40 protein-coding genes and 1 CRISPR repeat array (1 of these 41 cut by a window edge) are annotated in these 42,909 nt (G+C 41.5%); of the genes, 19 read left to right on the top strand and 21 right to left on the bottom strand.

Translation table 11 applies throughout. The features are described from left to right. Positions 1 to 109: 109 nt before the first annotated feature. The 5 genes from LC608_RS25885 to LC608_RS25865 are packed head-to-tail and all read right to left on the bottom strand — an operon-like array spanning position 110 to position 5,008. Entirely contained in the window at positions 110 to 427 is a 318-nt protein-coding gene (locus tag LC608_RS25885; RefSeq protein WP_229556312.1) for a Dna2/Cas4 domain-containing protein, read from the bottom strand. A 45-nt stretch (positions 428 to 472) separates the two neighbouring features. Next, positions 473 to 1,480, bottom strand: a complete 1,008-nt coding sequence (gene cas6, locus LC608_RS25880) for a CRISPR system precrRNA processing endoribonuclease RAMP protein Cas6 (RefSeq protein ID WP_229556311.1) — start codon at positions 1,478 to 1,480, stop codon at positions 473 to 475. Then, positions 1,458 to 2,228, bottom strand: a complete 771-nt coding sequence (locus tag LC608_RS25875) for a hypothetical protein (protein ID WP_229556310.1) — start codon at positions 2,226 to 2,228, stop codon at positions 1,458 to 1,460. Before LC608_RS25875 ends, cas6 begins: the two co-directional genes overlap by 23 nt. Continuing rightward, positions 2,209 to 3,171: a DevR family CRISPR-associated autoregulator gene (locus LC608_RS25870; RefSeq protein ID WP_229556309.1), complete on the bottom strand. Its 963-nt coding sequence runs from the start codon at positions 3,169 to 3,171 to the stop codon at positions 2,209 to 2,211. The genes LC608_RS25875 and LC608_RS25870 overlap by 20 nt, the downstream gene beginning before the upstream one ends. Next, the gene (locus LC608_RS25865) at positions 3,164 to 5,008 is read right to left on the bottom strand and encodes a hypothetical protein (RefSeq protein ID WP_229556308.1); all 1,845 of its coding nucleotides are present in this window, start codon (positions 5,006 to 5,008) and stop codon (positions 3,164 to 3,166) included. The genes LC608_RS25870 and LC608_RS25865 overlap by 8 nt, the downstream gene beginning before the upstream one ends. A gap of 76 nt (positions 5,009 to 5,084) precedes the next feature. Between LC608_RS25865 and LC608_RS36980 the strand changes: the two genes are divergently transcribed. Continuing rightward, a complete protein-coding gene (locus LC608_RS36980; protein WP_267871206.1) occupies positions 5,085 to 5,216 on the top strand; it encodes a hypothetical protein in 132 nt (43 codons plus the stop codon). Between the two features lie 3 nt (positions 5,217 to 5,219). Here LC608_RS36980 and cas3 read toward each other — a convergent pair whose 3' ends face one another. Together cas3 and LC608_RS25855 are read right to left on the bottom strand one after the other, a co-directional pair. Further along, positions 5,220 to 7,262 (bottom strand): CRISPR-associated helicase Cas3', encoded by a 2,043-nt coding sequence (gene cas3, locus LC608_RS25860; RefSeq protein ID WP_229556307.1) that lies wholly within the window; start codon positions 7,260 to 7,262, stop codon positions 5,220 to 5,222. Positions 7,263 to 7,264: 2 nt separating this feature from the next. Further along, a complete protein-coding gene (locus tag LC608_RS25855) occupies positions 7,265 to 7,873 on the bottom strand; it encodes a DEAD/DEAH box helicase family protein (protein ID WP_229556306.1) in 609 nt (202 codons plus the stop codon). A gap of 125 nt (positions 7,874 to 7,998) precedes the next feature. On the opposite strand from LC608_RS25855, the gene LC608_RS25850 reads away from it, so the two are divergent. Next, complete coding sequence (locus LC608_RS25850; protein WP_229556305.1) at positions 7,999 to 8,628, top strand: Uma2 family endonuclease; 630 nt, start codon at positions 7,999 to 8,001, stop codon at positions 8,626 to 8,628. Positions 8,629 to 8,683: 55 nt separating this feature from the next. Here LC608_RS25850 and LC608_RS25845 read toward each other — a convergent pair whose 3' ends face one another. The 9 genes from LC608_RS25845 to LC608_RS25805 form a co-directional block, all read right to left on the bottom strand. Further along, complete coding sequence (locus LC608_RS25845; RefSeq protein ID WP_229556304.1) at positions 8,684 to 10,951, bottom strand: TIGR03986 family CRISPR-associated RAMP protein; 2,268 nt, start codon at positions 10,949 to 10,951, stop codon at positions 8,684 to 8,686. Between the two features lies 1 nt (position 10,952). Further along, entirely contained in the window at positions 10,953 to 11,582 is a 630-nt protein-coding gene (csx19, locus tag LC608_RS25840; RefSeq protein ID WP_229556303.1) for a CRISPR-associated protein Csx19, read from the bottom strand. Next, on the bottom strand, positions 11,579 to 13,027 hold the full coding sequence (locus LC608_RS25835; protein WP_229556302.1) for an RAMP superfamily CRISPR-associated protein: 1,449 nt from the start codon (positions 13,025 to 13,027) through the stop codon (positions 11,579 to 11,581). Before LC608_RS25835 ends, csx19 begins: the two co-directional genes overlap by 4 nt. Further along, positions 13,020 to 14,576 carry an RAMP superfamily CRISPR-associated protein gene (locus LC608_RS25830; RefSeq protein ID WP_229556301.1) on the bottom strand — a complete coding sequence of 519 codons (1,557 nt, stop codon included), beginning with the start codon at positions 14,574 to 14,576 and terminating at the stop codon, positions 13,020 to 13,022. The genes LC608_RS25835 and LC608_RS25830 overlap by 8 nt, the downstream gene beginning before the upstream one ends. Before the next feature lie 17 nt (positions 14,577 to 14,593). Further along, positions 14,594 to 15,247, bottom strand: a complete 654-nt coding sequence (locus LC608_RS25825) for an RAMP superfamily CRISPR-associated protein (RefSeq protein ID WP_229556300.1) — start codon at positions 15,245 to 15,247, stop codon at positions 14,594 to 14,596. Positions 15,248 to 15,251: 4 nt separating this feature from the next. Beyond that, a complete protein-coding gene (locus tag LC608_RS25820) occupies positions 15,252 to 16,868 on the bottom strand; it encodes a hypothetical protein (protein WP_229556299.1) in 1,617 nt (538 codons plus the stop codon). Further along, complete coding sequence (locus LC608_RS25815) at positions 16,865 to 18,115, bottom strand: Card1-like endonuclease domain-containing protein (protein ID WP_229556298.1); 1,251 nt, start codon at positions 18,113 to 18,115, stop codon at positions 16,865 to 16,867. The genes LC608_RS25820 and LC608_RS25815 overlap by 4 nt, the downstream gene beginning before the upstream one ends. A gap of 64 nt (positions 18,116 to 18,179) precedes the next feature. Further along, entirely contained in the window at positions 18,180 to 19,103 is a 924-nt protein-coding gene (locus LC608_RS25810) for a CRISPR-associated protein Csx3 (protein WP_229556297.1), read from the bottom strand. Positions 19,104 to 19,147: 44 nt separating this feature from the next. Next, positions 19,148 to 19,453 (bottom strand): CRISPR-associated protein Csx3, encoded by a 306-nt coding sequence (locus tag LC608_RS25805; RefSeq protein WP_229556296.1) that lies wholly within the window; start codon positions 19,451 to 19,453, stop codon positions 19,148 to 19,150. Between the two features lie 102 nt (positions 19,454 to 19,555). Between LC608_RS25805 and LC608_RS25800 the strand changes: the two genes are divergently transcribed. Together LC608_RS25800 and LC608_RS25795 are read left to right on the top strand one after the other, a co-directional pair. Beyond that, positions 19,556 to 20,926 carry a TIGR03985 family CRISPR-associated protein gene (locus LC608_RS25800; RefSeq protein ID WP_229556295.1) on the top strand — a complete coding sequence of 457 codons (1,371 nt, stop codon included), beginning with the start codon at positions 19,556 to 19,558 and terminating at the stop codon, positions 20,924 to 20,926. Positions 20,927 to 20,934: 8 nt separating this feature from the next. Continuing rightward, complete coding sequence (locus LC608_RS25795) at positions 20,935 to 21,513, top strand: HD domain-containing protein (protein WP_229556294.1); 579 nt, start codon at positions 20,935 to 20,937, stop codon at positions 21,511 to 21,513. Positions 21,514 to 21,592: 79 nt separating this feature from the next. Next, positions 21,593 to 24,375: a CRISPR direct-repeat array (repeat unit 37 nt; unit sequence GTTTCAGTCCCCGTGAGGGGATTTAGTTAGTGGAAAC). A gap of 263 nt (positions 24,376 to 24,638) precedes the next feature. On the opposite strand, the gene LC608_RS25790 is transcribed toward LC608_RS25795, so the two are convergent. Both LC608_RS25790 and LC608_RS25785 read right to left on the bottom strand, forming a co-directional pair. Beyond that, positions 24,639 to 25,625: a hypothetical protein gene (locus LC608_RS25790; RefSeq protein ID WP_229556293.1), complete on the bottom strand. Its 987-nt coding sequence runs from the start codon at positions 25,623 to 25,625 to the stop codon at positions 24,639 to 24,641. 191 nt (positions 25,626 to 25,816) lie between these two features. After that, on the bottom strand, positions 25,817 to 26,161 hold the full coding sequence (locus LC608_RS25785) for a helix-turn-helix transcriptional regulator (protein ID WP_229556292.1): 345 nt from the start codon (positions 26,159 to 26,161) through the stop codon (positions 25,817 to 25,819). A 163-nt stretch (positions 26,162 to 26,324) separates the two neighbouring features. Between LC608_RS25785 and LC608_RS25780 the strand changes: the two genes are divergently transcribed. The 13 genes from LC608_RS25780 to LC608_RS25720 all read left to right on the top strand — a co-directional run bounded on the left by LC608_RS25780 (position 26,325) and on the right by LC608_RS25720 (position 38,664). After that, on the top strand, positions 26,325 to 27,260 hold the full coding sequence (locus LC608_RS25780; RefSeq protein ID WP_229556291.1) for a hypothetical protein: 936 nt from the start codon (positions 26,325 to 26,327) through the stop codon (positions 27,258 to 27,260). Positions 27,261 to 27,418: 158 nt separating this feature from the next. Beyond that, positions 27,419 to 27,853 (top strand): hypothetical protein, encoded by a 435-nt coding sequence (locus tag LC608_RS25775; RefSeq protein ID WP_229556290.1) that lies wholly within the window; start codon positions 27,419 to 27,421, stop codon positions 27,851 to 27,853. 2 nt (positions 27,854 to 27,855) lie between these two features. After that, positions 27,856 to 28,314 carry a DUF1392 domain-containing protein gene (locus LC608_RS25770; RefSeq protein WP_229556289.1) on the top strand — a complete coding sequence of 153 codons (459 nt, stop codon included), beginning with the start codon at positions 27,856 to 27,858 and terminating at the stop codon, positions 28,312 to 28,314. A 43-nt stretch (positions 28,315 to 28,357) separates the two neighbouring features. Beyond that, positions 28,358 to 29,248 carry a hypothetical protein gene (locus LC608_RS25765; RefSeq protein WP_229556288.1) on the top strand — a complete coding sequence of 297 codons (891 nt, stop codon included), beginning with the start codon at positions 28,358 to 28,360 and terminating at the stop codon, positions 29,246 to 29,248. Positions 29,249 to 29,385: 137 nt separating this feature from the next. Continuing rightward, on the top strand, positions 29,386 to 29,835 hold the full coding sequence (locus LC608_RS25760) for a hypothetical protein (protein ID WP_229556287.1): 450 nt from the start codon (positions 29,386 to 29,388) through the stop codon (positions 29,833 to 29,835). A gap of 8 nt (positions 29,836 to 29,843) precedes the next feature. Beyond that, the gene (locus LC608_RS25755; protein WP_229485602.1) at positions 29,844 to 30,047 is read left to right on the top strand and encodes a hypothetical protein; all 204 of its coding nucleotides are present in this window, start codon (positions 29,844 to 29,846) and stop codon (positions 30,045 to 30,047) included. After that, on the top strand, positions 30,044 to 30,724 hold the full coding sequence (locus tag LC608_RS25750; protein WP_229556286.1) for a hypothetical protein: 681 nt from the start codon (positions 30,044 to 30,046) through the stop codon (positions 30,722 to 30,724). Before LC608_RS25755 ends, LC608_RS25750 begins: the two co-directional genes overlap by 4 nt. Then, positions 30,721 to 31,320: an alpha-ketoglutarate-dependent dioxygenase AlkB gene (locus tag LC608_RS25745; RefSeq protein WP_229556285.1), complete on the top strand. Its 600-nt coding sequence runs from the start codon at positions 30,721 to 30,723 to the stop codon at positions 31,318 to 31,320. The genes LC608_RS25750 and LC608_RS25745 overlap by 4 nt, the downstream gene beginning before the upstream one ends. Positions 31,321 to 31,432: 112 nt before the next feature. Next, positions 31,433 to 34,654, top strand: a complete 3,222-nt coding sequence (locus LC608_RS25740) for a plasmid replication protein, CyRepA1 family (RefSeq protein WP_229556284.1) — start codon at positions 31,433 to 31,435, stop codon at positions 34,652 to 34,654. An 89-nt stretch (positions 34,655 to 34,743) separates the two neighbouring features. Further along, positions 34,744 to 35,037, top strand: coding sequence for a DnaB-like helicase C-terminal domain-containing protein (locus LC608_RS25735; protein ID WP_229556283.1), 294 nt, complete (start codon positions 34,744 to 34,746; stop codon positions 35,035 to 35,037). A gap of 161 nt (positions 35,038 to 35,198) precedes the next feature. Next, positions 35,199 to 36,605 carry an ATP-dependent RecD-like DNA helicase gene (locus tag LC608_RS25730; RefSeq protein ID WP_229556282.1) on the top strand — a complete coding sequence of 469 codons (1,407 nt, stop codon included), beginning with the start codon at positions 35,199 to 35,201 and terminating at the stop codon, positions 36,603 to 36,605. Between the two features lie 206 nt (positions 36,606 to 36,811). Further along, entirely contained in the window at positions 36,812 to 37,204 is a 393-nt protein-coding gene (locus LC608_RS25725; RefSeq protein ID WP_229556281.1) for an ASCH domain-containing protein, read from the top strand. Further along, positions 37,201 to 38,664 carry a DNA cytosine methyltransferase gene (locus tag LC608_RS25720; RefSeq protein ID WP_229556280.1) on the top strand — a complete coding sequence of 488 codons (1,464 nt, stop codon included), beginning with the start codon at positions 37,201 to 37,203 and terminating at the stop codon, positions 38,662 to 38,664. The genes LC608_RS25725 and LC608_RS25720 overlap by 4 nt, the downstream gene beginning before the upstream one ends. A gap of 338 nt (positions 38,665 to 39,002) precedes the next feature. Here LC608_RS25720 and LC608_RS25715 read toward each other — a convergent pair whose 3' ends face one another. Further along, the gene (locus tag LC608_RS25715) at positions 39,003 to 39,209 is read right to left on the bottom strand and encodes a hypothetical protein (protein WP_229556279.1); all 207 of its coding nucleotides are present in this window, start codon (positions 39,207 to 39,209) and stop codon (positions 39,003 to 39,005) included. Further along, positions 39,199 to 40,581, bottom strand: a complete 1,383-nt coding sequence (locus LC608_RS25710) for a WD40 repeat domain-containing protein (RefSeq protein WP_229556278.1) — start codon at positions 40,579 to 40,581, stop codon at positions 39,199 to 39,201. The genes LC608_RS25715 and LC608_RS25710 overlap by 11 nt, the downstream gene beginning before the upstream one ends. A 738-nt stretch (positions 40,582 to 41,319) precedes the next feature. Here LC608_RS25710 and LC608_RS25705 point away from each other — a divergent pair. Together LC608_RS25705 and LC608_RS25700 are read left to right on the top strand one after the other, a co-directional pair. Continuing rightward, complete coding sequence (locus tag LC608_RS25705; protein WP_229556277.1) at positions 41,320 to 42,132, top strand: DNA cytosine methyltransferase; 813 nt, start codon at positions 41,320 to 41,322, stop codon at positions 42,130 to 42,132. Between the two features lie 2 nt (positions 42,133 to 42,134). Next, a complete protein-coding gene (locus tag LC608_RS25700) occupies positions 42,135 to 42,605 on the top strand; it encodes a DUF1392 family protein (protein WP_229556276.1) in 471 nt (156 codons plus the stop codon). 64 nt (positions 42,606 to 42,669) lie between these two features. On the opposite strand, the gene LC608_RS25695 is transcribed toward LC608_RS25700, so the two are convergent. Further along, a protein-coding gene (locus tag LC608_RS25695; RefSeq protein ID WP_229556275.1) for a hypothetical protein crosses the window boundary here: on the bottom strand, positions 42,670 to 42,909 show its 3' portion. The gene runs 198 nt beyond the window's last position; only the last 240 of its 438 coding nucleotides appear in the window; its start codon lies off the right edge, out of view; the stop codon is at positions 42,670 to 42,672.

Genomic DNA, 42,909 nt, shown 5'->3' with positions numbered 1-42,909 from the left:
TTAGCTAGCGATCGCTGGCTCATACTCAATCAAAAAGCTTGGTATGCTAATGATATTTTCACCACCTCAAATATAGGGAAAAGCAACCCTTGATTATACCACAAAATATTTATGCAAGAGTTCTATTAAGATGTTGTGCCATCTTCCCTTTTTTATATTCCATAGGGACAAGTTGACCATCGCATTCTTCAACTGCATCAATGATACCTGCGACTTTCAAGCGATCGCTCCACACCCACTGCTGCTGATGAATTAGCATTTCCCCTTCTTGAAGTGTTCCTTCTTCATTGATATTGCGATGTATGTGGCGACCCAAGATAATATGCTCGTTATCTGACATTTCACCCAAGACATATTCAAGGTAAAATCTGCGTGGACAATATTCCCAGGCATTGAGGTATGCCAAGGGTAAGTAATCTTCATTCATCTTTTCGTTTGAATGCGTATTTTAGTTCAGCCCCGTAATCGAGATTCAACACTTCTGCACTTGGCCCATTCCCATCGCTGTTTTACGCCCAACCCCTGCAAATGTTGCAAAATGAGCTAAGATTGTGGCTATTCTTGCTTGTTGGGAATCTAAAAATCGATACTTTACCCATCCTTGGGCACCAATTTCTGCTCCACCTTCCATTTTTAAGGCATGGGTTTTGAGGTCATAAGCAGAAACTAAACCATTCCACTCAACTTCGGGAAATTGTAGTTCTGGCGGAGCAAATGTGTTCCAACGGCGCAATAGACTGTTAAAAACCAATTCTGGTAGAGGGAAAGGCTGCACTCCTCGATTTTGCTTGAAGCTAGTAGGTGAAAGAAAGCGTAACTCAATCGCGCTTTGGGTTGCTACCTGCGCTAGTTTTTCAAAACTACTCGCTTGCAGGATATCTATGCATTTTCCCAATTGGCAAGGTGTGCCTGCCAGCATGATTGACTCTCCCAGGTTGGTACTTAATCCCCAAAGTAAAGGTGCTAGCAGTTCTTTTTTCAACAAAGTAATTCTCAACTGCATCTTTTGTGGAGAAACATACTGCATTGCCACAGTTAACGGTAAGGTATTTTGTTGATGCAAGTGTTCAGCTAAGGCAGTATCGGCATTAGCAAACCACTGAAAACATTGAGCATGGATGGCTCGTCCCAGTGTTGGTAGGGGTGCGGCAGATGCAACAGAAACTTGAATCACATGCAAAGCATCGGAATCTACTTCAACCCCTGCTAGTTCATAGGGTTTTTGCCACCACTCCACCAAGGTATTCTGAGCAATCTGCTGACAAATAGATTGCATCAGATTTGGATATAAAGCTGAGTTTGGCAATACAGGCATAATTTTGGTAACACCTTCCTTAATCCGTAAAGGAATCCAAATTGGTAAAAGCTGGGTTTCTGATAGCCAAGAGTTCAGTGGGGTGGGGCTGATTGAAGTTTCTAATTGTTTGAGAACTACGCTAAGTCCAGCGAATGTGACTTCAGTATCTTTGGTACATATCATAACGGGCGCTTGTAGCAACAAGTCGTAAAGGTAGAAATCCAGGCTTAATTACTCGGTCTTTGTCCAGTTGTGCTTTCTCAGTGGAAAAAGGATTGATTCGGTTAAACGTAGCCTTTTCACCCAAATCATCCATTGGCTGTGCTGTAAAGCCAGTAATGAGATTTGGTTGAAATAATGGTTCACAAGTCTCTTGTTTGTATTCAGGAAGATATTGAAAAAAACAGCCCCGTTTGCCAAAGTAGTTAATTTGAGCAAACAGCCGTTCTAGTTCTGCCAAGCGATCGCACCCACCACAACAAATTTGTAGATGTCCTTGTAAATGCACCCATTCTCGAAAGACAAACCCTCCCTGCATGGGTATTGTTGTCCGGCTCTTATCTGCCTTATCAGCAGTTTGGTCATAGTATCGGAGTTTATAGCCGTTGCGATTCACAACCAATTGCTCTGGTGGCCAAATATAAATTTGTAAGTCTCGAATCCAGGTAAATTCGCTTTTAATCCATCGCTCAAAATTACTTTGATGCTGCCTTCCTTGACTTTCGAGCAACACTTTCAGCAACGCCATCTTGATCGCATAAGGAGTTGGCACTAGATTAGACCGAGCCGCCATGCTCGTTGCATCGGAGCGTTTGAGGGAGAATAGACTAACGGGCTGATAGGTGACAGTTAACCATTGGTTGGAGTTTGCTTTCACCTGCTGCTCCTCTTTTGGCAGTGAGGATTTTGATTTATTCGATGGCTTCGGCATTGTTACTCTCCCAAGGTTGCGATTGCTCAATTAGAGTTTGAATTTGTTCAGCGAACTGGGCAATTGTCTCAAAATCAAAGCAGTGAATTGTACCTGCACCATTGAGATTATTCAGGGTGTCAGCCAAGCTATGAATTTGGCTGCTGTAACTTGCTGATAAGGGACTGAGCATTGGTGCGGGACAACGGCGAGTGCTAACAGTAATCACACCTTCAAAGTGGTCAGGATGAGGTAAATGGGTATTGCGCTTTGCACCATTGGGTTGCAGGTAGGTATAAAGCACACTTTTTAATAGGACATCTAGCCGCTTTTTGCGCTCAATAGGATCAATGCTGTAGCTAAAATTGTGGGGATTGTAGCCAATGCGAAAGGCTTCAATATTGAGGACAGTTGCATATAAACCGGAACTGACCTGTACATTGTAAGGAGTTGGGTTATCTGTTCCATATTTCGCATGGAAGTAGCTCTGGGTTTTGACTAAGGTTGGTAAACCTACAGCCGCCCCAAACTCAATTACAGATTCCCGTTTTAGAGTTTGTCCACCTTTAACTGTCACCATAAATCCCTCTAAGTCGCTGATTGTGCAACGCTGGAGTACTTGGTTAGTTTTGGCAGTTAAATCTGTGTCTGACTGCGTAAAAACCGGAAGTCCTTTTTCCAAGTCATAACCTATACGGTCAGGATGAAATTGCTTTCCCCCTTCTGAAAGTGTTAGTCCTTCCTGAATCGCAATCCGGTGCAGATGTTCTGCTTGAATATGTTTGAGCATATCCCCGGAAACTCCATTAACATATTCAGGTTCAGTCATGTCTTTCTGAATAATATAGTAGCGACGCGTTAGCGATTGATTGCCCTCGTTGCCTTCATTATTCAGAGCATGAAGTTGCCAGGATAGTACACCGCTTATAGAAATTGAATAAATCGGAAATTTTGTCTTAGTCATTGTTGGATTCTCCTAAATTCTCAGTTGGTTCCAAGTTGTTTAAATCTTGGTCATCATTAATATCTGCATTCTCATCTTCCAAATCCACTTCCTTCGCCTTTGTCCAACGGGCATACCCGTAAGCAATTAACAAATTGGCAACCAGTACTGTGTCATAGTTTTCAACCAATTCAACTAATCGGTCGAGGTCTTCCTTAGTTGTCCAAACTCGTTTGAGGGATTTGCCTTCCTTGAGAAGCTGTTCAGATAAGCGTAAATTTTCTGCTTGGTATTTCCCCAGAAAATCAGTAATTTCGCTCAAAAAATCCTTCTTGGAGCCTGATTGACTGCTCAAACGCTGTGCCAATCCATAGGTGCGTTGCCAATCTAGTTCTATAACACCCTGTTGGGTTTTCACCTTCCCTGCATATACTGTTGCTTGATTAATTGCTTTAGCGATGCGGAGAAAGCTGGGGTCTGTAGTAATTTTGGTGAAATCTGTGTCTTTTTTAGTCATAGTATTCAGTCCAGCAATTGAAAATAAACGGGGAGGTCTTGTTTTGGGATCTGCCAAGCGTTTAACTATGTAATCGGCGTAGCTGGCCTGAAAACGAAAAAACTTACGAAGACTTGTGCCAGTAATAAAATCTCGATATGCAGCCAACAATTCGCTGTGTCCTTCTTCCGCCGATAGGCTACTGATCACAAACAGATGCTCATTTAGAACCTTCAGATAATCTGTCAATTCCTCAGAATTTTCTGGTCTAATCCACCCAGGAAGCCCCAAGGTAAAAACTTCTTTGACACCATAAACTTGCCCTTTGGAGCCAAAGTGAGTGCCTACAAAGTTGCTGACAAAATGGTTGATCGGTTGCCATAGGTCAAAGTCATCTAGTTCTGCATCAGCTTGAGATGGATGACTATTCAATAGTTGTTGACAAAACCGTAACACCAACTCTGCATCAAAGCGGGCAATCCCATGTCCTCCAGAAGGTGGGTTATATTTGCGTAATTTGTCTAACACCTCCCGATATTTGCTCAACTGAATATCTAATGGTTCCAACGCTACAACTCGCCAGTCATAAACTCGTTCGGCAATCTTGACCCGTTCAGCAACCCCAAAGCTGAATAATCCTCCCGCAATCAACCATAAGCTTAACCAATCTGCTTTTTGGGAATCTACTTTGTTGCTATCTGCCTTGATGCGGTTAACTCCCTGAACCGATGTGGGCAGATAAACCTTGACAGCACTGCCCTCTTGAGGCAACTGGCGACCAGTTGCTTGTTTGAATAACTTCGCAACCTGATTAGTTTCTCCATTTAAGCTAGAGTAATTCTCCTGGCTAAAAGCTTGGAAGAGGGTAACAAGCAAAATGCCGTAGTCATCCTTGTTCTGCCAACCCAATTGCCACAGTTCGTTATGATTGCGATCGTGGCGCATCGAAGTTAGGACTACACCATTTTGAGTACTAGGATGGGGTGGATCTGGTGCATCTGGTGCATCTTCATTCAAGTGAATTTTACCCCGTTGCTGAAATACATAATCTCGATAAAGTTTTCGTGCATCGCTCTGTTCTACTGTGTCAAAAATAACTGTTTCCTGAGATATTTTGCTGATATCTGTCTTTTTACCTTTGACTGGTGGAAACGGGTTGGTGTAGCTTAGTTTACCTATTGGTTCTAAATTCACAGCCTTCTTCAACTGGATGCAGTAGCGTGTCCCTTCATCCACAAGCTGAATGCCGATTTTTTGGTTAGTCGCTTTCAGGGCATATTCCACAAGCTGCACCAGACCTAGCATTAGAAAGGTGTCGGCATAAGTGCCGAATTTTTTAGTGACAAATAGGCGCTCTATCATCTGGCGTTTTACCCATGAGCGTTGTGTACTTGCAAAGATTGTATACCCCGTTGGAAGAGGGCTATTCCAACACAATATGTCAGACCTTTTCCAATACGAAGCGCATTGGTTAGAGTTAGAGCAAAGTGATACTTCCTTTGCTGTACTTGTGATTTATCGCCTGTGTCCGCAGGGGATAAATCAAGACTTCGCTAGTCGATTCCGTTAATAGCTAAAGATTGTGAAGCTGTACTGAACGCTGATCGCAAAGGCGCAAAGCTCTCACCACTAGTAAATAAAGTTGTAAATATTCAGTTTCCTCAGATGTAAACCTATTTAAATCAAAGTCTTTTTTAATCAAGTACATATCTTTACTCAAGTTTGCTTTTGCTAAAGGTAATGCCTGTGGTAGAAACCTATGAATACTCCGCCAACTGTCAGCGATCGCTTGCTTTGCCTGTGGATGTAACTGTATACTTCCAATCTTGGATACTGTTGATTGATCCCATCCCCCTGCCCAGGCAGAATGGTGACGACCCGCAGCCATGATTACTGTATGACAGATGTATTTAATTTGTTCTGTATCTGCGGAAAAATCATCTTGCAGTAAGGGTACTAACGCTTGTTTGAGAATATCTTGGGCTAAGTAAGCACTTTCAACAGCATGGTTGGGACGCTTGTGTTTCTTTTCGTAGGCGTTGAGGGCATCTCGTTGGTGTCTGTCTTCTGGGCTGTAGTCAGTGTGCGCTAATAGATGTTTTCCAGGGTTTCTACCAGAGAATGAAGAATGAGCAATGGTTTGCCATCCCCGCATCACTTCTTGCCATTTCACTTGTAGTTTGCCCAGATCATGGGTAAAAATAGCGAAAAATACTAATACTTCAAATAAAGCTTCTGCTTCTTTCTCCTGTGCCTGTGGGAAAATTTTACCTTTGATAAATCGTCCACCAGCCGCTAACAGTTCATCACGAACACTAGTATAAGTAGTTTCTTGGGACACTCCATTTTTTAATCGGTTTGCTGCAAATGCCTCCCGCCAGCATTTCCACATCAATACTAGATGCCCTACATAATTGTCCATTTTATAGCGGTACTCACTGGCAATTGCACGCTTTGACTTATCAGGAGAAACAAAGTGGTTCCCGAAAACATCAATACCAATTAACAAGCCAATATGTTCGTCATAATGAACATAGCGAGGATTGACTAAAATCCGTATACTGCCAATAAGTGCCTCACGAGATTTAATTAGAGTACAAACAGGTTGACTATACGTTTCTGCTTTCCCTTTCGGGTTTTCAATCTGCTTAAAAATCCAGTCTGCTCCAAATTCCATATTTTGGAACTCCCGCCAGACTTTGCATAGCGTTGAAACAGGCAGCGAAAAACTTAGCAGTTTTTGGGGGTCAACTACTTCCTCTTCAATATCAATTAAGCCATCTTCTTCCCAGATAAATACACTGCGGCTATCGATTGACCGAATCAATTCCCTCCCAGCAGATTGATCCCCTCTGAAAAACGCATCCTCAAAGCGTTGTTCAAAATTCATCCGGTTGTTAAGTCGTCGCTGTTGCTGTAGTAAGTCTTCTGTAGTGTGAACCTGATTTATCCATTGTTCTTCAGTACGAAATCCGATATTTTCATTGGCCTGTACAGATTGGCTGTGTTCCTGTAACACAAGCCATGTGAGTTCACAGGTTTCTTGAGGATATGGCAGAAAGCTTTGCTTTTTAGGTGCTGATTCTTCTAGTTCTAAATCTGCGCTCGCTATTTCACAAGAAGCTGGATTAACTTCGACAGTAGGATAAATATAGACTTCCCCTTGCTCACCACCAAACCGAGCGCAACGTCCAGCCCGTTGTAAAAGCGAGTTCATTGGACAAAGTTGAGTGTGCATGACTTGGCAGGTGATGTTAATTCCTGCTTCGATTACTTGCGTAGAAATCAAAACGTAGCAATCATCATCATCTTGCCAGTTTTGGGCAAATATGCTTTTGAGGTTGGTTTCTTTTTGGGCGCGGTGTTCTGGTAGGAATCTAGAATGTAACAATGTAATCTGTAATATTCCCTCATAGTTCAGTTCCTCTAAATCCCGGAATAACCCCTGAGCCTGAGAAACTATGTTACAGATGACTATCACTCGTTTACGCCCATAAGCTCGAATATCGTCTAGGATTACTGAAGCGTTAAGAGGATGGGACACAGCTTGAAAGGTACGACGGCGATTGCCTTCTATCGACTGTAAATCTGCATCTTCAACTTGAATAATTTCCATTGTTAATCAATTAATGCTTGTATTTGGGTTGCAAGTTCATTAGTTAAAGTCGCGGTCATTAGCAAAAAAGGTGAAATACCTTTGACTTGTTGTAAAACTTTCAGAACAGTAGCAAAAGAGCGGTCTGGATCGAGTAGATGTAATTCATCAAATACCAGATATGAGGCAAAAATCGCTCCTGAGTTAACATTGGCAGAACCACGACCAACTGAGTAAGGGATATTCAGGAAGCTGCTCAACATTTGGTCAATTGTGCAGAAGACTATATCACCTTCAAACCGTGGATCTTCTGAATTTTCTCCTGTTTGTAAGGTGACAGCTAGGGAACGAGATGATGGACAAACCTTCTCCCAGTTCGCAACTAATATTTCAGTACGTTGGCGAAGGCTGTTGGCTAGGGTTCGCAGGGGTACAACGTAGATGAGTTTATTAGGGAAGTCTATATTCAGGGCTTTGGCGAAGAGGAGAGGTGCGATCGCTGTTTCCGTTTTTCCTGACCCTGTTGGTGCGCGGAGGAGGATATCTTGACCCTGTAAGAGTTTAGTGATCGCTTCTCGTTGAAAGTTGCGCGGGGCGAAGGTAGTGAGGGTTTGGAAATATTCACTAATCATAATTGATAAAATGAATTAGGATAATTTTGATATTAGTTAGTAATCAGTTGTAAATTTGGAAACTTATACCAAGTTTTTACTGAATACTGATTATCATTAACTGTTTACTGATTCTGTGAGGAATTATGCTACTAACTGAACATCGCGCTGACCGAGTGATTCTTTACAATATCAGTTGGCAAAAGTTTGAGAATTTATTAGTAGATTTAGGTGAAAGCCGTTCAGCTAGAGTAGCTTATGATGAAGGCACATTAGAGATTATGACACCGTTACCAGAACACGAATATTACAAAGAAATAATTGGTGACATCATCAAAGATACGGCTGAAGTTTTGGCGCTAGATTATGAGTGTTACGGCTCAACTACCTGGAAACGAGAACTTAAAAAAGCTGGAATAGAATCTGATAATTGTTTTTATTTTCAAAATGAAGCCTTAATTCGAGGTAAACTCAAGTTTGATTTAAATCAAGACCCACCTCCAGATTTAGCTTTAGAAATTGATGTTACCAGTAAATCTTTAGATCGCTTTCCAATCTATGCACGGTTAGGCGTACCTGAAATTTGGTCTTATGACTCTGGAGAAATCAAAATTTACCAGTTGCAAGGTGAGGAATATCTTGAAAGAGAAACAAGTTTAGTGTTTCCTAATCTGAATATTCAAGAAATTCCCTCACTAATTGAAAGATACCGTATGGTAGGAAGACGAGTTTTCCGACAAGTGATTAGGGAGTGGGTTAGAGGACAGATGGGTTAAGGAGATGATGAGAATTGGATGTGCAATCGCTGTTTCTGCTTAATCTCAGATATTATTAAACTCTTTTTACTTTTCTAACACTTGTACCTTGACATCTTTCAATCTTTACTTTGACCATATCTCCTATAGTAAGGCTCACTTCTTGCTTATTAACTTCTTCTTTTGAAGGACAATCAGAACCTTGAATTTCATAGGTGATAGTGGTCTTCAATTTTGTTTTTTTTCCATCTGGAACTTGTTGGCGGTCAATTTTAATAACAGTACCTTCAACAACTTGACCTTCTGTAAGCTCTTCAGATGGTAAAATTTCTTTAATTACCTTTAAAGGGGTGGGTAAAACTCGCCTTTCTTTATATTCGTTTGGATCATTTCCTATACAGGGCGCTTTCTTGCGCTCAATCTCCATATATCTTGTTTGTTCTAGGTAGTCTGATGAAGGATTTTCTTCCCAGGTCAACATAGCCAATAACATTTGTATTCTAGGTATTTGAGTAAACTTTCTTACTTTCTCGTAAATTCCCCCTTGTGTCAGTTGAGATAGGATATATTCCTCAAAATCATCTTTGTATTTAGAAGATTTTTCTACTGTTTCTGGAATATGCCAGCTACTATCATCAAATAATTTAGTGTATCTATCTTTTCTTTGACTCAAGTAAAGCTCATGGGTAACTTTGACAGCACCCATACCCAAAGGCTTACCCATTCCCAAAGACAGTCGATATTTGTTATCTTGAGCGATATCAATTACCCACATTAAAGCACCTAGTTCAACACTACTTAAGTTTTCAAAATGAATAGTAAACTCAAAATTTACTTCAGGTTTAATTGGTTTTAATTGAGTAAGCTGAGTATCTGAAGCTTCATCAGGATTTGGATGTTTAATTTCTGGGTTGCTTCCCTTGTGCCAGTAAAGTTTATGTCCTCGAATCACAGTATCTTTAATTGGCTCACTAGCATAGTGTTTTAAATGTTTCTTTTCAGCATTTATTTCATCGGGCTGAACTAAATAGTGTTGAAATGTTGTAGGTTTAGGGTTTGTAAGAATCTTAGGTATAATTGGATGACTTTCTAGCCAAATATGATTATTATTTGCTTTACATTGTGCATTAGTTATAAAAACTCTACCAGCACGGCTTTGTTCTACGTCTTTAGGTTGTTTTTCTTGTTTTACAAAACCAAAGATTGCATCTGCAATATCAATAATTGAAGATTCCCGTAAATTTTCGGGAATAAAATCAATCGCATCTGCTGCTTTTCTATGTCCTTTGGGATAAAATGGAATCCGAAAATTAGGACTTTGACCAAATAACTTTACAGGTTGTTCTTTAAGAGGTTCACAGTAAAAAACAGGTATACCAACTTTCAGAATTCCATTATCGGGATGAAATTGATTTTTTTTATTTTCTTTAAAGAGCTTACCTTTTTGATAGTCAGTAAGTGAAAGTTTATAATCTGTAATTGCATCCGCACATATTTCAAACCTATGTGCATCCGCAGAATTATCTACTTCTGGTACTATGTAGTGATACTTTCGTCCTTCTTTGCTTCTAAGCTTTGCTTTACGCTGTACTTCGCCTAAATTAGCGGTTTCTAACATATTTCCACTAGTTACCAGCCAACCTTTAAATTGGTAAATGTCTCTCTCACTGACTTGTATAGGATTATTCTTAATATCAAAAGTAATTTCTATGTATTGAGGTAAATATTTCTCTTTATCCATTGTTATCAGAGAAGGCATGTAAATTTGTATATCCCGCTCCTTAACTTCAAAATAAGAATTTTTAGAATCATTAACTTCTATAACTGAACGGATGTACCATTTACCTGCTTCTTCTTCTAAATAACCTGCTTTTAATTTTTCAAGTTTATATTGATATCTAAGCGGATCATCTTTCTCGGCAGCTACCGCACGAAAGAAGAATTTTTGAGCGTCAGAAACTTTGCCAATTTTGCTAAAACTGATTATTTCTATGAGTGTTCTAAACATTCCTCGTAAACTACTACCTGCAATTTCAGGTTTATTCGTTACAGGGTTATAGAAAAAATCAGGATAATCAGTGTATTTTTTTCCTTCTCTGAGTTGTTTTTGTACAAACTTAAATTGTTCTAGTGTTAGCCCACAGCGAATATAGAGAGGTGAGGAAGTTGTTAAAGTGCATTCTATTCTACCAGTATGTCTATCCTGATAGTAAAGGTCATTATTACGCAACTTCCCATTTTCCTCTAATTCTGCTTGAACAACTGTGTCTGGAAGCTCAACAAAGTTATAAGGTGCAACTGCTTTTCTATTTTCAGGTACATCATGAATATGTTTGGGACTCATACTAAGCTCCTGTTTTTACTTTTTTTAGTGATACAAGGCGACTGAGAAAAATTCTGGCTATACCTGTTTCTTCATCATATTTAATATAGTGATTGATAACTAGACGTACTGGACGATAAAGCTTCTTTTTATCTTGACTAAAATAATTGCTTAACCCAGTTAAAGGAACAGCGTGTTTTAGTCCTTGAGAACCATCGGAGAGTAAAGTAAATCCATTTTTTTCACCATCCTCTTCGTTTTTACCTTTCTCTTTTTGAGTCCCCCAAAGAATTTGTTCTTCATGAATATGTTCTATTGATGGATTATCTTTGATAAACTGTGCTTTCCATTTGTCCTGAGATTTCCAAAGTAAAATATCACCATTTTCTCCAAAAATTCGACACTGTTGTAGTGTTAGTAATCTAAGTTTAGGTAAATCAACATTAAAAGTATTTTTATAGAAAACACTTTCGGCAGTGATCAGTTGATAATCCTCATTAAAACGTCCCCAGATAACACCATCTTCAGCATGAGCTAAAAGATACTGGAGATGATATTTTTGAGCTTCTTTCTGCAACCAATCCATCAGAGTGCTATTATCATTATCTCTAATCTCATCAACAGAGATAGCGTGACATAATTTTTGATTCATGCTAATACTTGATTGACTAATTTATTAAAATCACTCACAAAATTCTCTAAAATATTCGCATCAGTAATGTGCAACTTATCTTCTTCTTGAATGATTTGCCAATATTCTTCACCCTTATCTGGTGTAAATCGTCTCATTTCTGCTTTAATTCCCTGCAATCTTCCTCTTCCAATGCTGCTTTCACCGCCAACGGGTAAATCACTTGTCCATAAATCTTTTATTAAAAGTAACAGTAAACCAATTTCGGCATTATTTGGTTGAGGTAATACTAAATCTAAAGTAATTATTGTTTCGTCTCCACCAAATATTGGTTGTTCGTCAAATAATGCACCATGTAATGCACCACCTGTAAAGCGGTCAATTGCTATTCGATTTTGTACTAAAGAAATTGATTTTTCAATGACAGTTTCATTTACTATTAATCTACTCGATTTAGCATCTTGATTATTTTCTTCAGCTATCCCAAATATGTCATCAATAAAATTTGCTGCAACACCGATTGTTTTAACTATTTTCTTAGCTCGATGCCGCAAAATTCCCGTAAAACTTGTTCCTGGTAAAATTGATTCATCCTTCTTGTTACGTTGTGATTTTAGGTGTACAATGTCGGGTACAGCATCTGTAGAAAATTGACTAGAACGAATGAGTAAAGAACCGATTAATTTGAAAGTAGCTTTCAAATAAAACCGATGGCGTTGATCTGTTCTATTTTTTTCTTTAAATATATCTATTATCTTACCTTCTATAGCTAAATTATCTTGACTATACTTTTCTTTGCAATCATCTCTATCAAAAGTTAACCAAGCTAATCTATCTTTATAATCCTTCAAATTAAACTGCCAAATTTGCCATTTCTCAACATGACAAACACCGAATCCTCGGCGTTTTTTCATGCCAATATTAATTTCATAATTTTCTAAACCTTGTAAAGCAATACTCAAAGCTTCAAGTAGCTGGTTTTTATCTTTTCCTTTTTCAATTAATAACTCAAAATAAAGAGGAAATTCAGTTCCTGCTGCTAAAAGCTCTAAGTCGTACTTTGCAGAATTTTGTGCTGTCCCTGTGGTAATATCAATTTTGACTCCATCCCTTAGTTCTACTTTGGGAATTTCATTACTAATGGAGTCATGGAGAATCAGAGGACTTTGTTCACCATCTTCATCTTTGCGTCTTCCACCAAATAGATACGTAGATAAGCTGTCATTTTTCTCCTCTTGACTATAACCATATTGGTATTCATGCAAGTAATTCCGTAATGCACCAGCAATAGACGCACCTGTGAGGAGTGCTTTGCAGCTAATGCTGTCACGCAGTAACATTAAATCTGTAGGGCCATCTGCACCACCATTTCCTAAACAGGTAGGAGTATCTAATATTAGGATTGCTTTGATGATGATACGTTCAAGGATAATACGCTGGTGACGATTTAAGCGTTGATTACTCATCAGCTTTCTCCTTAGTTGCGTTTTTAGCTACTGCCATAATTAGACGTAGAGTATATTCTATAGCTAGAGAATCACTTAAACTGCATTTTTCCTCACCAATGAGAATATCTTTTATTTCAGTTCCCATCCATTCTCTTGGATTATCTAACCACTGCTTAATTATTTTTTCTAAGGGCTGATTTCCTAATTTTGCACTTTCGTATTTGCTGCGAGAACTTTTAGTCAGTTGACTAAAGAGAGTATCCAAAGGTTCACGACTATTTTTATCTAATGCTTGTCTTGTAACTATCATTAGTCGAGATAATTGGCTATTAGTCATTTGATTTGCTTGCAGTCTACGTGGTTCAATTTGCGCTAGAAGTAATTGTTCTAATCTTTGCCGTAATATTCTTTCTCCAATTTGGCGTGCTAATTCACGAGATTCTGAAGTTTTAAATTGAGGTTTGTCTTTGCGAGGGAGTACCTTAGGTTTTTTAGCAGTAAAACATTCTTCTGTACACCAGTTAACCGCTACCCTGCCAAAACCTTCTGTTTTCCTTTCCCCTATGCCTTCTGTTTCTAAAATGTTTATTTTATCTGCATTGATTTGGACATTTTCATATACAAAGACGCTACCTGCTTTAACTGCTGATACTTGAAGTAGAGGTAATCCCCATTTGCGGTTAAAGCCTCCTATAAAAGTGCTATCCATGTAAGCATTGCTGGGCTTGTCTAAGTTTATTCCTAATACTTCAAAAAGTAAGTTAGTTGGCGGTATTGCAGTATATTGACCACATTCATCTCGTAGAATCAAATCGCTGAGGAGGGTAACTTTCAGAATATTATCGCCGACCCTCTTTTCTGGAGCAATTCCGACCTCATTCCAACCATTATGGGACTTTACTTGTGAAATTTCTACATGACCATAACCAGCACTTCTAGAACCTCCTAACCAAATATCTGGAGTGATTAATAAGTCTTGGATAATTTTTTCATCAGAATCATCACATAGGATAACACCTTGGAAAGTCTGTCCTGCATCTATAGCATCGTAACGAAATATTTCTCCTTCATTTTCTGTTGAACGTCCTTTACTGCGATCGCGGAAAATATGAATATTTATTCTATGGTCAACTGTATATAGTTTTGGATATCCATCTTCTTCAATCCAAAAATATTCACTAATAGCTTTTGGAGAGTCTAATACTTCTTTGCTAGGTTTCCTTATACTAAAATCAAATATCTCTATACCATCTGATTCATTTTTGAGTTCTACACCTTTTTCTTTTTTCCATGACAGCAATATGGGAAGAGTTCGTTTTCCTGTTTTACTGCATGGATAAGCATTTAAATAGCGAGTAGTGCCATCAAAAAATAAACGTCTAACAGTTACATCAGCTAATATATCAGTATTTTCTAGCCTATTTATCTTTAAATATCGACCAATTAAAGCACCTCGAATCATACTGCCCAATATATAAGAATAGGAAACATCACTGTTTGGATCTCCTTCAAAGGAAGTTGCAAGAATTGGCTGTTTTGCTTTGAGTAGAAAAGTTATTGCTTTCATTTACCTATATTCTAGACTTATAAAAAATGATGTAAATAATCATCCTTAATTTCATTAGATTCGGGGTAAAATAAGCTACATTTGACATAACCTCGACCCCGATTTCTACCGCTTCCTATTCGCCGTAATGCGAAAGCACCTACAGATAAAAGTGCTAAAACATTATTATTGGGTGTAGATTCAAAACTTAAAGGTGCAATAAATTCGAGTTCGCGCAATATTACACGAGATGAACGCAAACTTTTATTATCTGGTGTTCCTGTTTTTGGATTTATAGATGTTTGACGGCGAATAGTAGTTAAGGATTCTAAAATGTCAGTCTTGTTTAATTGACTATTCTTTTGTTTCAAGTCATATCCAACTACTTGTCTCAAATCTTCTGGTAAACAAGCATTACCGATTTGGATTTGTGCGATAGTATCAAGACTACTCCCCGGTTTACCAAATAGCTGACAAGCAACATCTTCCCAATGTTGACGTATATTGTCATGTAATACAGCAATGAAGTTATCACATTCTTCGCTCAATAAACCCTTTAAAGTCCGTCCTCGCAAGTAAGGAAAACCATAGGTATCATGCTCAACTTCCTGATCAACTGAACCAGCAACACCATCACCACGTCCAAAGGTTGCATCACTTAATAATTTGATTTTTAAAGTGTAAATATCCACTAAACTACTCCTGCTTTAAAGGAAAATAAAATTCCATTGCTTCAATTGCATCAAAATAACCACAACTTTCTTCCATCCAGCCTTCTGATTGAAGTGCTAATTCATCACCACCTTTAATAAAAGGTAATTGATCTATTTTGTAAGCTGTACGAAATTGTTTTACAGCGTCTTTGCCTTCACGCAATTTTTCCCGAAAAGCAATAACCTTATTCCTCCGGTCTTTCCATTCTTTACCTTCGTTAAATGCGATAACTGTATTAGTAACATTTGACCAAGTACGCCATTGGTTAATTTCATCTTGTATCAGGACTGGACGCATATTTAAATTACCATCGCTAACCTTATACTCACGTTGACGAATCTCACCAATAGAACCAAATAAACCGCTTGCGGCAATATGCCAATCTATACCAGAAAATTGCCTACCTCGTAATTCGTCTTCTTCTTTAACAAACTTTTTAGCATTCCTACATAAAGCTTCACTTAAACTATACGCTCTAGCGAAGGGGTAATGAGATTTAACAATACATATTCCTGCACAGGCTAATAAAGGTTTACCATCAGCTATTTTTTGTTGTTCTAATTCCTGTAAATAAATTGCTGCTAATTCTAAACCCATTCTGCCATCACAGATAAAAGTAATGTCATCTCCACCATAAATTAGTGGACGAAAAGGCAAGTACTTTTTTCCATCTTCATCTTGATATAGAGAGAATTTACCCATTATTTTACCTTCGTTATCAATCGAACTTATAATACTTTTTATAACTTTTTTAATGGCTTTTATACCAGCATTATTTACTGATTTAGAAAGATTTCTCATCGCGTTTATATAGCCTTGATTGGGGTCATTCGGATTTGCTTTCATCCCTTCTTCCCCAAAACTTTTAAACCGCTTGCCTATGTTATTACCATCTGCATGGATAACAGCATAATAGCTACTTTCATTTCTTGAACGACCTAGATGATCCATGCGATAAGCAAAATCATCTACCTTGTTATCAAAGAATGGTTCAAACTTTATTCTTAATTCTTGAATAGCCCGTTTACCTGCTATTAGCTTTGCTTCGGTTTCCCTAGATATAAGATACCTATCCTGCTCATCTTTATCAATATATTTATCAGTCATCCCTACTGCTGGTAACTGAGTTGAATTACAAGCTGCTGTTACTCCTAAACCTAATAGTGGTGAGGATGATATTTTTGCTCTCTTTAATTGTTCTAGTTCATTATCTATTAAGCCTTGAACAATTGAGAATAAACATCCGTTCCAACTAAATTCTTTATGAGCAGCAACAAGATTAATTCCTGGTGCATGGATTAATATATGTCGGCTCAATTTTCTAGTAAATTCTTTGGCAATATCTAATGATGTAAATAATAGTAAAGTATTACCACCACCTGCATAGATAATTTCCGCAGAGAAACCGCTAGTATTAATTGGTTCATATTGCTTGTTTCTAGGTATCTTGAATTCTTCTTCTAATATTTTTTTAACCCAATCATCAGTTGCTTTATCAACTAGATAAGAAGCACCTATATTTTCTCGAAGACGGTTGCTAGTAAAAATATAAGGTTGGATTCCTGTTGTGTCTATAACTGTTACAACATACTTACTCATGCGTTCGCCTCCTCATTATTACTTTCTATCCAATCAGCAATACCATCTGCTAGATTTGTCAAATCTGAACTCCCAAATATTTTTATTTTTTTATCAGATATAGCAAATCTAACTTCATCCCTAATCCATCCAGGTTGTTCAGACAAGCAAACTAGAGCAACTCTGGCTTCATCTCCACCTAATTGTCTTGCTCGTAGATGTGCTTCAAATAGTTTTTGTTTACATAATTTATGGTCTTTACTTGTTGTGCAAGAAATTGCAAATAATTGGTAGCCTTTTATAAATGCCACATCAAATTCAAATCTTTCACGCCACCCTTTCCCAAGATTTGTATCTTTAATATGAAATGACATCATACAATCTTTAATATCATATTCATTTTTGATATTTTGTACCTGTTTTAAAACATAACTTTCTAGCCAAGTTCCATCCAACCATTCACAAATCTGAGTTAAACTTTTAAAACCTTTTCTTCGAGTGATATCAAGACGTATTTCTGTAGTTGATGTATCTAATTCTTGTCGAAGAATATCTTTTATAGGTTGGCATAATTCCTGTAAAGGGATTGATTTTATATTTTGTATCTCTTCTTCTGTTTTCCAATAATCACCATTTTTAGTCAAGCGCCTTAGTTGATTCTTGCGCCATAATTTCCAGTTATCTGCTAATATTTCATCCTGATAAATTCCTAAAATTTTTGCAGCTATATCAGGCAATATAGCTTCTTTTTCTGGTGGCTTATTTTCTAACCAGTAATTTCTATTGTGTAGTTTGAACATTTCTTCAAAAGAAAGCTCAAGATGTAGATCAAATTCAAGTGTTTGATTACCTTGTTGGTCAATACACATTTTTAACCTTCGTGGATCAAGATAACTAAATACTGCATCTGGCTTGAGTTCTTGAACAGCTTTATAAGCATGGACAGCCATTGCTTTAGTTCCGCCTGTGTAATTTAAACCAACACTTCCAGGAGATAAATACTTAATTTGTTTCTGAATTCTTTCTCGAATATGGTAAGAATTAGATTCGTAGTTAGCTAAGTCTATTTCTTTGCATTTAATTTTGTAACCTCCTAAACCATCTACCCCTAGTAAACAGTTTTTTTGATTTTTTGTTTGGTTGGTAAATACCAGATAAACTATTCCTTCTTCCCTTAATAATGTCCTTGCAGCAACATAATTTGGTAAAGGGTTTTCACCAACCAGTAAAAATAAATGATCAACTTTATGATTATTTAGCTTACTCATTTTGTCATGTCCAGATAACTGTGTTTGTTGAAATGCTCAGGTTTTGCTTCACTCTCTTGGCTATCTACCCTCCACACAACCCCACCAAAACCCGCGCCAAAGCCTGCACCATCGGACGAGAAGAAACATCCTCTCCCCGTGCGAGGTAATGAACGCTACCAGTTAACAACGGTGATTGGCTAACAATCTCATCTTCGTTACCGTGATAATCACTATGAAGATTGGCAATGATATGTATATTCAAATCCCTACAAAACTCTGCCCATAGCGGAACTTCTTCCTTAGCGCGATCGCCTGCTAAAATCACTGCATGAGTGGCTTCACGCATAATCAACCGATTTTCTTCAGTAATTTTCCCACCCACATCAATGATATTGAGTGGTGTATTAGCACTCTGTACCCACCCAGCCGCTTTTTGTGCAAACTCTGGGGTGAACTTGGCTTTATACTCATCCTTCAGTTGTCTGGCTAAATCTAGATCGCGCCGTGCGGCATCAGAAAACCATGCACCTTCGCCATCAGGACAAGCTGTAATCACATAAGGATAGGGTGCGCCTTCAATCTGAGAAATTGCTTGCTTTAAACCTTCACGCAGACATGACTTACCAGACTGTGGCGGGCCACAAAGCACAACTTTGAGAATTGGTTTACTCTTGTGGGGTTCATCCGTTTCAATTAGTTCGCCTATCTTGTATGCCGGAGTTTGAGAAATCGCTGTAATAAAAGTCTTGTATCCTTGTCTACCAATCTTAGGATCAAAAACAGCGATCGCACCATAAAGCTGAGATATCTTATGTGCGATTACATAACTAACGGCTACAGATGCTGGCCCATCAATCTTCAGTAGTTTTCCTCCAGAAAGTTCACCCAATGCCACCATCTCATCTAAACGCGCCGCCGCATCCCTCACTAATTGGTCGCCATTGGCATCTTTACCAAACCCAACTTTCAAAACGTCGCCTTCTAGCCTGATGTGATACGTTGTCATAAAATTTCTTGCTAGCTACACCCATCTCCTCTATCAATCAAATATCAATCAATTAAGTCTCCTAGTTTATACGATGGATTGTGTGTGATACAAATGACGTATTTACCTAACTTGGGATCGTAAAAAGCAACAGCACCATATATATGAGCAAGCTTATGTGCTAGAACAAACGCTACAGGGATAGAAATAGGCCCATTAATCTTTAGAAGTGGCCCTCCCACGAGTTCTCCTGATGTTGCCATTTCCTCCAATCGGGCTGCGGCATCGCGCACAATCTGGTCATTTTGAGCCGGTTCACCAAAATTTATCCGTAAAATTCCTTCTTTTAGCTCGATTTTGTAAGAACTCATTACCTCTAGATTTATGTGATGCGTACATCATACACGTGCTTGGAAGAAGTGTCTTCCAATATGTTGTATCTTGGTATTATTATTTTTATCGAGACTCGGCTGGTGTCTGAACTAGTTTTTCAAGATATTCCTGAGATAGAACTATTGCAGTGCTTAGGACACGGATATCTCAAGCAAAATCTGCTCCGAGCAATTCGCTTGTGGGTGTGGCTGCGATCGCTTTACGGTGACAATCAAGACCGTGTGATTTTAGACGATTCTTTTTCTTACGTAGACTGGCGAAATGCATTCTTCAGTCCTACACATCCCAAAGGAGAAAAAAATCCCGCCATACATGACTCTCATTGTCGTTGTGCTAAAACCACAGCCCAATGGTTATTCTGCGAAAAAACAGGAATAGTTGCTAGCCAATGGCAAAAATTAATCCTTGCTCATACAGGCATGGGTGAATCTGAACTGGATACTTTATTGCAACGGCGCTTATTTGGCGTAACTCGTCGTTCTCTACAGGGTGATTTGGAAACTCTAGCTAAACTCGGCTGGCTTGTATACAAATACGAAAAATACTATCGGGTGTGCGAGTTTCCACCACGGCCCGTAACTACAAAAGATGAGGCAAGTGCTGCTAAAGCCGGTGCTTATGAATTGAGTTTCATGCATGAAGATTTGGTAGAGTTGGCAGAAACTCACTCCCAAAAAATCAATGGAGTACAACGTTTCTTCTTAAAGCTCGATTATGTGATTCCTCGTAGTACCTTAGATGCAGTTGATGATTTGCAATACCAGTTAAGACAACTTTGGGCAAAAACTCCAGTTCCACCTGTCAAACTAACTTATGGTAGTGCCAGACTTGGTAATAAAGTTGATTGTATCGTTTATCCTGTATGCATCTACTACGTACAGAGGGCAGTTTATCTGTGTGCATACGGCGAAAACCCTCAAAAATATACTAACTGGTATAATTTTCGCCTTGACCACATTCGGAGTTTGGTTGCTTTAGAGTGGACAGACCCGAAACTGCCCTCAAATTTACAACAGCAATATCAACAGAAGTCTTTACCAAACCCAGATGATATCGCTTTGCAAATGTCTAAAGCATGGGGATTTGATTTCTATTTGCCTTCCCAACTGATGTTACTCCGATTTGACCGCCAGTTCTGCGATCGCTACGTTAAAGGTACTGAACGCCACGACACTTTTGAAGAAATTAGCTACCAGCAAGTACAACTTTTGATTCAACGTGAAATTAAACAACCTCAACAGCAAGATTTATTAGAAGTCCTTGGCAAGCGTTCAAAAACGGACGCTTACTATCAAGCACGTATCCGATATCAAGATAACGAACACAGAGATAACAATTTAGTCATGCGTCTGCGGGCATGGCAACCGAAAGTTGAAGTTTTAACACCTTGGGATTTACGGCAAAGCTTTGCTGCTGATGCCGCTACCCAATTTATGCTTTATCACAATTGACAATCACTATGAACCCATCAGAACTGACTGAACGATTTGAATCCGCTTTAGTCTACGCAACTCGTCTTCATGCTAATCAAACACGCAAGATTAGTGGCGTTCCTTACATAGCTCATTTACTGAGTGTGGCGGCACTTGTACTAGAAGCTGGAGGTACGGAAGAAGAAGCAATCGCTGCTCTTTTGCATGATGCAGTCGAAGACCAAGGCGGCAAACCCATTCGTGAAGATATCCATCGACTCTTTGGTGAAACAGTTTTAGCTATTATCGATGGCTGTACTGAGTGGGACACACCTCCTAAACCTCCCTGGCAAGAACGTAAGCAGCGTTACCTCAATAATCTCCGTTCTGCTTCACCTTCTGTACGCTTGGTTTCTCTGGCTGACAAACTGCATAATTCCAGATCGCTTTTAGCTGATTGGCAACAATGTGGAGATGTCGTCTGGACTAATTTTAGTGCTGGTCGAGAAAAAACTTTGTGGTTTTACCAATCATTAGTTCAGGTTTACCAACAGACCGGATCTGATTGGATGGCACAAGAAATCGAAAGAGTTGTTAATCAATTGTGCCAGGAAAACCCTGCTTAATCTTTAGATTTTTAATCCCCCTACGGGGTGATAGGCTTTGGAAACCTAGCCCGATCACTTTCTGCTATATTCCCTAGTTGTTTTAGTCCCTGTGAGGGGATTTGGTTAGTGGAAACAAACAAGGTTCATCCAGCAACGAAGCAACCACGATGTTTCAGTCCCCGTGAGGGGATTTAGTTAGTGGAAACAGTTAGATTCAGAATTACGAGAGGAAAAGCTTAATGTTTCAGTCCCCGTGAGGGGATTTAGTTAGTGGAAACCAAATATTGACCCAGTATGATGTCTTGAAGAATGGTTTCAGTCCCCGTGAGGGGATTTAGTTAGTGGAAACTCCGAAGATTCAAAACCCTATCAATATTTAGTATTTTCTGAAGTTTCAGTCCCCGTGAGGGGATTTAGTTAGTGGAAACAGCTGTAGTCTGCATTCATACAAAATAAAAATTATGGTTTCAGTCCCCGTGAGGGGATTTAGTTAGTGGAAACTTTACCACAGGGGCGATCGCATGAAAACCAAAAGAGTTTCAGTCCCCGTGAGGGGATTTAGTTAGTGGAAACTTAGCCCGTACCACCCTGCACCAATATTGACAGTTTTGTTTCAGTCCCCGTGAGGGGATTTAGTTAGTGGAAACGTCGTAGGAATGGTAAAACTAGATGCATTTTGATGTTTCAGTCCCCGTGAGGGGATTTAGTTAGTGGAAACACAAGTGACAGCCACCTTTGGTCTGGCTTCTAGAGTTTCAGTCCCCGTGAGGGGATTTAGTTAGTGGAAACTCGGCGGCATGGAATTAACAGTTATTGCATACAATCAAGGTTTCAGTCCCCGTGAGGGGATTTAGTTAGTGGAAACCTGAGTTACCATGTATTTTAATAAATTGTTTAGAAGGTTTCAGTCCCCGTGAGGGGATTTAGTTAGTGGAAACCCGACTCCGGTCTTTTGTTGAGATGCGCTCATTCTAGAGTTTCAGTCCCCGTGAGGGGATTTAGTTAGTGGAAACATACCTAAATCAGAAGCAAAAGCAGCACACTCAGCGTTTCAGTCCCCGTGAGGGGATTTAGTTAGTGGAAACCCTCAGCCTCAAACTCAGTTCTCTCAGCATCAATAAATATGTTTCAGTCCCCGTGAGGGGATTTAGTTAGTGGAAACCGCCGGAAGTGCGCCAAGAGCTAAACGAATCCTTAGAAGTTTCAGTCCCCGTGAGGGGATTTAGTTAGTGGAAACTTCATCTACACAGTTCATTTTAATATTAAAAATAATGTTTCAGTCCCCGTGAGGGGATTTAGTTAGTGGAAACTTTTAGCTCTTTTTTAAACTCTTCCTCTAAGTTGGTGTTTCAGTCCCCGTGAGGGGATTTAGTTAGTGGAAACCCCATTGGTATCCCCTGTCTGACCTTGCCCGTAAATCGGTTTCAGTCCCCGTGAGGGGATTTAGTTAGTGGAAACATGCTGCTCAACCTTTTGGTTCTGGCGGTGGTCTTGGCGTTTCAGTCCCCGTGAGGGGATTTAGTTAGTGGAAACACGGCTGGCTTCTTTCCCCCTTTGCGTAATATCAAGGTTTCAGTTCCCGTGAGGGGATTTAGTTAGTGGAAACAAAGCATTCCCCTAGAAGGTAATCCTTCTGGGGGAATTGCAAAGGTTTCAGTCCCCGTGAGGGGATTTAGTTAGTGGAAACCGGGCTTCAACAATTTAAATATCAATAACTATGTTATGTTTCAGTCCCCGTGAGGGGATTTAGTTAGTGGAAACCGTAGTTTGTTTGTAGGATATGGGCTATTACTTCCGGGTTTGTTTCAGTCCCCGTGAGGGGATTTAGTTAGTGGAAACATATGCAGCTTTCATTAATAATTCTTCTTCTGATATGTTTCAGTCCCCGTGAGGGGATTTAGTTAGTGGAAACACAAGCTGCCCCAACCCCAAAAACGCCTCAAGAAAGTTTCAGTCCCCGTGAGGGGATTTAGTTAGTGGAAACCTGACCCTCGGATTCGTCCCCACCATCAAAGTGCTTGATATGTTTCAGTCCCCGTGAGGGGATTTAGTTAGTGGAAACTTGGCTAATTCTTCTGGTTGCAGATAACTCTGGAAGTTTCAGTCCCCGTGAGGGGATTTAGTTAGTGGAAACAATTACATGCACTAACCAATACTTTCCAAGTCTCAAGTTTCAGTCCCCGTGAGGGGATTTAGTTAGTGGAAACCTTGAACTAAAAATTGAGTAGTAACTATGTACTCCCAAGTTTCAGTCCCCGTGAGGGGATTTAGTTAGTGGAAACCCCAACATATTTAGAAAGGTAAGCACCAACCGATTTTGGTTTCAGTCCCCGTGAGGGGATTTAGTTAGTGGAAACCTGCAATATATCCATTAGATAATGTTGATAAACCGCTACAAGTTTCAGTCCCCGTGAGGGGATTTAGTTAGTGGAAACCTTTATGAAAAGCACCGAAGTTTATTACTAGAGATTTTTTAGTTTCAGTCCCCGTGAGGGGATTTAGTTAGTGGAAACAGTTTTTGAGTTATTTGTGGAATTGTTCCCAGTATTTGTTTCAGTCCCCGTGAGGGGATTTAGTTAGTGGAAACCCAAAGTTTGCTTTGGTGTAAGCCTGGGTGATCTAAGTTTCAGTCCCCGTGAGGGGATTTAGTTAGTGGAAACATTGGATGCCCTTTAACATCCACAATATTATTGAAATGTTTCAGTCCCCGTGAGGGGATTTAGTTAGTGGAAACTTGTAAGCGCTCTTTGTGAAACAGGCACTAAAAAATGTTTCAGTCCCCGTGAGGGGATTTAGTTAGTGGAAACGTTAGCAGGTTTAGCTGCTGCCCTCGGTATTTCAAGGTTTCAGTCCCCGTGAGGGGATTTAGTTAGTGGAAACCGCTCCGTGCTGAAACTGTTACAGAGCAGGCTTCCTGGGAAGCATTTTGGCGAACCTCAAAAATAGGTCGATTTCAGCCGCTCTTATTGCGACTAATTCTTAACTTCCCTTAGCACTGAAACTGTGAAACTATTTACTTGTCAAGGTTCTGGCGATTTTGGCAGATCCCCAGCGTTTTTGACCCCGCTTCGACTTGCCAAATATCAAACTGATTCCATAATCATAAGATGTGTATCTATTATTGTCTACGAGTTTGTGGAGATTTAATCTCTAAGCCCATATTCTCGCTCAATCAAACCCAACAGCTTCTCCTCCACCTCCGTCAAATACGGCCGCTTCAGTTCCCCCAAGTGCTTCAGCACAGCACGAGCCGCTTCTTCCAAGTTCTTGCTCTCCCGCAGCCGTGAAATGCGATCGCTAATGTGCTGCATCTGCTGACATTCTGAATCCAGGTAGTTGAGTGGCTTCAAGTGGTCAATTCTCACGGTGTACTCCCCATCCCACATAGTGACTGTACAACTGACCTCGCCTACATGGTTAACAATGCACCAATTTCCACCTTTTCCTCGTAAATCAGGATTATCCTTGGCAATAAGGAGGCAGACTTCCCCAACACGGTAAGGATTTGGCGCTTTAGTACGTTCCATGATCCGCTGTACTACATCCCCTACAACTCTAGCAGATGGTACTTTACCTCCGGCTTCTTCCACTGCCGTCTGCCATACTTCCCATTGCTGTTGAGGTTCCAGTTTTGTTATCGGTCTAACTTGGCGTTCACTCGTAGGCAAAATTTGTGATCGGTTGGGACACATTTCATCATTTTCTGTTTGTGTCCCATTGGGACACATTTTGGCATCGCTCGATTCAGTTTCAGTTTGTGTCCCATTGGGACACATTTTTATCAGGTTATCAAATACAGCCGAAGCTTCGATCAATCTATAAGGATGACGACGCTGAAATCCAAACCTGTCCTTGCAATACTCCTCGAAAGTGCTGTGGGTGGAACGATAAAGACGGCGATCTCGCAACTCCATTAACGCCTTGCCAGCTTCAAAAACCGCTCTCTCCACTTTTCTTTCCAAGTGTAGGCGATCGCTCTGCTCCTGCTCGGTTAATTCAGGAATTTCAACAGCAGTAACGTCAATTGTTGCTAAGGCTGGGTTTTCTTCAAGGTCTTGGTCATCGGTTAGTGTGCTGTCACTAGATGCCGCAGAGGTGTCTTTTTTGCGCTTAGAAGGTGGTTTAGGCATTATTCCACTTCTTTTGGCTCAATGGTATTTGCTTTGAACCAATGGCAGATGATTCTAAGCGTGATAGGTAGTTCCCCAAGGCTGTGCCCATACCAGACATCACTTCGTGAAGAATACATGGGGATAAACACAAAAATTGATAATGACAGAATTAATCATCAAAAGCTGTAAAGGCTTTTGAGATAACACGCTCATGCTGACTTCCTTTCAAATGGCAACACTACTCTACCAACCTGATCTGTTGATTGGTTGCGAGAGTGTTTATTAATGTCCCGCACTTCCTCAGTTTCAAATATTGGGCTGTCGGCCATCCCTTCAAAGGATGGTTCGTCGTCAGGAAGCCAAAGGAGAAATTCTCCCGGCTGAACTCTATAAGTAGTGCAGATTTTATCTAATACACTGCCTGTAGGTATGTAGTTGGGGTCATTGCATAGGCGATAAGCAGTATCTCTGCCAAGCTTAGTGTCTTGCCAGAACTTATATCGGCTGATGCCTTTCTCTTCGATAAATTTTTTGATTCGATTTTGCACTGCCATACCTCCATATTCTCATAATAGACACTATACCCTAAAAATGCGAATACGCATATTGGCACTATTACCTAAAAATGCGAATATAGAGACATAACAAAAGGCGATGCCCACAGCCTAGGAAACTTTGGAAGCGATCGCCTTTTGAACCTTTACAGGAATCTATATCATGACATATCCGAAATACACTCAGCAAGCCCTTTCCCGCTATAATCTCCCACGCCTCAAAAGAATCGCTGCCGAACGTGGCGTAACACCCACCGGGGACAAAAGAGCAGCCCAAACCTGGGTAAACGCAATCATCACCCACCAATCCGCCCAAGTCCAGAAAGTCGCTAACGAACAAGCCACTGCCCAAGCTGAACTCGACAACTACATCGCACACCAAGCCCAACTTGTTGCCCCCGAACCCCTCAAAATAGTCGAAATCTCGTTTTCTGATTACGAATATTACGCTGGTAATCAACTGGTAGCCAGCATCAGCCATGACGACAACCATTTAACCCAACGTTGGGTAGTCATGGTCAACGACAAAGAAGTATTTCGTGCCAACAGTCTAATGCGTTGCGATCGCTTTATCTGCACTCACTACAAAGACGGCTCATTACCTGTAAAAGCAGAGGTGCAAGGGAGCAGGGGTGCAGAGGGGAAAAACCTACAACAACTTTCTCCTCTGCCCCTCTGCGCCTCTGCCCTCATGCCTTCCTCTTCTACTGAAAACCAAATCATGGCGCATATCTTCAACGAGTGCCAGAATTATGGGTTTGAAATTCTCAATGATGGCATTTACAACAACAACGGCGTGAAACTGGGGCAAGTCGGATGCACTGATGGTAACTGGTGGGTGAAGAGGCGTTATTCAGGTCAGCAGCAGTATTCTAACTCGGTCTATGATGCAGTGCGCTCATTATCGATGGTGGATACATCGCTGGCTGAACCAGTTCACAAGTACTTGCAATCCCGACCCTTGGAACAACTGACTACTGAGGAATTACAGCAGTTGCTCTCTGCGGAAGTGGCTAACTGTGAGCAATTGCAAGACCTGCCCTTTGAACAGTTAACCGTCCAAAGCTGGCAACGGTTACGGGAGCCTGTAACAGCGTAATTCCAATTCGCAACTCGCTTTTTCGCCCATTCGCAATTCGCAATTATCTTTAACTGCGAACTGCGAATTGGTAATTGTTTTGGTTGGCACTATGTGCTGATGCCTAATAAAAGCTCTAACCAAACAGATTTATTTATATATAAATCAGGGGGAAGTAGATGGGGAATCTTACGCCTGATACAAGAGAAGGAGGTAATCAAATGTATGCAAAATGGACTGATGAAGAACTAGCGATTATTGAAGCGAAAGCTGAAGTCTATACAATCAACCAAATAGCTTTAATCCTAAAAAGGCGAGGATATCAACGCACACCGATTGCAATTTATCTGAAGTTAAATAGCTTAGGTTATTCAGCCCGTCCCACTCTTGATAACTATTCTTGTAAAGAGATTGCTCAAGTTCTTCAGTTAAACTTCTCAACTGTTACAAGATGGGTAAAAAGAGGATGGCTTAAAGCTACAAAACGTTCTGCTAGACATTACCAAATTCGGAGATTGCATCTAAAACAGTTTTTTGAGAATCCACCACAATCCATTAAAAAGCGTATTGCTGCTCTTGATGTTGAAGCGATTAATTACTTATTAGGGAGATGAGCATGATTGATCACATTAATGCACTTCAAACAAGTTGGTATCTTTCTCCACCTTGGCGTGGAACAATTCCACCTGTTGAGGTGAATTTACTAGAAAGAGTGTATCTGAGAACCACCAGAACATTCGGCTATTGCTGCGGTATGCAATGGAAACACGAATGTTGGATTTATTCAATTGACTGCCGCAATGAAATACTCCACGCCACACAAAACCAAATTATCGGGACGGGAGAATTAGAAGCTATCAAGGTGCAAAAACCTGCCTTCGTTCTGGGCGAAAGAGTGATCCTCTGTTCTCACGACAAGGGAACAAAGCAACGGCTGATTCTGGGAATTGCGCTGGTGCATAATTCTTGGTTTTACCTTGTTGAATTGATGTCGCCAACGTTAATTAAGACACCAACTATATCTAATCGTTTCTCACTGGTTGGTGAAAAAAGTTTGGTGCGCGTAAATGTCTAATTCTCTCTAATCAACAACGAAAAACTATCACCCAACTAAAGTTATGTCACAAATCGAAGTAGTTCAAATTATCGAACAGATAAAGCAAGAAATCACTGTTGATGCTTTGGGACACGGTAAAGCTAGTATTCGAGCTACAGCAAGACTTGCCAATATCGATGCTACTGGATTAGTCAGAAGTCTCAAAACTGCTGTAGACAATTCTCGGTCTAAACTGGTTGAAAAGGTTATCCGTAAAGGGTTTGAAGCCGTAGAGATTTTAGGGTGGTCGCAGTCCGGTATCCCTGATATAGCTGTTGCCGCCATACTTCACTATTACGGTTACGAAGCGGGGAAAAGATGCAGTGAACAAGCAAGATTAGCCTGTGAAGCATTTGAAAGTATCGGTGTTCGCGCCTGGATGCAAGACATTATGGGCTGGACAAAACCCGCTACTCAACCACAAGAACAACCCTCCACACCAGCTCTCCCCCCAGTTGAACAACGATTGCATACTCTTGTTCTGGCAATGAAAACTTTAGCTGAGTTAACTGGTGGCAGACTCAACCCGTACACCGAACAGCAATTTAAAGACTATGCCGGGAACCTTTTGGCTGAACATAACAGAAAATTGCTAACCGCCACAGAAGAACGCTGGCTTGGCGTGGTCAACTTTGCTGAGAGCGACCTGGGTAAAAAAGTCCCCCTGAGCGGCGCTCACTATCGGGGACACTTGGGCACATGGGTGAGAACATTTTACCCACAATTGGGCGACCGCCAAGAGACACGGCTGGTCAATGGAGTTCAACAGCCCATTTATGTTTACGCTTGTCACGATCCGGCTGTTGCGGTTGGGTTGACCAAAGCTATAGAAGAGTTCTTTGCTCATCCCAGTCCTGGTGCAGCACTAAAGCAGGCAGGTGCTTTCGCTAGAAAATCTTTAGTAACGGCTTGATGGACATTGGGCATCGGTCATTGGTCATTAGTCATTGGTCATTGGGCATTGGGCATTGGTCAAGCAGAGCGATCGCCCAGTAATCAAGAATTAAGACTTTTACAACAAAGGCAAATTCTACCTTGAGGGGAAAAGATATGCAACTCGGATACTTCCAGAAAGACGCACTGATTGAAAAGTTAGCCCGTAAGTTCTATGCAATTCAAGGCTATGTAGTTCCCGAATCATATCGAATGCAATCAGCTACACATCCAGCAGAAAGAGCGTGTGTGGCTATGGCAATCAATGCAATCGAAGAAGTTGAGTTTGAACTTGCTAACGATGACGATACAGAAATTATCAAATGGCAGCGAGGGCAATCTCTGAGTGAAGAATGTCAATACTACTTTTGCAAATATGAGAAATTTACTTTAACACTATCGACTTCGCCACAGACAAATATGACTCGTGTAGAAGTTTATTTAGAGAATACAAAGCTTTACGTTTCTGAAAAAGCAATCAGCCCTCAAGAAGCAACAGAAGAACTACAGGATTTTATCAGCACACTTGCTGCACAATTACAAACTTTGAACCGAATTGAGTTTTAGGAGTATTTATGAAAGTCGTAGTTCAAGTAGTAGAAAAAATCATTAGTGAAGCCCACATTCACATTCCTGATGGACTCACAGAAGATGCAATCAGACAGCACATTGTTGGACTTTATAACAGTGGTGAAATAACTCCTGATTTAAACATATTTCAGGTTGATTTTGAATCCATCAGCGCAACGATTGTTCAACAACCGCAGGAGGCAGCATGACTGCCACACCATTACTAAAACCCCAGACAGCTATTCTTGAAGCTGTCACCCGGCATCCACTGAACTTTTACGAGTCTCCATCGTGGTTTACAACTGAACTACTGCGCCATGTTCCCTTATCTGGTGTCATTGGTGAGCCGTGTGTGGGGCATGGAGCAATCGCATCATTACTATCGGTGTGGCCCTACACCAAGCAAATGTGGACGAACGATATTGATCTACATAAGGCGGCTGATTACCATCTGGATGCAACGCTATCCAAGTCATGGGCTAAGTTTCCCGATTGCGATTGGATTTGCACTAATCCACCATATTCGGAGTTTGCTGCACCAATTATCAAGAATGCGTACCACAAAGCGCGTTTGGGTGTTGCCGCGTTCCTCCTGACCAGCTTTCTCGAACCTTGTGATGACCGTGCGGATTTCTTACAACAATACCCGCCGTCACTTGTACTGATTCTGCCGCGCTTCTGTTTTCGCAAGGATAAACGGGGTAGTCGTTGGGCTACCGATAACGTTACCATCTCGTGCTTTGTGTGGGACAAACGCACAACAGGGCAGCAAATTATTATTCGTCCCAAATCAGAAATTATTGGGTTTTACAAAAATCCAGAACAGGCTATTTCACAAGAACAGGCTATTGAAATCGTTCGGGCAACCGCCAAAGGAGAATTATGAAACAGATGTCGCTTTTTGATGAACCTACCATAGTTTTACCAGTCAACTATTATCCAGAGTTTCTTACCAAACAAGAAGCTGACGCACTCTACCAACATTGTCAACAATTGCAATGGCAACAGAATCAAATAAGAATGCTGGGTAAAATTATGCCTGTTCCGCGCTTAGAGTGCATTTATGGCGATGAGGGCTGTGATTACCTTTACTCCAAGAGCGTACTACTTAAACCACTGCCTTGGACTTCAGCGCTAGCTCAACTGCGAGATAGGATTACTGCTGCTACTGGTTACAGCTTCCGCATTGTCATCGGCAACCAATACAGAAGCGGACAAGACAGTATCGGCTGGCACTCTGATAACGAGCCATCGATGGGATTTAACCCTGCGATTGCATCAGTCAGCTTGGGGTCATGTCGCAAATTCCAGATCAAACCCATTGGCGGCAGACCAACGGATTTCTGGCTGGAACACGGCAGTTTACTCGTGATGCACCCCGGTTGTCAGTCCACACATCTGCATCAGGTTCCGAAAACAAACAAAGTGGTCAGCACTCGGATTAATCTGACATTTCGACCGCACGTAGGCAAAAGCAGATAACGCTATAGCTGGCTTGGTGACTACTTCATAGCCAGCATAAGCTCTCCACTTCAAGTTGAATCGGCGGCAACCCATGCCGCTTCATTTCCATGCGTCAAAAAACAGAGGGAATATGCGTATAATCGAATCTGATTCTCAAGCTAAACATTTACAGGAATGGCTCAACAGTTGCGTTGACGAAGAAATTTTTCATTTGAATGTGAAATCGCTCTACCGAACAACACCCTACGAATATCTCCTCTACAGTCCCAAAATCTCCCGTCGCAATGATGGACGATTACGCGATCGCGATTTGAAGAAATACCAGCACATTGAACTAGGTGGCTGGTGGTGCAATGGCGTTGACCCACTCAACAACTACGTCCTGATGATGTGGGGCTGTTTCAAACCTGACCACCCCCGAAGAGATCGCCAAAAGATCCACAAATTCATCAAGTACGAACACCCATTCAGAGAAGAGACACGCGCTTTCTTCCTCTTAGTACCGAATCGCATCTGGGTGAAAATCTCCAATCGTAGCGGCATCCCTATCACCGAAAAAGACCTACAGCATCCTGGGGGTTTTTGGCACTGGGTATGGAAGCATAATGTACCAGTCACAATTGTTGAAGGTGTCAAGAAAGCGGGGGCGTTACTAACTGCTGGTTATGCAGCGATCGCTATCCCCGGTGTCAATGCTGGATACCGTACACCCCAAGATGAGTACGGTAACGCCATCGGTAAACCATCCCTCATACCCGACTTGAAACATTTCGCAACAGAGGGGAGACAGGTTAACATCTGCTTTGATCAGGACAACAAACCTGAGACAGTTCAACGAGTCAGAACCGCTATCAGTCGCATGGGTCGGCTGCTGGTAAATGAGGACTGTTCGCTGCGAGTCATTGATTTACCGCTAGGGGCAGAGAAAGGGGTTGATGATTTTATCGTTGCCAAAGGACGGGAAGCTTTTGACGCACTCTACAACACAGCCGTTGCACTGGAATTATGGGAGATCAAACTGTTCACTCTGCTGACTTACCCGCCGTCAATAGCTCTCAACCAAAGATTCTTGGACCAGCTTCTCGTCCCCGAAAGTGAAAAGCTGATTATCCTCAAGGCTCCCAAAGGCACTGGTAAAACCGAATGGCTGGCAACGGAGGTGGCGAAAGCACATGACCAAGAGAGACGGGTATTAATTATCACTCATCGCATCCAGCTAGGTGAGGCATTGTGTAATCGATTTGGTGTTAACTATGTTACCGAAGTCCGCACGAATGAAACAGGCACATTATTGGGATATGGGGTGTGTGTTGATTCGCTGCATCAAGAAAGTCAGGCGCGATTCAACCCTAACGATTGGTCAAACGATGTGATTATTATTGACGAGTGCGACCAAGTATTCTGGCATCTTCTCAACTCTGGTACGGAAGTGCAAAAACGCCGTGTATCTGTTCTCAAGAACCTCAAGCAGTTAGTGCAGAATGTTTTAGGCAGTAGTCAGGGAAAGATTTACCTGTCTAGTGCCGATGTCTCAGATACTGATGTGAAGTATGTTTTGTCGCTTGCTGGAGAATATCGAGTTAACCCGTTCGTCATCGTCAACAATTATCGGCACGTATCTGGCAATTGTTACAACTACTCTGGCAGTAACCCGAAGAATCTCATCGCTGTACTCGACAAAGCGATCTCCATTGGGGGGCATCATTTATTATGCTGCTCTGCTCAAAAGGCAAAATCCAAATGGGGAACCCAAGCTTTGGAAGAACGTTTTCGCCGGAAATACCCAGAATTGCGAATTCTGCGAATTGATAGCGAATCCGTTGCTGACCCCTCTCATGCGGCTTTTGGTTGTATCGCTCACCTGAACGAAATTCTTACCCAGTATGATTTGGTTATCGCATCTCCAAGTTTAGAAACTGGGGTCAGCATCGACATTCGAGGACATTTTGATGGTGTTTGGGGGATTTTTCAGGGAGTGCAGCCGGTTAATTCTGTGCGGCAGATGTTGGCAAGGGTTAGGGAAACTGTTGACCGTCACATTTGGGTGCGAGAGTGGGGGATGTCGGTTGTAGGCAATGGTTCTACATCCATCGGAGGATTGCTGAGAAGTCAACACGTCGCAACACAAGCGAACATTGCGCTGTTGTCGGCGGCGGACAATGACGATTACAGCTTTGTTGATCAGAATTTTCAACCGGAGTCATTGCAAACTTGGGGTAAGCGTGGTTCTGTGATTAACGTTGAGATGCGGCGCTATCGAGAATCTGTACTTGCGGGTTTGGCCGAAGATGGGTACACCGTTATTGATGCCGACGATGCTGATGATGATGACAGTGGGGCTGTAATCGAGTCGGTTAAGGCGGCAAGTGAGCAATTGTATACTGCTGAGTGTAAAGCGATCGCGCAAGCTGATGAACTTTCCCAAACTGAACTGAAAAAACTGCAAGATAAAAGAGCGAAAACGAAAACCGAACGACATCAGCAGCGCAAGGCGGAATTATCCCGTCGTTACGAAATTGATGTAACCCCTGATTTAGTCGAGAAAGATGACGACGCCTGGTATCCTCAACTGAGAATGCACTACTATTTGACGCTGGGACGGGAATTTCTGACCAACCGTGATGCAAAACGGGCTAAGGCGCAATTAGAGACTGGGGAAAATTCAGTTTGGAAACCAGATTTTAACAAGGGGCAGTTATTACCTGCTGTGTTGTTACTCGAAAATCTTCAGATGTTGCAGTTTCTTACACCAGACGTTCAGTTACGTGGCAGTGATGAGAAGATGCTGGAGTTTAAAGCCCTGGCTGTAAAGCATCGGCACGTTATCAAGAATTACTTGAATGCCAGTATCTCGGAAAAACTGACCCCAGTAGCGATCGCACAGAAATTACTGGCGAAGATTGATTTAAAACTCGATTACGTCGGTCGGCTTGGTTCACGAGACGATCGGGAGTGCGTTTATCGGTTTGTTGCTCCTGATGATCAGCGCGATTCGATTTTTGGGCAGTGGTTAAATCGAGATGAAGCATTTCAAAATGAGTTGGTGTCAGTCATTAATAATATAGAGTTCACAACACAAGTGACTGGTACAATATCACATGACATTCCCCAAACATTAAATCAGGTCGAAAGTCCTGCTACCCACGGTTGGAAGGGGCTGAAACTCAAATTGCAGCAGGGTTTGGACAGTATTAGCTCTTCCTACAGTGAGTTAATCTCCAAGGTAGGCTCGGCTGTTGGAATTGCTGATGGTGAGCCTTACTGGAATGCATATCTGGGGCAGTGGCAGGTTTGGGTTAACTTTGCCCACGGGTGCAAGTCTGTGGTGTGCGATTGGTTGATGGCGGTGTAGGCCAGGAGAAATTGCTTCAGCTTCGACTTGGTAATTGTGGACTATGATGCAGTTGATTGAACCAATGCGCCGTGAACGTGGGGAAAATCGTGTACAAGAGAATCGACTCCATTTTGAAACAATTTAGGGCGATCGCTAAACAATTCAATTGCGCTGTCTTGGGTTTGGCGCAGTTAAAAAGAGAAGTTGATTCACGTTCCGAAAAGCGTCCAACCAAAGTAGATTTTCGGGAATCGGGAGGATTTGAACAGGAGGCTACTGTGATGTTGGGTTTGTACCGGGAAGATTACTACGACAAGCAGACTACCCAAAAAGGCATTTTTGAAGTTTCAGTTTTGAAAAGCCGGTTTAGTAGTGAAACGACTGTTAATAAGATTGTTTGATGAAAGATTTGGACAGTTTAAAAATTTAGCTAAATCTCAGTATTGAACATATAACTGAACAATAAAAAATCTTGAACTAATTAACTGCAAGATTCAACAAAGTACCGTCTTTTTGAGTAAAATCTGTTACATGAAAGAATTCATTTTCGGAGATAAGTACATTGAAATCAGTAACAATTATTAACTTTGGCTGGAGCAATAGCAAGCATCGGGAAGGATTATCTCTAGACCAGATGCAGGCGTTTGATTTAATCCATGACTGGTATAGTTCTAACCCTGATATGCCATTTGTATTGCGCGGTTATGCAGGTACAGGAAAAACGTTTTTAGTACAGCGAGTAATTCAATCGTTTCAGAATTGCTTCAAAACACGAGACTTAGATAAAAATAAAAATGCTGGTTTAAGAGTTGCTTTGTGCGCTCCAACGCATAAAGCAAGACATGTATTGGATGCAATGGCTCAACAGGCAGGTCTTACTGTACATATCTCAACTCTCCACAGCTTACTTCATGTTATGCCTGGAGGAGAATATGATGAAAATGGAAAGCAACAACTTAAACCAAATACTTACTCTAGAGAGCCTTATTATCACGAATTTGACTTAGTAATAGTTGATGAAGCTTCCATGTTAGGGCAAGAACTTTTTAAATTAATTCCCTCGCGGATTCCTACTATTTTTATGGGAGATCCAGCACAATTGCCACCGATTGAAGATAATGTTGATTCTTCGCCGATCTTTCAGTTGCCTTTGGGAATGGAATTAACGCAAGTCATGAGATATGAAGGGGCAATCGCTACTTATGTAACTGCACTCCGCCAAAATTTAAATTCTCAATTCCCACCACGATTACAGAGTGAGGGTAATATTGAGAAAATGCAACTTGATACTTGGATAGCAGCAGCTATCGATGCTTATAAATTTTCTCGCTCCTCAGCCAAGATTTTGGCATGGACTAATAATCAAGTTAACAATCTAAATCAGCAAATTCGAGATGCACTTTATCCGGGTGCTGAACCAATAGAGATTGGAGAAATTCTCTTTGCTAAAGAACCTATTTTCTTAAATGCCGACTCTGGGGAGCAAAAAGAAATTTTTATGCATTCTTGTGCTGAATGCGAAGTAAGAGATTTTAAAGAATACTCTGGTAGTCGGCATCATTTAGTGCATAGTCCGTTTAAAACTTATCGGATTGAAATCAAGAATGATCTGGGTAAAGAAGCATCCCTATCAATAATTCACCCTGATTCTTGGGATTTAATTAAATATGCAGTAAATAATGCTAAGAAAGAAATATTTCAGCTAACTGCAAATCAAAGAAGCTATGCTTGGCGAGAATATTACGAGTTTTTAGAAACTTACAATTTATTAGTGAAAGGCAGCTTGATGAATCGATTACAATATGGTTATGCAATCACTGTACATCAATCTCAAGGGGGAACATTTACTAATTGCTTTGTTGATACATCAAATATTTTTAGCTGCCGAGATAATGTGATGCGTAATAAGTTATTGTATGTTGCTTATAGTCGGGCTTCGCAACAACTTTACTGCTATAGTAAATGGTAAGATTAAAGATTTTACCTAAATCCTGAATTAGCATACATTCTCATGTCTAAACACCTCATTAGGAACATGAGAATGAAAATGCCTTTATTTCTAAAAAGCACTTCCCTTTCATTTTCAAGCTAATAGTAATCACATTAACTATTACATTACTACGAAAATATCAGAATTCCAATTTAAATAATTAGATTTATTTTTGGAGCATCTACATGAAAGCGCTATCCGTCCGTCAGCCTTGGGCATGGGCAATAATTTATGCTCTTGAGGACATAGAAAACCGAGGCTGGTCCATTCATTATCGCAGCGACATTCTGATTCACGCCGCAAAAACCTGTACCAAAAAAGAGTACCAGTTAGCGAAAGAATTTTGTCAAAGCATGGGTGTGTCTATCCCAGAATTAATCTCTCTGCGTCGCGGCCAAGTTATTGGGATTGTCACAATAGTAGATTGCAAGTTTTCACAAGTTGCGTCTGGCTGGGGGATGCCTGAGCAATACCATTGGCAGTTGGAGAATCCACGAGAAGTTACACCAATTCCTTACATCGGCCAACTGGGGATTTTTGAAGTACCTGATGAATTGGTCATGGAGGTGGCTGCATGACTAAACCAGTCCCAAGCCATACGCTATTTCCAAAGCCAAAATTAGTAATAGTTGAGTTATCTGCAACACCCGAAAAATTCTTAGAGAAAGGGGTCAAAGCCTCACAGGGGGAATCAGTCGGTTGTCTTTATCAGTACCTCGACACTAAAAAGCTACTTGATGGAGAGACTGTTTATTATCCCCGTGTGATTGGTGAACGTGACCCGAATAATCCCTTTCATTGGCGATGGGCATTCAATTGGAAAGAGAAGATAAACGGGGCATGGAAAAGCAAAAGTATAGGCTCAATTCCCCCTGGTGCTGTCCACATGATTCGTCTAATGCAACAACAGGGGGCAATTAGGGAAGATATTATCGCCTTTATCAAAAAAGCGAAATCCAAAAAGCCATCACCAAAATCAGATGTCTGCAAAAATTTTGATAACACAAAATTAAAACCAGTTCTGCCAGATGATGCCCCGATCGCCGTAGTACTTTTCGCTGGCGGCGGCGGGATAGAAGCTGGAATGGTACAGGCTGGTATTCGCCCAGTCATTGCAGTGGAACATGACCCAAGTAAGCCAGACTTGAGCAGGGCGATCGCCAAAACCCATCACCACAACTTTAGTGAGTATGGCTGTAAAATAATCCAGTTAACAGTTCAAGAAGTAGCACAGTCAGGATTTCTAGGTTTTCCCCACCGCCCCGATTACCTCCATGCCTCCCCAGTATGCGCCAACTTCAGCCAAGCTCACACAGCCAAAGCGGGTAAGGGCGGCGAAACTGCCGATGATCTGACGGCTGCGATCGCAGTTGCAGAAGCCATCCGACAGTTGCAGCCACGGGTGTTTACGCTGGAGAATGTGCCGCGTTATCAGAACAGTCAGAGTTTCAGTATCATTCTGCAAGTTCTGGAATCAGAGGGATACTTGGTCGATTACAGCGTGGTCAACATGGCTGACTTTGGGCTACCCCAGGCGCGTCGGCGGTTAGTCCTGATTGCAAGCAAGGGCCTTCATCTTGCCCTACCTTCGGGAGCTACACCTTGTGGTTGGTATGGGGCGATCGCGCATCTCATCCCCACGATGCCTGATTCCCAACTACTCCCCAAACAACGGCAAGCTTTGGAGAAATTTTTAGCTAGGAATGCGCCAGCACCACTGTTGATTGAACGGGTTGGGGGGCGCAAGTTACCCAAGTACAAGCCAGGGTCGCAGCCCGCTAATACCATTCTGCGATCGCATTTCACCGATCACAAAGGTTGCAACCGTAGTAAGTTCGCTGATATCTGGTTGCCGGATGGTACGGTCAAATCCTTGTCTATTGAAGGGGCTGCAATTTTACAAGGATTTCCGTCTTGGTATGAGTTGCCAAAAGAAACTGCTACGGCGGGGTCAATCATCGGCTACTCTGTGCCTCCTTTTTTCGCTACACAGTTATTCACTCATATACAAAAACAATTATCTGGGGTAATCGTATGACTAACCGAGAGCAACTCTTTAGGAACTTGCTAGTACATCTCACCACCCTGGGAAAAACCAATTCGCAATTCGCAATTGTTTTTAACTGCGAACTGGAAATTGCGCTTTCTCTTGATCACAAATAACCGCATAGGATAGAAAATGTGGTGGGCGATACCTCTGCGTCGCTCTTGCTTGGTGCGCGGTGAAAGGGCAGGCTAGCTACTGCCTACCAAGTTAAAATTTGGGTAACGGTTTAACCAATACCCAGACTCCTCACAAAACACAAAGTAAAGAATATTACAACTTTGTTGCCAAGTCAGATACATCAAGCTCTACTTTGCGGTATTAAAAATCATTTATTCACGACGCAATTTCTTAAGTTCTGTATCTATAAGCGGATTCTTACCAGCGCGTAACTCTTTCACCCAGCGCTGCCTTTGTGCCTTACTATCTCCATCAGCTTGAGCAATGTATGCCTCAAAGTCTGCAATTGCTCCTTTGAAGTCACCTGTCAACGCTCTGGCTAACCCACTGCTGTCTTGGATGCCGCAATCATTTGGCAAAGTAGTCGTTCAGACATCGGCAACCGCGAGATAACGAAACATCTAAATCGTCAATTTGCCATACTCTAGCTGTATTGTCAGCAGATGCAGTGACAATGCGTTTTCCATCCCAACTAAAACTCGCGCTTGTAACAACATCGGTATGCCCTTTAAGCAAGGCAATTTCTTTTCCTGTTATCTCCCACACCCTCGCTGTATTGTCAACAGATGCGGTGACAATGCGTTTTCCATCCCGACTAAAACTTGCTCTAATAATAGCATCGGTATGCCCTTTAAGCAAGGCAATTCCTTTTCCTGTTATCTCCCACACCCTCGCTGTATTGTCTAAACTTGCAGTGACAATGCGTTTTCCATCCAAACTAAAACTTGCGCTCCTAACAGCATTGGTATGCCCTTTAAGTAAAGCAATTTCTTTTCCTGTTATCTCCCACACCCGCGCTGTATTGTCAGCAGATGCAGTGACAATGCGTTTTCCATCCCAACTAAAACTCGCGCTTGTAAGAACATCGGTATGCCCTTTAAGTAAAGCAATTTCTTTTCCTGTTATCTCCCACACCCTCGCTGTATTGTCAACAGATGCGGTGACAATGCGTTTTCCATCTGGACTAAAATCGGCACTAATAACATAATTAGTATGCCCTTTAAGTGAGGCAATTTCTTTTCCTGTTATCTCCCACACCCTCGCTGTATTGTCCCAAGATGCGGTGACAATGCGTTTTCCATCTGGACTAAAACTCGCGCTCCAAACATTTTGGGTATGCCCTTTAAGTGAGGCAATTTCTTTTCCTGTTATCTCCCACACCCGTGCTGTATTGTCAGCAGATGCAGTGACAATGCGTTTTCCATCTGGACTAAAACTCGCGCTCCAAACACCTTGGGTATGCCCTTTGAGCGAGGCAATTTCTTTTCCTGTTATGTCCCACACCCGCGCTGTCTTGTCCCAAGATGCAGTGACAATGCGTTTTCCATCTGGACTAAAACTCGCGCTTGTAACATAATTAGTATGGCCTTTTAGTTGATTCTGCTCATGAATGTTGTCAAGAATTGTTTGTAGAGCTACCTCTAGACTTGCTGCTGGATATTCTTCTAATGGACGACCATCTTTAACTATTTCTTGTAATTCTTGTCCAGCTTGCGTGGCTAATAATGCTTCAATTTCAAGAAATTGAAAGTTCTGCACAGCTGTAACTCCAATTCGTTCTATTCTTGTACCTGCCTGTACTTCTTGACTTTGATGATATTCACCCTTTGCAATTAAAGCGGCAATTCCGGCTAAAATAAACAATGCTAGCTGTTGTAGCGATAAGAGCGGCACAGTTCGCGAACGCTCGTCAGGAGTGTGTTCATTTTCTGGCTGATACTGTGTACTCATACAATTTCAATGAAAAGACGGGAAAGGGGAAAGGGAACCAATTGTACCAATAATATCGCCACCCCTGACTGAAGAGAAATCAATGTAGTACTTCTTATATAAGCCTTGATTGACCTGTAAAGTCCGGCTGGGGTCTGTTCGCTGGAAAAACTCTAGTAAATCTATAGTCATAAAAAAAGTAATATATTCTTGTTTTGACACCAGTTGGATTGGGCATAGCTGGACTGGCAGAAACAGAGGGCTTATGCCTTATACAATTTGAGTATTCACTTTTACGGACTGTAGCGCAATATTCCGATTGCAGGAAGTCAATAACGCACTGCGCGTATAATTCGATTGTTACCAGTGGCTGCAAACTCTAGTGGTGCGCCATACCAACTTTGCCGTGGTGGTAAGCTTCAGGTGCGCTTGTGCATGGAAACAGTTGTACAAAGCTTTTCTCTACCCCTGTGCCTTTTTCTATAAGCGCATTTTTGGGTTGGCAGACCGCTAGGGGAGCTACCTGTACAATAAAAAACTGCGCTTTGTAGAACCAGCGCAGTTTTAAGTAGTGGAATTTACATAAGGGACTATCAGGCTATCGTCCCTGGCTTTACATATAGTAGATTCGGTATGTAATGGTATACAGCTAGAGTTTTGAACTTTCCGGACAGTTGGCAGAAAATTTTGAAAGTAGCATTACATAATCGCAACGAGAACAACCTAATACAATACCTTCGGCTGAATGCCTGACAACCAATGGTTGTCTGCATCTCTGGTCAAGGGCTGCCCCATCACCCCAAGGGAATAATCGCAGGCTGTGGAGGCGCGGTTGTAACTTTTGGCCGAGTCAGGCGATCGCTTAGGTTAGACGCACTTTCACAAAAATACTCTACTGAGTTATTCACATCAATAGAGTATATAAATTTACTACAATCATCTTTTCTTTTACCAGCATTCACTTTATACTTTAGTAACTTATTTATACCTCAGCATAACTACTGGAAATTTTGCCTACAGTTTATGTTGGGTTTCCCTTGCGCCGGCACAAGTAACTTAGGCAATAGACTTGGACTTGGCGACTTCAGATCCTTACTCTGGGGAGAACAATTTAGGATCATCCACCAGTGTAGACCAGCAATCGCTCTCATCGAAAACCCAACAGGGCTGCTCTCTAGAGGAATGGCAACAGTCCTCGAAGACCTTTCCCAAATCAGGTACGTATGTGAATGGGAGACTATACCCGCGTACTGCCTGGGCTTGCCGCATGAAAGAGAAAGAGTCTTTATCATTGCCTACGCCGATGGCTTATTCTACCGTCAACAGCCAACCCCCTGGGCAGACCAAATTAGAAATCAGATTACGCAAGTACGGCTCTCTCATGAAGACCGAAGCTATCAACCCGGCATTCGTGAGGTGGCTTTTGGGATTCCCGTTGGAGTAGCCAAGGGAATCAAGGGTAATTATGATGCCCGTCGTGCTTATGGCTTGAGTTGCTCTCCCCGGCAAGCTGCTGTGGCATGGAAACGAATTGATTACTTGTGGAGTCTATTGTCCAGTCAGGAGGCATAAGCATGATTAACCTTGTCCAGACTCTAGAAACTTGCTGGTATCTTTCACCACCTTGGGGTCAAGAGATTCCCCCCTTAGAAGTTTCCCTGTTGGAGAAAGTCTACGTCACTACCACCAAATCTTTCGGTTACTGTTGCGGTGTAGAGTGGTCGGTTAAAGGCTGGAATTATGAGATTGTCTCCGGCAAGGATAATCTAACTGTTTTAGGACGTGAAATCATTGGTACAGGCAACTTACAATTAGTTACCAAAGAAAAACCTGTGTTTGGACTCGGTGAATTAGTCGAGTTTCGGTTTCATGGCGATGGGCCACCGATTCGGATTGTCCAAGGTATTCAACTAATTAACGATTGCTGGTTCTACAGCATCGAATGGATGTCTCCTGCTATATCGGAAAAAGGTAACAAGCTTTTTACCTCTAGAGATTCCATCGCGCGGGTGACTGATTACGATTTGGAGCGGGTGTGGTTATGACAGTGTAGACCTCATATTATCGTGGTGAAATCCGAGGCGAGGCTGTTTCAATTTCCTTGTACCCTCACCTTGGCTGGAAAGGCAAACATCTGCCACTATTCGCCCCAACTCCCGAACTTTTGAAGTGGTGGAAAGCATCAGTCCAGGCAGACGGGGTTTTTCCTCCAGCTTCTTCTACCGCTTGAATCCACACCTCTCGTTGTTGTTGGGGTTCTAGCTTTGTTAATGGGCGTATCTGTCGCTCATTCGTTGGCAGAATTTGTAAACCATTGGTTGACATTTTTTTCGACTTTGAACCATCACT

The sequence above is a fragment of the Nostoc sp. XA010 genome, from assembly GCF_020829625.1.
Taxonomy (GTDB): Bacteria; Cyanobacteriota; Cyanobacteriia; order Cyanobacteriales; family Nostocaceae; genus Nostoc.
Note: the sequence above shows the minus strand (reverse complement) of the source record. Positions and strands in the feature narration are given on the sequence as shown.

Excerpts from the sequence above, each read along its gene's own strand:
- LC608_RS25750 (WP_229556286.1), top strand. The coding sequence starts at position 30,044 with ATGACTGCCACACCATTACTAAAACCCCAGACAGCTATTCTTGAAGCT.
- LC608_RS25875 (WP_229556310.1), bottom strand. The coding sequence starts at position 2,228 with ATGCCGAAGCCATCGAATAAATCAAAATCCTCACTGCCAAAAGAGGAG.
- LC608_RS25725 (WP_229556281.1), top strand. The coding sequence starts at position 36,812 with ATGAAAGCGCTATCCGTCCGTCAGCCTTGGGCATGGGCAATAATTTAT.
- LC608_RS25790 (WP_229556293.1), bottom strand. The coding sequence starts at position 25,625 with ATGCCTAAACCACCTTCTAAGCGCAAAAAAGACACCTCTGCGGCATCT.
- LC608_RS25885 (WP_229556312.1), bottom strand. The coding sequence starts at position 427 with ATGAATGAAGATTACTTACCCTTGGCATACCTCAATGCCTGGGAATAT.
- LC608_RS25775 (WP_229556290.1), top strand. The coding sequence starts at position 27,419 with ATGGGGAATCTTACGCCTGATACAAGAGAAGGAGGTAATCAAATGTAT.
- LC608_RS25870 (WP_229556309.1), bottom strand. The coding sequence starts at position 3,171 with ATGACTAAGACAAAATTTCCGATTTATTCAATTTCTATAAGCGGTGTA.
- LC608_RS25830 (WP_229556301.1), bottom strand. The coding sequence starts at position 14,576 with ATGAAAGCAATAACTTTTCTACTCAAAGCAAAACAGCCAATTCTTGCA.
- LC608_RS25765 (WP_229556288.1), top strand. The coding sequence starts at position 28,358 with ATGTCACAAATCGAAGTAGTTCAAATTATCGAACAGATAAAGCAAGAA.
- LC608_RS25810 (WP_229556297.1), bottom strand. The coding sequence starts at position 19,103 with ATGACAACGTATCACATCAGGCTAGAAGGCGACGTTTTGAAAGTTGGG.
- LC608_RS25795 (WP_229556294.1), top strand. The coding sequence starts at position 20,935 with ATGAACCCATCAGAACTGACTGAACGATTTGAATCCGCTTTAGTCTAC.
- cas3 (WP_229556307.1), bottom strand. The coding sequence starts at position 7,262 with ATGGAAATTATTCAAGTTGAAGATGCAGATTTACAGTCGATAGAAGGC.
- LC608_RS25850 (WP_229556305.1), top strand. The coding sequence starts at position 7,999 with ATGCTACTAACTGAACATCGCGCTGACCGAGTGATTCTTTACAATATC.
- LC608_RS25755 (WP_229485602.1), top strand. The coding sequence starts at position 29,844 with ATGAAAGTCGTAGTTCAAGTAGTAGAAAAAATCATTAGTGAAGCCCAC.
- LC608_RS25855 (WP_229556306.1), bottom strand. The coding sequence starts at position 7,873 with ATGATTAGTGAATATTTCCAAACCCTCACTACCTTCGCCCCGCGCAAC.
- LC608_RS25705 (WP_229556277.1), top strand. The coding sequence starts at position 41,320 with ATGGTTGTCTGCATCTCTGGTCAAGGGCTGCCCCATCACCCCAAGGGA.
- LC608_RS25780 (WP_229556291.1), top strand. The coding sequence starts at position 26,325 with ATGACATATCCGAAATACACTCAGCAAGCCCTTTCCCGCTATAATCTC.
- cas6 (WP_229556311.1), bottom strand. The coding sequence starts at position 1,480 with ATGATATGTACCAAAGATACTGAAGTCACATTCGCTGGACTTAGCGTA.
- LC608_RS25815 (WP_229556298.1), bottom strand. The coding sequence starts at position 18,115 with ATGAGTAAGCTAAATAATCATAAAGTTGATCATTTATTTTTACTGGTT.
- LC608_RS25710 (WP_229556278.1), bottom strand. The coding sequence starts at position 40,581 with ATGAGTACACAGTATCAGCCAGAAAATGAACACACTCCTGACGAGCGT.
- csx19 (WP_229556303.1), bottom strand. The coding sequence starts at position 11,582 with ATGAATCAAAAATTATGTCACGCTATCTCTGTTGATGAGATTAGAGAT.
- LC608_RS25720 (WP_229556280.1), top strand. The coding sequence starts at position 37,201 with ATGACTAAACCAGTCCCAAGCCATACGCTATTTCCAAAGCCAAAATTA.
- LC608_RS25770 (WP_229556289.1), top strand. The coding sequence starts at position 27,856 with ATGATTGATCACATTAATGCACTTCAAACAAGTTGGTATCTTTCTCCA.
- LC608_RS25760 (WP_229556287.1), top strand. The coding sequence starts at position 29,386 with ATGCAACTCGGATACTTCCAGAAAGACGCACTGATTGAAAAGTTAGCC.
- LC608_RS25700 (WP_229556276.1), top strand. The coding sequence starts at position 42,135 with ATGATTAACCTTGTCCAGACTCTAGAAACTTGCTGGTATCTTTCACCA.
- LC608_RS25805 (WP_229556296.1), bottom strand. The coding sequence starts at position 19,453 with ATGAGTTCTTACAAAATCGAGCTAAAAGAAGGAATTTTACGGATAAAT.
- LC608_RS25745 (WP_229556285.1), top strand. The coding sequence starts at position 30,721 with ATGAAACAGATGTCGCTTTTTGATGAACCTACCATAGTTTTACCAGTC.
- LC608_RS25820 (WP_229556299.1), bottom strand. The coding sequence starts at position 16,868 with ATGAGTAAGTATGTTGTAACAGTTATAGACACAACAGGAATCCAACCT.
- LC608_RS36980 (WP_267871206.1), top strand. The coding sequence starts at position 5,085 with ATGTCAGACCTTTTCCAATACGAAGCGCATTGGTTAGAGTTAGAGCAA.
- LC608_RS25835 (WP_229556302.1), bottom strand. The coding sequence starts at position 13,027 with ATGAGTAATCAACGCTTAAATCGTCACCAGCGTATTATCCTTGAACGT.
- LC608_RS25785 (WP_229556292.1), bottom strand. The coding sequence starts at position 26,161 with ATGGCAGTGCAAAATCGAATCAAAAAATTTATCGAAGAGAAAGGCATC.
- LC608_RS25865 (WP_229556308.1), bottom strand. The coding sequence starts at position 5,008 with ATGATAGAGCGCCTATTTGTCACTAAAAAATTCGGCACTTATGCCGAC.
- LC608_RS25740 (WP_229556284.1), top strand. The coding sequence starts at position 31,433 with ATGCGTATAATCGAATCTGATTCTCAAGCTAAACATTTACAGGAATGG.
- LC608_RS25845 (WP_229556304.1), bottom strand. The coding sequence starts at position 10,951 with ATGAGTCCCAAACATATTCATGATGTACCTGAAAATAGAAAAGCAGTT.